Origin of the sequence: uncultured Kordia sp. (assembly GCF_947489565.1) — a bacterium.
Taxonomy (GTDB): domain Bacteria; phylum Bacteroidota; class Bacteroidia; order Flavobacteriales; family Flavobacteriaceae; genus Kordia.
The window spans coordinates 57672-115342 of the sequence record NZ_CANLEA010000018.1 but is presented as its reverse complement, the minus strand read 5'-3'; the positions used below and the strand labels follow the sequence as shown (position 1 = coordinate 115342).

Sequence of the window (57671 nt, the reverse complement as noted above, 5' to 3'; positions counted from 1 at the left end):
CTTTTTCTTCTACAATTTCAATAGCTTTTGCTTGCGCATTTGTTGTAAAAACCCAACAAAAACATAAAACAAGTGTTGCTACAATAGACTTCCACATATCCACTTTCCTCTTATTGTTAATAATACATTAAAATCAATTATTATACCACAAAATAATTTTATTTGCCCTGTAATAATGGTAAATTTACTGTTTTAAATAAAATAATGGAATTAAAACTAAAAAATCCGATCTGCTTCTTTGACTTAGAAACCACAGGTATAGAAGTGGCGAAAGATAGAATTGTAGAAATCTCTATACTAAAAGTATATCCTAACGGAACTAAAGAGAGTAAAACTTGGTTGGTAAATCCTGAAATGCCAATTCCAGCAAGTGTGTCAGAAATTCATGGAATTACTGATGATAAAGTAGCTAATGAACCAACATTTAAGCAGATTTCGAAAGAAATTTACAATATGATTAAGGACAGTGATTTGGCAGGATATAATTCAGATCGATTTGATATTCCATTACTTGCAGAAGAATTATTACGTGTAGATATTGATTTTGACATGAAGAATAAAGTCTCTGTAGATGTACAGACTATTTTTCACAAAATGGAAAAACGTACGCTATCTGCCGCATATAAATTTTACTGTGGAAAAGAATTGGAAGGCGCACACGGAGCAGAAGCAGATACAAATGCTACGTACGAAGTATTGAAATCTCAATTAGATCGCTATGAAGAACTGGAAAATGACGTCAAGAAACTAAGCGAGTTTACAACACGAAAAAAGACCGCTGACTTTGCAGGATTTATCATTTTTGATAAAGATGATGAAGAAATTTTCTCTTTTGGAAAACACAAAGGGAAAAAAGTAGAAAAGGTATTGGAAGAAGAACCAGGATATTTTGGTTGGATTCTCAATGCGAACTTTCCGCTGTATACAAAAAAAGTGCTGACGGCAATTAAATTAAGAAAGCTGAATACAAATTTTAAAAAGTAAAAATGATATTGAGCAGGGCTACCATACTACTCATTTTATTTTTACAGATCGGTTTTGCGTACGCACAAAAAAATATTGCTGGAACAATTCTGAATGAAAAAACCAACAAACCAATTGCGTATGCACATTTAATAATTCCATCTGAAAAACGTGGAACTACAGCCGATGCTCAAGGGAATTTTGAGTTCACAGTGCAAGAAGATTGGATTGGGAAAGTTTTAAAAATTACTTGTGTTGGTTATGAAGATAAAAAAATAGCTCTTAAACGAGAAAAAGGTTTGGTGATTTACATGAAACCATCAGTCGAATTCTTAAGTGCAGTACATTTATCTCATAAAGAAAAAGAAAAATTAATACGTGTCAATTCATTTCGTGGAAAGCGTAGTATTGGCTTAGGAAACTTTAGTGGAGGAGCATATCCTTCTATGTTTGCAAGGTATTATCCGTTCAATGAAAATTTAGGGAATGAAAACTATTTAAAAGAAGTTTCCATATTCTTCTTTAAGGAAAGGAGACATGATGCAAAATTTCGATTGCGTATTGTTTCATCCACAGTGAATAAAATACCAAAAGACGATTTGCTCGATCCTGTTATTGTCGATATAAGTTACAAACAGTCAAAAGTAAAAATAAAAATGCCAGCCAATGGAATTGAAGTTCCGAAAGAAGGTTTTTTTGTAGTGGTGGAGCATTTATTTATAGAAGAAAATGCAGTAGAAGAAATAGTGCATTTGCAAGTAAATGATTCTTTAAAAATAAGAAACGTAAAGCAAAAGCGATACGCACCAATATTTAAAGGAATTGTGGAAGATGTTGGAGAATCTGTTTCATATTATATGTCAGTGAATGGTTGGAAAAAAGTTCAAATGCTTAAAATGCCGCGTTCTGACTTTAAAAAAAATCAAATAGTGGCACCAGCATTTAAATTGAAATTGACGAATTGAAAATTAATAAAAAAAAGTTGTTATACACAAGATGGGCAACTTTCGTACACAAATACAAAAAATAAGCAGATGAAAATTATTTGCATAGGACGCAATTATACGGAACATATTGCAGAGCTAGAGAATGAAAAACCAGCGGATCCAGTCATTTTTATGAAATCAGATACGTCTATTCTGCTTAAAAAGCAACCGTTCTTTATTCCCGATTTTTCAAAAGAAATCCATCATGAGGTGGAAGTTTTGGTAAAAATTAATAAATTGGGAAAATATATTGATCAGAAGTTTGCGCACAAATATTATAATGAAATTAGTGTAGGGATTGATTTCACAGCGCGCGACCTGCAATCGCAACTCAAAGCCAAAGGTTTACCATGGGAAAAAGCCAAAGCTTTTGATGGTTCGGCAGTTGTAGGACAATGGATTTCAAAAGATCAATTTAAAGATATCAACGATCTTAATTTTAAACTTGAAAAAAACAATGAAGTTGTACAACAAGGTAATACCAAGCAAATGCTTTGGAAAATTGATGAGCTAATTGCTTATGTTTCTCAATACTTTACCTTAAAAATAGGAGATATCATCTTTACAGGAACGCCAGCAGGAGTAGGAAAAGTAAATGCTGACGAACGACTGACAGGATATTTAGAAGGACAACAATTGTTTTCAATACTAGTAAAATAAAAATGGGTTACAATTTAGAAAAAATAAGCGCAATCTCTGATGGCGATCAAGACTTTATAGAAGCAGTAGTAGTAGCTTTTATTGAAGAAATCCCTGAAGACCTTGTTACTTTCGAACAAGAAGTAAAATCAGGAAATTATGAGGGCGTATATCAAGTGAGTCATAAGATAAAGCCAAACTTAGAACTATTAGGGATGGAAGAATCTTTCGAACTCAATCTAAAAATATTGAGTTGGTCAAAAGCAAAAACAAACATTGATGATATTGTAACTGCTTTTGGTGATGTGCAAAGTCGAATTAATGACAACATCGCAGCACTCAAAATAGAATTCAATTTACAATAATATATGATTGCAGAAATAATCACGATTGGTGATGAAATTCTTATTGGGCAAATTGTAGATACCAATTCTGTATTTATCTCTAAAGCGCTCAATGAAATTGGAGTTTCTGTTCATCAAATAACATCTATTCAAGACGATAAACAACATATTCTAGAAGCTTTAGAAGCTGCCAAACAAAAAGCTGATATTGTCTTAATTACTGGAGGATTAGGTCCTACAAAAGACGATATTACAAAACACACTTTATGTGAATACTTTGAAGATACCTTAGTGCATAATGAAGAGGTATTGGTTCATATAGAAGAGTTGTTTAAAAAGTTTGCGACAACTTCTCCTATATCCGATATGAACAGAATGCAAGCTTTAGTGCCTTCAAAAGCACAAGTATTGTTCAACGAATTTGGTACAGCGCCTGGAATGTGGTTAGAAAAAGAGAATACAGTCTTTGTGTCCATGCCTGGAGTTCCGTATGAAATGCGCGGATTAATGTCCAACCATATCATTCCAAAAATACAACAAGAATTTGAACGTCCTTATATATACCATAAAACCATTCTTACCTATGGAATGGGCGAGAGTAGTATTGCCATGAAAATTGAAGATTGGGAAAATAGCCTTCCTGATTTTATAAAATTGGCATATTTACCAAATACGGGTAAAGTTCGTTTGCGTCTTACAGCTAAAGGAAAAGACAAGCAAAAAATAACGGAAGCAGTTGATGCGTATGCAGAAAAGCTCTATCCGATTATTGGAGATATTATAAATGGAATAGAAGGAAAAAGTAATATAGTAACCCAAATAGGCGACCTTTTAAAAGCAAAAGGTCATACGTTGGCTGCTGCCGAAAGTTGTACTGGCGGACGTATTGCAGTACAAATAACTGCAGAATCTGGTGTTTCAGCATTTTTTAAAGGAAGTGCGGTCACTTATGCTTTGCAGTCTAAAGTAGACATTTTAGGCGTTCCTAAAGAACTTATAGACGAACATTCTGTCGTAAGTGCAGCAGTTGTGGAAGCGATGGCAAAAGGAGCAGCAGAAGTATATCATGCAGACTATGCGATGGCGACTACAGGAAATGCAGGACCAAGTAAAGGAAACTCAGATGTAGAAGTTGGAACTGTTTTTATAGGAATTGCCACACCAAACGGAATTATTTCTCAAGGATTTAACTTTGGGCAACCTCGTGAAAAGGTAGTAAACAAAGCTGTTGCCAAGGCTTTTCAAATGTTACTTGAAGAAATTTTAAAAAACAGTGATTAAATATTTGCTGAGAAAATAAAAAAACGTAAATTTGCACCTCGTTTTTGAATAACTTAAAAGTCTAGTAAAGATGTCAAGAATTTGTGAATTAACAGGTAAGAAAGCTATGGTAGGGAATAATGTATCCCACGCAATGAATAAAACGAAACGCAAATTTAATGCGAATCTTACAAAAAAGCGCTTTTACATTCCTGAAGAAGATAAGTGGGTAACTTTAAAAGTTTCTACTTCAGCATTAAAAACAATTAATAAAAAAGGAATCTCAGCTGTGCTTAAAGAAGCAAGAGCGAAAGGTTTTATCAAGTAATTCAGTCCATATTATAAATACCAATAGCAATGGCGAAGAAAGGAAATAGAGTTCAAGTGATACTAGAGTGTACAGAGCACAAAGCTTCTGGACAACCAGGAACTTCACGTTATATCACTACAAAAAATAAGAAAAATACTCCAGACAGATTAGAGATTAAAAAGTTTAATCCAATCTTAAAGAGAATGACTGTTCACAAAGAAATAAAATAATAAGTCATGGCAAAGAAAGCAGTAGCATCCTTACAAACAGGATCAAAAAGATTAACAAAAGCTATCAAAATGGTAAAGTCTCCAAAAACAGGAGCTTATACATTTGTTGAGTCAATCATGTCTCCAGATAAGGTAAACGATTGGTTAAAAAAATAAGTATACATTCTATACGATGATAAAAGCTACTTTCGAAAGAGAGTAGCTTTTTGTTTTTATACTTTACGTAGTATGACACTTTTACAGGTTTGTCAATTGGGCAAGGTAATTGACAAATTGAAGTATAGAAACCCAATGCAAAACATACACGAATTTTAAGTATCTTGTTTTGCGTTTTTATACAATCCATTTGGTTGTATGTAGAATTAAAAATAGTAGCACAGATTATGAGTTTTTTTAAAAGAATATTTTCATCAGAAAAAAAAGAAACGCTCGATAAAGGATTGGAAAAATCTAAATCAAGTTTTCTTTCTAAATTGACCAAAGCAGTTGCCGGAAAAAGCAAAGTAGATGATGAAGTTTTGGATAATTTAGAAGAAGTATTGGTCAGCAGTGATGTTGGAGTAGATACCACTTTAAAAATTATCGATCGAATAGAAGCAAGAGTTTCTAAAGATAAATACTTAGGAACAGAAGAACTAAACAAAATTCTTCGAGAAGAAATTGCTGGATTGTTATCAGAAACCAATTCTGGTGAAGAAACAGAGTATACGATTCCAGAAAATAAAAAACCGTATGTATTGATGGTTGTAGGTGTCAATGGAGTTGGAAAAACAACGACCATTGGTAAACTAGCCTATCAATTCAACAAGCAAGGATTAAAAGTTGTTTTGGGAGCTGCCGATACATTTAGAGCTGCCGCAATTGATCAATTACAAGTCTGGGCAGATAGAGTAGGTGTTCCTATTGTAAAACAAAATATGGGAAGTGATCCTGCTTCTGTAGCTTTTGATACCTTAAAATCGGGAGTTGCACAAGATGCAGATGTCATTATTATTGATACAGCCGGACGATTGCACAACAAAGTAAACTTGATGAAAGAGTTGACGAAAGTCAAAAAAGTAATGCAGAAAGTAATTGGAGATGCTCCACACGACGTTTTACTAGTGTTAGATGGTTCTACAGGTCAAAATGCATTTGAGCAAGCTAAACAGTTTACAGCGGCAACAGAAGTAACAACATTAGCGGTTACAAAACTTGACGGAACTGCCAAAGGTGGAGTTGTCATAGGAATCTCTGATCAATTTCAAATTCCTGTAAAATATATTGGAGTAGGAGAAGGCATCGAAGATTTACAAGTATTCAACAAATACGAATTCGTAGATTCATTCTTTAAAAAGTAGGTTAGACTCGCTTGGCTTTTAGACGTACTACGCTTTTAGATTGTTAGAACGTGCTCATGCACTTTTAAACTTTTATAGCTGTGCTGATTTGTTTTTTTATTTGTTGATACAATGACAAATCTACATCGCGTCAAGTTGAACTTGATTCAATTTCACATAACAATAAGAAAATATTTTAGGATGTGCTGAGTCATAAACTCAGAACGGAGAACATTCTAAAGAACCATAGGAGAGCGTTTATATAAATTTGCAACAAGCTATTTATATTCATATAAAGTAATCACAAGCTTATACAAACAAAAAAGCTGCATATTTAAAATATGCAGCTTTTCTTATATAAATCTTTTTTCTTTTGCTTATAACTTCGTCAAACGAATAACAACTTCAGTTAACGGTGCATTGGTACACATAGCACTTCCTGTATCTTCTACAAATCGAATGTCAATCGTAGTATCATCAACCATATTGTATGATGCTGGTGTTGCAGTTCCTTGTCCTAACAATACATTAGCACCACCACAATTGAAGTTTGTATCTTGATCATCTGTCACAGTTACAGTACCATCACAATTCAACGTAAAATTGAATGTCATTGTTGGTTGTGTTCCTGTCATATCTAAATTTGCTAAATACTTCACAGTAATGCTTCTTTCTGTATCAGAAACGTTTACAATATCAACAGTTGCAGGATCACCAAAAATTGGCTCGTCTGTATTTCCAATCTCTTGGTACGTATACATTCCTGTATATTCTAAAGAAGGTGTCGTTACATTTCCGAAAGTAAACCATTGACTCTGCGTAGTTGAACTACATAAAGTTCGTACGGCAAATGTATACGTTGTATTTGGACATAATCCGTTTGCTGTGAAATCAGAATTATTTACAGTGCTAATAGTTCCCGTATCTGGTGTAAAGCCTGCTGCTTCACCATAACTTACTTCCCAAGTAGTTTGTGCGTTAGAATCCCAATCTACCGTGATTGAATTTTGAGTTACAGTATCATACACTAAATTAATTGGAGGCAAACATGTTGCAAATCGATACGGTCCAGAAAATGCACTAGAACTTCCTATTTGATCTCCATCAGTAACAGCATTACAATTTGCTCTTACATAAAATTCATATTCACTGTTTGGTTGTAAATTGTTTACTAAATATTGTGTGCTGTTTCCAGTAGCAAATAAATCTGCTTCTTCTAAATTAAATCCTACTAAACCATATTTAACTTCCCAAGCAATTTCGTTTCCTCCTGGCATCCAAGTTAAAGTAGCACCAGTTTGTGTAATATTTGTGGCACCTAAGCCTGTTGGAGCTGGACACGAAGTACGGAATTCAACAGGTCCAAACCAGTCGTTATTTGCTAAACTACAATCTGACTTTACATAAAACTCATAAGAAGTTTGTGATGATAATCCTGTGATGTTAATACTTGTCGTAGGTGTATCGATAATCGTTCCTGCATCCGGATCAAATCCTGGAGTTCCCCAAGAAGCAGTCCAAGTAACGCCTGTTACGGGTAAACATTCCCCAGCTTCATTGACGCTACCACACCAATTAAGTCTAGCTGAATTATCGGTTATATCTGATGCAAAAGAAGCCGCTACTGTTTGGCAGGGCTGTATTATCTCAGGAATTTGTACATCATCTGAGCATGAGTATACAAATCCTATTAGTAGAAGTAAAACTACTTTTTTCATAAAATTTTTTTTTCGTGTATGACAAATATATAAAAACAATGAAGAGTTTGACATTTAGAAGCTAAAAAAACAAGAATTCCAAACAGTTAAACTTTTAGATTGTATCTTTATATCCTTAAATAACGCATCAAAATGAAGAAAATTATATTATTACTGACTCTATTTTCATCAATTGCTTGTCACACACAAAAAAATGTGCAAAACGAGAGTGATATTTCCGATATCAGCGAAAAAGAATTTAGAGAATTTAAAGTGTTAGATTCGAAAAATATTGAAAATCAAGATGTTTGGAAGTCAGTTTCTAAACAAATGGCAGATTTTACAGAAGCAGAGTACGAACGATTAAAACCATATATTCTTGAAAAAAATATTTTAGAATTGCACAAAAATCGTGTTCAAGGTGTGTTTACCTATGAGAAATTAGTAAAATTCTACTTATTCAGAATTAAAAAATACGATCGCGATAATAATTTGTCTTTAAATTCTGTAATTAGCATCAATCCAAACGCAATTGCAGAAGCTAAAAAACGTGATCAAGAATTTTTTAACAAAAGATTGAAGCCACTCATTTTTGGAATGCCAATTTTATTAAAAGATAATATCAATACTGAAAATATGCCAACCACGGCAGGAGCAGTTGCTTTAAAAGACAATAAAACAAACGATGCTTTTATTGCGAAAAGATTAAAAGAGGAAGGTGCTATCATTTTAGGAAAAGCCAATTTAAGTGAATGGGCGTACTTTTTCTGTGGAGATTGCCCAAGTGGTTATAGTGCTATTGGCGGACAAACCTTGAATCCTTACGGAAGAAAAATCTTTGATACAGGCGGATCAAGTTCAGGAAGTGGTGTTTCTATTGCGGCAAACTTTGCAGTAGCAGCTGTAGGAACTGAAACCGCAGGATCTATACTTTCGCCATCAAGTCAAAACTCTGTGGTTGGACTAAAACCAACTATCGGATTGCTAAGTCGTTCCGGAATTGTACCAATTTCAAGTACTTTAGATACACCTGGACCTATGACAAAAAATGTAGTGGACAACGCTATTTTATTGGCAGCTTTATATGGATATGATCAAACAGATGGAAAAAGCGCAAAACTCAAATATTACGGAAATCACTTCTATCAAAATATCAAAAGCGGAAATGTATCCATAAAAGGAAAACGTTTTGGAGCATTTACACGCTTGTTAGAAGATACTTTGTATGCTGCAGCCATAGAAGAACTAAAAAAGCAAGGAGCAACCATTGTAGAGATTGACGAAGAAGAAGTTGGATTGCCAAAGTTTATCAACTTATTGAATTTGGATATGAAAAATGACTTGCCAGATTATTTTGCAAAACATGGAAGCAAAGGATTAACATTCCAATCTGTGCAAGATGTGATTAATTTCAACAAAAAAGATTCTGTAAGTACAATGCCATACGGACAAAAATTATTCTACGGAATTGTAGATGATCAGGCAACTGAAAAAGAATTTACAGAAATGAAGAAAGTGCTACATGAAAACGGAAAAACGTTTTTCAACAATCCGATGGAAAAGCATACCCTAGATGGTGTATTATCCATCAATAATTATCATGCTGCGTTTGCTGCGGTGGCAGAATATCCTGCGTTAACAGTACCAATGGGTTATACAGACAAAGGCGAACCAAAAGGATTGACTTTTATCGGAAAGCCATTTACAGAAAAGGAATTATTGGAGTTTGCGTATGTGTACGAGCAAGCTTCTAAAAAGCGAAAAGCACCTAAGAATTATAAATAGTTCAATTTTTAGATATAACTATAAAAACACATCCGTATGATATGCGGATGTGTTTTTTTTGTATGGTTCAGTTTGACAAACTAATTAAAATAATGTCGAAGTTGGTGGGCAATAATAAGTATCGCAACCTCCAAAACGTGAATCGCACCAACCGTGTACAGTATCTCTACATGAAAATGCAGGTTTTGTAATTGGCGGTGGCGGTGCTTGTGTATAAGTTTTACAAGACATGCCTCCCGAAGCTTGTTCTCCACCTCTTACAAACTCTTGTAAATCACTAATTGTTTTTTTCTTTAAAACGAGGGTTTTCATTTTTTTCTTCATGATAAAATCTTTTATGATTAAGTTTTTAATTCGTTTTTAGTCTATTAATAGCAATATGCAGATGGACATGCTGTCGTTATAACTGTTGTTGTACAAAGTCTTGCAAATGTTTCTGGCGGCATTGTTGGTTCACATTCTAGTTCCGTTTTTAATTCGCAATAACGCCATGTTGTTTCGGGTGCGCCTCCACGAACAGCAAGGTTAGAAATAGATTTTTTGTTGAGTTTCAATAATTTTAGATGTTGTTTTTTCTTCATGATTAGGTTTTATATGATTAAATTCTGATTAGTAACATATTTCCAATAAATGGCTTAACGCGTATGTCGACGTCGTGTTTGGATGTTCTTCTTCTTCTTTTTCTATTGGCAGTCCGCACAAAGTATCCTCAGTGTCTCTTGGTGGAGGAGCACCTCCATAAATTGAAAAGTTAGAAATAGAATTTTTGTTGAGTTTCAATAGCTTAAGATGCTGTTTTTTCATCGTATTTGTGTTTAAAATTGATGAGGTAAAGCAACTATTTTTCTCTTAAAACATAAAACGAAGCTGTTGATGCATCATGAATTATCAACCTGTTCAATTGAAGTGAATATTATTATTCGTAGGACATTCTTGATGCTCAGTTGGCGGATGCGCTTTTGTGGTGCCCGTATTTGTATTGCATTCACAATCTACCAAATTGGATGTAGCGCAATCCGTTACAGTTGTTGCATTTGGAATTGTACATTCAGGATAAACGGAAGCGCCTATATTGGGAGTTGTAGTTGCTAATCCTGTAGTGTTATTGTCAACATTTCCTCCGTTTTTTCTGTGGAGTAAGGTTAAATTTGAAATGTGATACTTTGTGAGTGCTAGCCCTTTTAGATTTTTTTTCTTCATAATATTTTGTGTTGAAGGATTAATATTTGATGAAGCAAGAAAATATCGGGCTGAAATAAAAATTATACTATTGATAATTCATGATTCATCAACGGATTCATCGTTTTTGTGAAGATTTTTTAAATATTGAGAAGGATGGATTCCTGTATGTTTCTTAAAAGCTCGTGAAAAAGTCTCTTGTCTTTTAAATCCAAATTCTTCTGCAATTGCTTTAATAGTGTACGATTGAAGTTTTGTATCATTCTTTAATCGCACCAAAGCCGTATTAATTCGCAATTCAGTAATATACGCTGTAAATGATTTTCTTTTGTATCTGTTAATGACTTTGGATAAATAAGTCGCATTGGTTTCCAGTTTTTCAGCCATAAAGCTCAAATTACATTCGGTAGATAAGTAATATGCTGTTCGTTCAAAGTGATCAATCTTATCTAAAATTGCGTTCACATTTTCATCGGAAACTGCATCTTTTCGCGAAACTATTTTTTGCTTCTGATCATTTTCTAATTCAGATACTTTTTTAAGAAGTTCCTTAAATTTCTTCTTTACAGATTTTACGCGTATTCTATAGAATAACAGACTGCTTAAAAGAAGCAGCAGTAAAATGATTGATAAAATAAAGTACTGTTTTTTATTTTTTATTTCTTTGTTTAATTCGTCTCCTAAGGTGTCTATTTCTGTTTTTAAAGGAGAAACATCTAAGAGTTCATGAGTTTCATTATTGAGTTTTAAATCTTCGATACTCTGTTTTTTTTCGAGCGCTGAGTATTGTTGAAAATGAAATACTGTTTTTTCAGGTTGTTGATCTTTAGAATAAGCGAGCGCCAAATATTTATGCAACTCTTTTTCATTACCATCTACATCATCAGAAGCATTCATTTTTGCATATGCTTTTTCTAAATAATTGATAGTTTCTGTATAATTATTTAAATGATAAGCACTCTTTCCAAGATAAAATAGAGAAGTTAGATATAAGTTTTCATTGTTAAGTTTTGTAGAATCTCTAATTTGTTTTGCGAGTGAAATACACTCTTTATATTGTGTTCTTTGGTAAAAAATGATTGCTTTGTTCATTAGCAAAGGATAATATGCCCATGGATTAATGGTATCGGAAGAGGCATTCAATCCAGCGTTATTGTATATTTCAGCATCATCGGTTTTTTCCAACCAGAGATATGCATCAGCAATATTTGTAAATGCAACAAGACTGTAATGATCTTTATTTTCTTTACTATTTAACTTATTTACGTCTATCAAAATACTTTTGTATATATCTATAGCTTCTTGAAAGTCTTTATGCTTTTTCTTGATGAAAGCAATATTAATCATTGGCGCAATTACATAAAGATGGTCTTCCATGTTCTCTGCGAGCTCTTTTGCTTTTAAATGCGCGATGAGTGCTTTAGAATCTTCTCCTAATTCAGAAAGAATATGTCCTTCTAAACTGAAGCATTTGTATAAAAACAACGAATCTTTAACAATGGCACCTTGTGTTATGGCTGATTCAATATGTTGTAAAGCCATGGTGTTTTTATCCAAGTTGTGTTGACACATGGAAATATAATAAGAAGTCAGCGCCAATTGTTCGTTATCTCCATTAAGTATGGCGAGTTCTTTGGCTTTGGTAGCGTAGGTTAATGCTTTAGCGGCATCTGTAAATCTAAATTTAGTATATGAGGTCACCAACGCATCAAATGATGCATGGTTTGATACAGTATTCTGTGCATTCACAAAGCTTACACTAGTAGAAGCAAACAATAATACCAACATCAATTGTCTCATAATTAAAAGTCTTTTTTAAAAATCAGAATATGCAGAAAAGGATCAATCCTAAAAATAATTTAAATGATTATCAATGTAGTACATATTATTTTATTAATAACAGTTATGCATAGGTTAACCTCCTAAATTGCGGAATAAAATTTACAATCGATTTTATAAAGCGGTTATTTTCTTTAGATCAAGTATTTTAGGGAAATGTTAGTAAGATACTATACCAGTGTGCTTTTTGGTTTGAAGAATAATTTTGTAGCACATTATATGAAAGGAAGTATATAAAATAAAAAATGCGCTAATAACTAGCGCATGTATTTAATTTTATCCGTTTTCTGGAACATTTGTAGGTGCCTTTTTATGTTTGCCACCTTTAATCGTGTTTTTTTTATTCATCGTTACTTGCTTGTCTGCAAGCGTGTCGTTCGTTAAACTGCGTTTTTTCATATGTAAAATTTTTAAACTAATAGTGATTAAATTCGAAATGAGAAGTGTTTCCTTTTATCCGTTTGTAGGAACTTCTGTCTTTTTTTTCTCTTTACCTCCAACTACACTGTTAATAATAGTAGTCTTGATTTTCTTTGTTTTAAAGTTACTTACGCTTAAATGTTGTTTTTTCATGTGTGAAATTTTTAAATGAATACTGTTTTATTTTGAATTGAAAAGTGTTCGTTTTTATCCGTTTGTAGGTGGCTTTGTTTTAGGCTTTTTATTAAGTCCTCCTTTAATTATATTGAGGGTTTCAATGCTTAATTGTTTGTTTTTGAATGTGCTTAGATTTAAAATTTGATTTTTCATTTTATAAACTTTTTAAATTAATACTATCACAAATCAACTTAAAATGTTTGGTTATAAAAAGGAACGTAAGCCGTGATTATCGAATTACAGGATCAAAAAGAAGTATTTGAAAATAACTTTTAAGAATCAGTTTTTGATGGAGCTTTTTTTGTATTTCGTATTTTAGTTTTTGAAAATTCCTCAACTTTAATACGGTATACTTTTCGTGAAGATGTATTGTTATAATTGCCATTCTCAGTATATCCGCCAACAATATATAAAGTGCCTCATGGAAGAACAATTCCGAAGCCGTAAGCTGTAAGTTTATTGTATATTCATTGAGTTCTTTGGTTGAAGTATTGTATGTTGCAATCGTTCTTTTATCATAAATATATATGATGTTTCCATTGCTAGCTAAGGCTGGTCTTTCAATTCCTTTGAACAATTCACCTTCTTTTTTCCATGCGCCAGTCTTCAAATTAAAAGACTCAATTACTTTTAGCGCTTTCTTATTAAATCCGCCAATTAAATAAATGACATCGTTTACAAGAACACCTTTTGTCTCTTTCGGATTTGGCATTTCGCCCAGTTTATACCAAAGTCCTGACTTTATATTGTAAAAATGAATATCCTTATGATATTGTTTGTTTCCTTTTTTGGTAATTTTTGTAACTCCTCCCATAAGAATGATATAATCACCATATAAAAAAGAAGCAAAATTCACAGCTTGATGCGGATTCACATTATCTTTTTTAACCGTATTAAATTGGGTATTGTAAATTTCTATTACATCATCTAAGTATATATTCTTTCCAGAAATTCTTTTTCCGCCCATTACATAGATGTCATTATTGTAAACATGTAAATTGTGTGAAGATCTGTCTCTAAATTTCAACTCAGAAGTTTCCCATACATCATTCTTAATATCATACACAGTTAAATTCCCAGAATAATTTTCCATAGAACCAGGAACAACGCTCATTTCTGATATAAAATTATTAAATGTAGGTTCAATATATTTATCAGAACTAGTTCGAGCGGCAGTTTTAAAAAGGTCCACTTTTCGCGAGTTTTCTCCACCAATTACATATATTTTATCATCACTAATTCCAGCAGCGAATGCATACACTCCTTTAGGCAAAGAGGCAAGTTTTGTGAATTGAATGTAAGGCTTTAACTTTTTTTCAGCACTGATAAATACTTCCGTTAATTTTCGAGTATCAGGATTCAGGTATATTGTTAACTTTTGATTGTCTGTTTTTGAAATTTCAACTTTTTGGGTAATGTAACCTACATGCGATGCTATGATATATTTTGTGTGGTTTTTTAATTGAAAGGCTCCTTTTTCATCAGTAATCACAACAGATGCATCATCAGAAGTAATATGAACTGCATTTAGCGCTTTTTGCGTGTTTGAATCCACGACAGTTCCTTGAATATTTTGGGCGAAAATATGAAACGAAAAGAAACTTATAAGAAGCGTTATTTTTATTTTCATAGCCTTGGTTTTTCGTATGTAAGATACGGATTAAACACGGAAAACATATATAAGAAATCGTTAAGGATTTAATAAGTAAATTTTTTGATACGTACTAAGTTTACTGAATTTCTTCATTTAGAATCGAACTGATTTTATCAGCAAAATCAACAATCATAAAATGTCCGCCATTTTCAATAACATACGTTTTTTCTCCTTTTTTGGGAATCACTTTGTCTTTAGTTCCATGAATTGTAATGATGTCAGAAGCACTTGTACCTTTTTTCCAAGTAGTAATCGCAGTGATTCCCCAACGTAAAAAATGGGTGTCAGTATCTTTAATAATGGCTTTTAGTAGTTTTTTCTGTTTAGTGCCAAACAGAAAAGCTGCCAAATGAATATTCGGTTTCAAGAAAAAACTAGGAATCAAACGTATAAGTTTCAATTTTCCAGCAATAGAAAATATTCTAGGAAGCTCTTGAACTTTTGCGGCCGAAGAAATAACAAACGTTTTCTTGGTTTCCAGCAATTCATGCATTTCCGCAGCAATCATTCCGCCAAAACTGACGCCCAAAATAACACTATTTGGTTTTTTGTCTATCTCATAATGATCAATCAGTCGTTGCGCATACGAAGCAATGGTTTCTTTGGGAATTGGATCAATCCAATCAATAGCAGTAAAATCATAGTTCAATGCCAAAAAATCAAAAATACGTTTGTCCGCACCCAATCCGCTAATTCCAAAAATGTGTATGTTATGCTGCTGTTTCAAAACGTATATTGTCTACTAAAAATGATGACTGCGAAGAAACAAAATAATGCTGAAGTTCTTTTTATTTTATAGCAAAAATGGAAAAGTATACTCAATTTTGAAAATAAAAAATATGCGTTGAACTCTTGTAGATATTGGTATTGTGTTGATTATTAGGTTTTTGTAAAAAATGTAATTTACCTTTTGGCATGCTAATTGGTAACTATTTCAGCATTAACCATTTAAATAATATCATTATGAAATCAAAACCAATTTTCTTAGGACTTTTAGTAACCTTGTTTTTTAGTGTGTCAATGATGGCGCAAAACCCAGGACATACACAAGATATACGAGATTACAAAACACAAAAAGGAAAACAAATAGCTGTTAAGAAATCTGAAGAAAGACTGAGTAAAATCTGTTCTAGTTACAAAATAACTCGAAAAGAATTGTATAAAGGAGGAACTTGGAAAATACATTTCACAACAAGTTGCGGACATAGAGGAGAAGTACATTTTAGATATGATGGAAATTATAAAACCACGATCTATCATAACTAGATATAAGTAAAACCTAAAAAAGCACACTGTACATTGAGCGAAGTCGAAATGTGGTGTGCTTTTTTATTTTTCAAATAAAGTTAATCGATTAGTAAATTAATTTGTTCCCAAAGGACATTGTCAAAACTAGAAAGTGCAAAATTAGCATCGTCGGCAGCATTTCCCATACGAATTACCACCAAATCTTTGCTCGGAACAATATATATTTTTTGATCGTTTTTCCCCAAAGCGCAATACATATCTTGTGGAGCAGCAGGAACCAATGCTCCGCTAAACTCCAATTGTGTTTGTGGCAAACGATAACTCGATTTTCCATTTAACCACCATAAATATCCATATGCTTCATTGATGTTTTGAGAAGTAGAAGTCGCTTCGTTCAAAAAGCTTTCTGGAATAATTTGTGCGTCATTCCACTTTCCATTGGCAGCAATTAACAAGCCAAAACGTGCCATACTTCGAGTTGTACTCCAATATACATTTGCATTACCAGTTTGAACCCATGCGCCAGTTATGCCAATTCGAGTTTTCAATGTATTTTCAAAATAACTGTCCCAAGTCTGATTGCTTGCTGCTGCAATAACATCTTGTATTTTTACAAAAACGCCATGATATGCCCAACGTGTTCCTGCATCCGAAAGGTATTGCAAATCGCTTGGCGAAATGCCACTTCCCAAACTATCATCCAAACCAGAAGTCATGGATAACAAATCTTTACAGGTAATTAAGTTTTCTTTTTCTAAAGTTGCGCTGGTCCAATTTGTACCAATATGATCAGAAACTTTATCGTTGAGGTTGATGAGATTTTCTTCCTGAGCAATTCCTGCAATGGCTGTAGTAAGCGTTTTTCCTGCACTAGCCCAATACCAAGGAGTGGTTTCGGTATGTCCGTCAAAATAATGTTCAACCACTATTTTTCCTTTATGTAAAATGATAAAGCTTTTGGTGTTTTTTTCTTCTAAATAGTCTAAAAGTGGTTGTAATTGAGTTGCATTCCAATTCAATGTTGACATAGAATTTGTTTCCCAAGTATTTGAATTTAAAGGCGGAAAATACAACGAATCATCAATAGTAGTAGGTGTTTCTTCTGATGGAATATCATCAGTAGCTTCCGAAGAACAATTCAAAAATAATACTAAAAAAAGGAGTGGAACAAAAAAAAGTAGACGATTCATCTTTTAGATTTTCATTTTAAGACTCATAAAAATGCCAAAGGTTTAAATTAGATTGTATCTTTGCCCACTGATTTTTTTGATATGAGAACAAAGACTTTAAAGAAAAATAAGATCAATGTCGTAACACTTGGGTGTTCTAAGAATGTATATGATTCCGAAGTTTTGATGGGACAACTGAAGGCAAATGGCAAAGAAGTAGCACATGAAGAAGAAGGAAACATCGTTGTTATCAATACATGTGGATTCATCAATAATGCCAAAGAAGAAAGTGTAAACACGATTTTAGATTATGTTCAGAAGAAGGAAGATGGTGAAGTCGATAAGGTCTTTGTGACAGGCTGTTTGAGTGAGCGTTATAAGCCAGACTTAGAAGCTGAAATTCCAGATGTAGATCAATATTTTGGGACAACTCAATTGCCACAATTATTAAAAGCACTTGGCGCAGATTACAAACATGAGTTGATTGGTGAACGAATTACAACAACACCCAAAAACTATGCATATCTTAAAATTGCAGAAGGTTGCGATCGTCCGTGTTCTTTTTGTGCGATTCCTTTAATGAGAGGGAAACACAGATCGAAACCAATTGAAGAATTAGTAACTGAAACAGAAAAATTAGCAGCAAAAGGCGTTAAAGAGCTTATCTTAATTGCACAAGATTTAACGTATTACGGTTTAGATCTATACAAAAAGAGAAACTTAGCAGAATTATTACGTGCTTTAGCAAAAGTAGAAGGAATAGAATGGATTCGTTTGCATTATGCGTTTCCAGCAGGTTTTCCAATGGATGTTTTGGAAGTAATGAATGAAGAACCAAAAATCTGTAACTATTTAGACATTCCATTGCAACACATTGCAGATGATATCTTAAAATCAATGCGTCGTGGAACCAATCAAGCGAAGACGACAAAATTGTTGAAAGAATTCAGAGCTGCAGTTCCAGAAATGACCATTCGTACTACATTAATTGTTGGATATCCAGGAGAAACGGAAGAACATTTTCAAACACTTAAAAATTGGGTAGAGGAAATGCGTTTCGAACGTTTGGGATGTTTTACGTATTCACATGAAGAAAACACGCATGCATACAAATTGGAAGATGATGTTCCGGAAGAAGTGAAGCAAGATCGTGCAAACCAAATTATGGAGATTCAATCACAGATTTCTTGGGAACTTAATCAACAGAAGATTGGACAAACTTTTAAATGCATCATTGACCGAAAAGAAGGAAACTATTTTATAGGTCGTACCGAATTCGATTCTCCAGATGTAGACAACGAAGTTTTAATTGATGCTGCAAAATTCTACGTAAAACAAGGTGAATTTGTGGAAGTGAAAATCATTGAAGCTGCTGACTTTGATTTGTATGGTGAGCCTTTGAAATGATAAATTTTAAATGTAGAATGTAAAAGTGTATCAAACGTCATTACGAGGAGTTTACGACGAAGTAATCTGCTTCTTTTTTACGTTAAATCTTAGATTTTAAATATTGAATTGACTTCAAAAAACAATCATTCTCTTTATCACCAATCGTCATATCGAGTGAATTTCTGCTAAGAAATTAGTATCTAGAAATGATAAATGTAAAATTTTAAATGTTGAATGTAAAAGTGTATCAAACGTCATTACGAGGAGTTTACGACGAAGTAATCTGCTTCTTTTTTATGTTAAATCTTAAATTTTAAATGTTGAGTTGACTTCAAAAAACATATTTTAAGACCCAAGACCCAAGACCCAAGACCCAAGACCCAAATCAACAATCTAACAGCGCTCCAGCGCGATCTAACATCTAACAGCGAAGCGGTCTAAAAGCGTAAGCGTATCTAATTAAAGTTCAAACGAATTATTATTCACCATAAAAATTGCATTGGCAAAAAACAGTTTTCCATTTTCCCAAAACGCACGAAACATCGGATTATCTACCATATAAATCATGCTTCCGTTTCCGATTCTATATTCCCCAAAAACTAAGGTGTTTTTAATATGCTTCACGGCTTTATGACCTGCAAAACCAGAAATTACCTTATTATCTTCCAAATACGCAACCGTATATCCGCCTTTCAAATAATCATAGGCATCACTTCCTAATTTCAAGGTAAAGTACGAATCGTCATAACCAAATGCGAGTGGATGTGTAGTATCTACTTTGGTTTTAAAAATGGCGCCAGTAATAAAATTAGAAATGTTTTGACGTTCACTTTTTGCATACGAAACAATTCCGCCTTCAGTTTCTTCCTTACGTTCTTTGTTCGCAATTCCGAAACCTTCTTTCCCTGCAAAAGTTCGCAAGGCACCTTTCATGGCAATAACTTTTCCACCACGAGAAACCCAGTTTTTCAAGGTTTTCAACTGATTACTGTTGAATAAACTACCGTAATTTCCATCAGGTAAAATCAAGATATTAAAAGAATTCAGTGTGCTTCCCGAAAAATTAGCAGCATCAATATTCGTTACAGAGAGATTTAATTCTTGTTCAAAAAAGTACCAAAGTTCTCCAAAACCAAGAGAGTTTGCTCCATTTCCAGACATCACAGCAACTTTAGGCATTTTAATTTCTTTCACATCTGGTGAACCTAAATCAACGCCACTATCTGAAAATCCAGAAGAAACTGAATGAATAACTGTTTGAGAATCATTTGCAATAGAAGTTACTTTTTTATCAAAATCAGGGATGTTTTTATTATCACTACGCGTAATGATTAAAGAACCTCTTTCATACGATTTTCCTTCATAAGAAAACGGTTTCTCCGTAAATCGTACGCGCAATCCATGTTGTAATAATTGACTTAAAAAATGTGCACTGTTGATGCTTTTCCAATGTGCGATATAAGCTGTTTTTTTCTTAGAAAGCATATCTGTCGTATTAAACACAATAGAATCAGTACCAGAATTGGTCGCAGAAACTAAGGCTTTTGAAGCTGTCGTTTTCAATCCATATGCATACGGAATGCTCCACGCAGTAATATCATACGTAACAGAATCACTCAATTTTGCGTTTGGTTCAAACAATACTTTGACCATCTTGGCTTTTGGTTGATTTGTGCTAACGACTAAGGCATTATTAACCTTATTTGACTTCTGAGAATCACTCTCATAATCATATCCTTTTACGATTGTATTGGATGAAAAACCATACTTAATTTCATGTCTGTCTAATAATGTAGTTAATTTTTTAATTCGATCTTGATTTCCTTCCATTACATAACTCTTATACGTAAAATCTTTGTCGTCAAAATACTTTTTGAACTCAGAATTCAACTTGTCTGCATTCTGTGAAGAAATCTCTACTGTAGATAAACCTGTAGTGTGATGGTGTGCAATTCTATCTTTCAAAGTCAACAAATCACCTTCATCATTTATAATTCCTAAACCAGCACGTCCGTGTCCAGCTTGTTCATAAGTCATTCCAATTGCACCATTAAAAGTCGGATACGTATCTCCGTAACTCGGATAAAACAAATCAAAACGTTCGCGTGTAAAATACAGCCAACCTTCTTTATCAAAATAACCTGCATGATTCTTTCCAATCTGAATCTGGAAATTACGTTGCCAATCGGTAATTACTTCATGAAACGGTTCTGCAGCAGGCGCAAAATAATACGGTTCATTAATGCCTTGTTCGTGAAAATCTACGTGAATATGTGGCAACCATTTATTATAAACTTTCAAACGTTGACGCGTTTCTACCTGTGTTGCCCAAGCCCAATCTCTATTCAAATCAAACAAATAATGATTTGGTCTTCCGCCTGGCCAAGGTTCGTTATGTTCTTTTGCTTTCTGATTGCTATTATAAGGAACACTTGCTACTTGATTGTACCAATTCACATAACGATCGCGTCCATCAGGATTGATACACGGATCAATGATTACCACGGTATTTTGAAGCCAAGCTTTCTTGGAAGTAATCAACTCATAAATAGTTTGCATGGAAGCTTCCGTGCTCGACGATTCATTTCCATGTACATTATAACTCAACCAAACAACTGCTTTATTTGCGGTACTTTCAGCAGTTCCAATTCCTGCATTTGCCAAATGATTCGTTCGAATACTTTCCAAATTGCCTAAATTTTCAGCAGTAGAAACATACGCAACTTGCAATAAGCGATGTTCATTAGTTTTACCATACTCTTCCAATTGAACCATATTGGAAGCTTTTGCTAAATACTGATAATAATCGACCACACGGTAATGATTTGTGAATCGTGTTCCCAATTCATAACCTAAAAATTCTTTAGGAGATTGAATATTTTGTGCAAAAAGGGTGGTTGAAATGATAAAAAATGAAAGTAAAGTAAAAATATGTCGTCTCATTACAAATGATAAGTTAAGATAGACATCAAAGCTAACTAATATAATTTTGAAAAAGAATATCTTAACGAAATTTTGAGAAAAAAGCATTTTAAATAACTATATCTTTGCAACTTTAAAATCCTGACGACCAACTATGCCAACTGAATGTATTTCGTATCACGAAACTGGATACTTTTCTCCGTTAATGTGTGATTATTTAGCTGAAAGCCCAGCATTACAATCATTCTATCACCGCTTTCCTAGATTGGAAAACTTTGGAGAACAAATTCAAGAAAAACAACAATCTCGCTTAACAGATGCTTCACAAAGAACGGTGTTAGTAAATGCTTTACGAGCGCAATATAAAGAAGTAGCTGCTTCAGAAAAAACACTGCAAAACATTGAAAAACTAGCTTCTGAAGATACATTCACGATTACAACAGGACATCAATTGAATCTCTTTACAGGTCCGTTATACTTCTTATACAAAATCATTTCTACCATCAATCTTACCACAACTTTACAGGAAAAATATCCTAGCTATAAGTTTGTGCCTATCTATTGGATGGCTTCGGAAGATCATGATTTTGATGAAATCTGTTTTTTCAATTTCAAAGACAAAAAAATACGTTGGAATCGTGAGGCAAGTGGCGCTGTGGGCGAATTATCTACGGAAGGATTGGCAGAAGTATTAGAAGTATTCTCAAAAGAATTAGGCAACAGCAACAACGCAAAATACTTGCAAGCACTTTTTGAAGATGGATATGTAAAACATGACAATCTCACAGATGCTACGCGTTATATTGCCAACGAATTGTTCAAACGTTATGGTTTGGTAATTGTGGACGGAAATGATGTGGCATTAAAACAACTATTCATTCCGTTTGTGGAAAACGAATTAATGCAGCAAACGGCACACAAAAAAGTGTTAGAAACGGCGCAACAATTAACGGAAGTTAGTAATTCGTATAAAATTCAAATCAATCCAAGAGAAATCAATCTATTCTACATAAAAGACGGAATTCGCGAACGCATTATTGAAACCGATGGTGTTTTTAAGGTGAATAACACTTCCGTGAGATGGAACTCAGATCAAATAAAAGAAGAATTACACACACATCCAGAACGTTTCTCACCAAATGCACTATTACGTCCTTTATATCAAGAAATCATTTTGCCAAACCTATGCTACATTGGCGGAGGCGGAGAATTGGCGTATTGGCTTGAATTAAAGTCGTATTTTGAAGCGGTAAACGTTACGTTTCCAATGTTATTATTGCGAAATTCTGTCGTAGTGAAAACACAGAAGCAATCGGAAAAAATGGCAAAGCTCAACATCTCCAATCGTGATGTATTCCTAAAAAAAGATGGTTTTGCCGTTCAAAAAGTAAAAGAACTCAGTGATATTGAAATTGATTTTTCATCACAAAAAGAACACTTGCAACAGCAATTCAAACACTTATATGAATTAGCAGCTCAAACGGACAAATCGTTTACAGGAGCAGTAGCAGCACAAGAAAAAAAGCAGCTCAAAGGTTTGCAACATTTGGAAAAACGATTGCTAAAAGCACAAAAAAGAGTGCTAAAAGACAAAGTCGCAAGAAGTGAAGAACTACGTGAAGCGCTATTTCCAGGAAACTCATTGCAAGAACGACGACTCAACTTCTCTGAATTGTACTTAGAATATGGAGAAACGTTGGTGCCAACTTTGGTGGAACATTTGCAACCGTTATCAGGTGAATTTTTGGTGTTAGAACTCTAAGAAACAGTCATATATATTGTTGTGAATATCATGTGAAAAAATCTTTTTCTTATTGCTTGAAATTTGAAATCTAAATAGTACTTTTGCGCATGCAACACGACAAGGTATTAATATTAGACTTCGGATCGCAATACACACAACTAATTGCGCGCAGAGTTCGAGAACTGAACATCTATTCCGAGATTCATCCATTCAATAAAATTCCAACAAATTTAGACGAGTACAAAGCTGTAATTCTTTCGGGAAGTCCAATGTCCGTAAGGTCTGACGATGCTTTTCATCCAGAACTAAAAGGCATTCGCGGCGTAAAACCATTACTAGGCGTTTGTTATGGCGCACAATATTTAGCACACTTTTCTGGTGGACAAGTAGCTGAATCAAACACCCGCGAATACGGACGTGCAAACTTAAGTTTTGTACAAGAAAACGAACCGTTTTTAGCAGGCATTTCTACAGGAAGTCAAGTGTGGATGAGTCATAGTGATACCATCAAAAAATTACCAACCAACGGAAAATTACTAGCAAGTACACACGATGTAGAAAATGCAGCCTACAAAATAGAAGGCGAAACTACCTATGCAATTCAATTTCATCCAGAAGTATATCATTCTACAGATGGAAAACAATTGCTAGAAAACTTCTTGGTTCACATTGCGAATGTAAATCCAGATTGGACACCAAATGCTTTTGTAGACGAAACGGTGGCTGATTTAAAAGCACAATTGGGCAATGATAAAGTTGTCTTAGGATTGTCTGGCGGTGTAGATTCAAGTGTAGCAGCAATGTTATTGCACAAAGCTATTGGAGAAAACTTATATTGCATCTTTGTAAACAATGGTTTACTGCGTAAAGATGAGTTCTCAAGTGTATTACAACAATACGAAGGAATGGGATTGAACGTAAAAGGTGTAGATGCTTCGGCACGCTTTTTGGATGCGCTAGCAGGAGAGAGCGATCCTGAGAAGAAACGTAAAGCCATTGGTCGCGTATTTATTGAAGTGTTTGATGATGAAGCAACACAAATACAAGACGTAACTTGGTTGGCACAAGGAACTATTTATCCTGATGTGATAGAAAGTGTAAGTGCAACCGGAGGACCAAGCGCAACTATTAAAAGTCATCACAACGTAGGTGGTTTGCCAGATTTTATGAAATTAAAAATCGTAGAACCTCTAAAAGCATTGTTTAAAGATGAAGTAAGAAGAGTTGGTGCTTCTATGGGAATGGACAAACAATTATTAGGTCGTCATCCATTTCCAGGACCAGGATTGGCAATCAGAATATTGGGAGATATCACTGCGGAAAAAGTTCGTATATTACAAGAAGTTGACGCTGTGTTTATTAACGGATTGCGTGAATGGGATTTGTATGATAAAGTATGGCAAGCAGGAGCTATTTTATTACCAGTAAACTCAGTAGGAGTTATGGGTGATGAGCGTACGTATGAAAAAGTAGTTGCATTACGTGCAGTAGAAAGTACGGATGGTATGACTGCCGATTGGGTAGATTTACCATATAAATTTTTGCAAAAAGTATCAAACGATATAATAAATAAAGTAAAAGGCGTTAATAGAGTAGTGTATGACATCAGCTCAAAACCGCCAGCGACCATTGAATGGGAATAATTAATTAGCACAAAGAATGAAGAAGTTTTTAGGATTTTGTTTAGCGATACTGATGACAAGCTGCGTAGCAACTGCGCAACAGTACAAAAATCATAAAGTATCAAGAGGAGAAACGGTGGAAAGTATTGCCGAACAATACAATATTAGTCCAGATGACATTATTAAATTAAATCCTGAAGCACGAAGAGGCGTACGTAGAAATAGTATGCTTATTATTCCTTCAACATCAATTGCAACGACTTCCGATGTTGAGGTTACGTTTACCAATCATAAAGTTAGACGAAAAGAAACCATATTTGGGATTGCCAAAAAATATGGAGTTACGCAAGAAGATATTCTAAAATACAATGAAAAAGTAGCGAAAGAAGGTTTGAAAAAGGGCGATCGTATTGCGATTCCAATTTTTAAAAAGAAACCAACACAAACTACAGAAACTGTTGAAACAAAAGAAGAAGAAACCAACAACGAAGACACTTCTTTTGAATTATATACCATAAAAGCTAAAGAAACGAAGTGGGGAATTGCGCATAGTTACGGACTTACCATTGAGGAACTTGAAGCGATCAATCCAGAGATTAAAGAAGGTTTAAAAATTGGTCAGGAAATCAAATTGCCAATTCGTTCAGAAAAACCAGCAATAGTAAGCGTGGAAAAATATGTGTTTTACGATGTAAAGCCAAAACAAACCATGTATACATTGACGCGAAAATTAGGCGTTTCTGAAGATGAACTCATTCACTTAAATCCAGCGTTAAAAGATGGCTTAAAAGCAGGAATGGTATTAAAATTACCTGTTGAAAAAACAGAAACACTAGAAGTTGTAGATGCGGTTGTGGTTGACAAGTTTAATTTCATGGAAAACGCAAATCCGGAAAATGTATCAAACATTGTCATCATGTTGCCGTTCAAATTGAATGAATTGGATGTCGATTCTGTAAGCCAAACCAAAACGAAACTTAAAAAAGATCGATTGTTAGGATATGCAACGGACTTTTACACAGGTTCATTAATGGCATTGGATTCTATTAAAAAATTAGGCTTATCGGTCAATGTAAAAGTGATTGACAATGGCGGAAATAAAGGGGAAACACAAAGCGCAATTGCAGCAAACGACTTTACAGATATACATGCTGTTATTGGCCCAATATTAGATGCTAATGTGGAAGTAGTAGCTTCTGAATTAAAATCTGATGGAATTCCTGTAATTTCTCCGTTGACTAGCAAAAAGGTAGATCACAGAAATGTGTATCAAACAATTCCAGATAAAAAACTGCTAGAAGAAAAAATGTTGGAATTCTTGAAAAAGAATGGTCAAGATAAAAATGTAATCATCATTGCAGATAAAACGAAAGTCAAAATAAAAGCAACATTGCAATCGATTTTACCAAATCATAAAATTTTCAATCCTGAAAAAGGAAATTTTATCAAACCAGCATTAATTCTTCCACATTTAAAACAAGATGTTGAAAATTGGGTCATTTTGGAAACAGAAGACTTATCATTGATTGCAAATGTAACGTCGGTATTAAACTCTTATGCGACAAGCGATAAACGTAAAATTGTATTACTTACGACAAATAAAAGTAGCAAGTACGACACCAGTGATAATATATACAACAGTCACTTAGCAAATCTTAACTTTCACTATCCATCTATTGACAAACCTTCGTCGTTAGACAATAAATTTGTGCAAAAATACAAGGCTGAATATGGTATTTCTCCAAGTAGAATTGCAACGCGTGGATTTGATATTACCTTTGATATCTTACTTCGTTTAGCATACGACCAAAATTTAGCAAAAAGTGTACGAACTGGTACAGAAACAAGCTATGTAGAAAACAAATTTGACTATCGTAAAAAACTCCTTGGCGGATTTTTTAACAAAGGCGTATACATTGTAAAATACGAAGGATTAGAAATCAAAGAAGTTGAATAATAAAACCTACAAACAACAATCATGACTTCAAAAGTTACCTACACTGGAAGCCTTAGAACGGTTTCAACACATATAAAATCTGGAAATGAATTCATTACAGATGCTCCTACAGACAATAATGGGAAAGGAGAAGCGTTTTCTCCTACAGATACTGTTGCGACAGGACTCGCAAGTTGTATGTTGACAGTCATGGGAATTAAAGCGGCACAACTCGGTGTGAATATGGAAAATACAACCGCAGAAGTTACCAAAACAATGGCTTCAGATCCAAGACGAATTTCTAAAATTGAAGTGCAAATTCACTTGCCATTTGAAGCTGATGACAAAACCAAAAAAATACTAGAAAATACAGCAAAGACATGTCCTGTACATTACAGTCTTCATCCAGATATTGAAAAGATTGTTGAATTTCATTGGAAATAAATGTATAGAATCATAGGTATACTTTGCATCTTTCTACTCGTTCAAGAGGAAGAAAAGATCACGTGGTCACAGCAGAAGAAACTGCATTGGGGAAACTTTGAAGCAGCTCCCAAATACGATACGGATGCGGTAGCAATTACAGCTTCTGGAATTACCTACGGATTTAGCTCTAAAACCTATTCTAACAGTGATAAAGTAGAATATACGACACAAGTGATGGCGCAATTTTACCCAGAAAAATCATGGTATTTAAAAGAACGCGTTAATGATACTGTTTTAGGACATGAACAACTACATTTTGATATCTCAGAATTGTATGCACGTAAGTTTCGAAAACGCATAAAAGAAACAAAGTTTACCAAAAACGTGCAACAAGAAATTGCTGAAATCTACGATCAAATCAACGAAGAATTGCGCGATATGCAAAATGCCTATGATGCAGGTTCTGACTATTCTAGAGATTATGCAGGACAAATAAAATGGCAAAAACTAATAGCGCGCGAACTCAAAAAATACGATAACTACAAGCGATCTCCATCAGATAATGACTGATTTCCCCAACAAAGAAGAGCAACAAAAACTCTTGATAGAACTGGCACATGCCAGAATGCCTTTCGGGAAATACGAAGGTAAATATCTTGTAAACTTACCGGAACGATACTTAATTTGGTACCGACAAAAAGGATTTCCAAAAGGAAAACTAGGACGACAACTAGAACAAATGCTCGATATCAAAATCAATGGTTTGGAACCGATGATTCGAAACATTCAACGACAGTTTGAAAAATAAGAATTCTATGATTCTTTGTATGGATGAAGTTGCTAAAAAAATCATCCCAAAATATTCTTATTTCGTCACATCTCATTTTTAATTCATCACTATTTATATTGTAAACTACCACAATGTCTCGTAAATAATACGCTTTATTTTTTCATGCATATATATTTGGTTTATCCCTAGTGCATTAAGATTTTGATGATGGTGTTACTATTCGATTTGACAACTCTTCATCATTTTTCAAAATGTCAACAGGTTTTGTCTAACATTAAAACAATTATCATTATGAAGAAAAAAAGAAGTATTCAAAAACTGAGTTTTCACAAAGAAAGGATTAGTACATTAAACGCTGTAACGGGAGGAGCTGACGTTACTACAACGATAGTTAATGGAGCCACCAAAGCTGCATCAATAGTAGCAGGTGGTTGTGTTGACACTTGTGATTGTCCCAATGTAACTTATAATTGGATGATATGCGTGGCTCTTAGAACTGAAGATTGTTAAAAACTTAAAGGGATTTTTTAAGCTTTTAAACATCTTTTTTAATAAGTAGTAATAAAGCTATTAGTTTTGAAAACCTTTGAAAACTAATAGCTTTCGTTGTTTGTGTTATAAATAGTTTAGAGTTAATGAACTGAAACATTCAACAATAGTTTGAAAAATAATAAGCTCTTGTACGTTCAATTATTTTAAAACACAATAGTGTATAGATGTTTTATAAAACATCAATGTTACTTCTTTCTAATTCATGATTTTACATATATGTTTGCTGTATAAACATTAAAACATTTATTATGAAGAAAAAAAGAAGTATTCAGAAGCTAAGAGCTCACAAACAAACGATTAGTACACTAAACATGATTGTTGCAGGTGATGGGATAGGAGTTGTAAGAACTTCGATGGGAGGACTGAAGTTTACTAGACAAGTATCGTGTTTATCTTGTCCTTGTGGAGTATCACCTAATGGAGATCCATGAGATATATAAGATCAAATTGTTGAAGTTGAAAAAGTATTATTATGAATGACATTGAAGCTATTTACCTCTAATTTTTTAGATGTAAATAGCTTTATTAATTATGATAGATAGAATATTTATCATTAAATTTAGTAGCATGGAATATAATGAAAGCGCATTTCACCGATTGTCTTATTACACATTAGCACAACCTAGAGCATACTTCATTCATCAAAATATAGTAGATGCGTATGAGACTCAAACGGCTGATGAAACCACAAAACCAATCAAAATTTTATTTGCGCTTAATAGAAAAAGGCTTCTCAGGAAAAGAAGTACAGTTATTTCACATGAAAATGACAAAACGCAAAGTGGAATGGCCAGTAATTACATTACCACAAAACAGAGGAGACATTACGGTTGAAGATGTTCTAAACGCAACTTCCGATACAGAAAAAGATCAAAAGATTCTGCAATGGTATGAAGCTGTTTGGGAAGCATTTGTAGATAATAGACAGGTAATTGCTAATCTCGTAAATCATTATGATAAATAGCAATTATTTTTTTAAAAAGATTTCATGTTGATATTTTATAAAGCGTCAATGTCAATCCTTTCTAATTCATGATTTTACATATATGTTTGGTGAATAAATATGAAAACATTTTTAATTATGAAAAACAAAAGAAGCATTCAAAAACTAAAAGTTAACAAAAAAACAATTAGTATGTTAAACGCCATTATTGCGGGAGATGCAGGAGTCACAAGAACTTCAATGGGTGGAAAACCATATACAAAACATTCTGATTGTACTTCTAATAAAACAGCACACTTTAGTTGTTCAGATACTTGGGAATGCTGTTATGAATGATTTTAAAAACTTGATTCAGTAGTTATCAATATTAAGTATAAACGATTTAAAAATAAGCAATTGCTGAATCAAGTATACTTCTTAGATTGCCATTCATGATTAAAACCCCATCTTACAACTGTAACTACAGAAAAGGGGGTTTTTCCCCTTTCCGTGGTCTTCAAATATTCCATATCTTTAATCATTCCCCTTTTACATATTGTCAATCAGTAAAATAGCAGCTTTTTGAGGTATGATATAAGGGATTTTTTGTTTAAACACACACAATATGATCGTATTATTAGACAATGGACACGGTGGTTTGATTAACGGAACGTATCAAACACCCGGAAAACGTTCTCCAATATGGAGTGATGGTTCTCAATTATTTGAAGGCGAATTTAATCGCGCTGTCGTCAATGGAATCATAGAAGAACTCACAATACTTCGCATTCCGTATGAAAACTTAGCACCAGAATACAGAGATGTAACGTTGGCAACACGTGTACGAAGAGCCAATAAATATGGTTCTCGAAACTGTTTTTACATTAGTGTACATTCGAATGCAGGTGGCGGACATGGAAGTGAAATATTTACATCCGTAAGAAATACTCGAAGTGATGCTATCGCCACTGTTTTTGGAGAAGAATTCAAAAGAGAATTTCCAAACAGACGATTGCGTACCGATTTCTCTGATGGCGATTTAGACAAAGAAAAAAACTTTTATGTGTTAAAGCACACGAAAATGCCAGCCATTCTGACGGAGAACTTCTTTATGGACAATGAAGAAGAATGCAAATCAATCTTAATGACGCGTGAAGGACGAGCAAAAGTCATTCGTTATCACGTAGAAGCCATCAAAAGAGTACAACAAGAATTATTCTAACCTTACATAACAATTCAAATATGAAAACACGTTTTTATGCAGTGTATTTAATGTTAACACTGTTTCTAGTCTCATCATGCGGATCACTTAGAGCACCTGTTTTTGATCAATATTCCTACCAAAAAGGAACGGAACTAAAAGTGGATGCTATCAATTTAATGGACAAGGCAACGATGTCTTACGATTCACAACAAGCGGCGATCGATAATTTTGATTCAGAACTAGCAAAAATGCTTGAATACCAAAAAAATAGAGAGAACAATACCATTTCGTATGCCATGTGGAAAATGATTGCAAATCCAGATAAAAACTTTATCGCAGGATTTTTAAAGCGTTGGAAAGACAAAGGAACACTTTCAAGTTTCTTTATCAATGAAGCCAAAGGACAAGTCACTGAAGCACTGGATTTAATTCTTCAATATGAAGGAAAAAAAGATCCTGCCGCAGAAAACAAACTCAAAGCAATTCTAGGATTATAATAACGACATAACAACATATTAACATGGACTTCAAAGATTTATTGAAAGAACTAAAAGGAAACTTATTAAGTTTAATGGGTTCTAAGTTTGACGACTTAAAAGAAGAGTCAAAAAAGGATGTGCAAGACTTTTTAAAAGCATCCAAAGAAAAACTAGAACGTTGGACAACCTTACTTGCCGAAGGAAACATCACACTCGATGATTACAAGTGGTTGATAGAAAGTCAAAAGGATTTAGTCGTATTAAAAGGATTATACGCTGCGGGTGTTTCTAAAATAAAATTAGGACATTTAAAGAACAGTATCTTAGATACCGTAATTAAAACTGCCATTGGTTTTGTAAAACCTAAAGAAGACGACAACAACACAGAAACGGCATAACACTAAGTTTTTACTTTCGTATTGAATTACAGAAAGTATACAGCACAAAGGATGCATTCTACAGCAAAAAAAAGATTGTAATTTCAACTCGTTTGAACTGCACTTTTTTTGGGAATGCATCCTTTTTACATATCAGAAAACTATAGAAACAACGCTGTAGTGACACATTTTTATTTGTATCTTGGGAATCACAATCAAAACAAAAAAACTATGGGATTATTTGATTTTCTTTTCAAGAAAAAGAAAATATCATTAGAAGATGCAAACAAAATCAACCAAGATTATATTGCGGCAAATCCGGAAAGTAAAAATGAAGAACAGGCATACATTCGAGAAGCTTCTTCAGCAATGACAAGTGGAAAATTTGATCAATCTAGAGCACTGTATCAAAAAATGGCAGTAGATTATCCGGAAAACAGCGGACTCTACTTAAGTCAAGTTGGAGTTGCGTATTATTTTCAGCAGGATTATGCAAACGCAATCAAATATTATATTCAAGCAAAAGACAATGGCGCAGATGCGAATATGATTGATGATAATCTTTGGGAAGTATGTGAAGAAATGTATGAAAATGACAAAAATGATACAGCAGCTATTGAAAAGTATCTAGCACACTATCCAAATGGTTCTTACGTGAAAAAGGCAAAAAAGATTCTATCAAAATAATTTTTCTCAAAAACGATAGCTACGGTAACAGAATGCTGACTCATAAAGTAGATAAAAGACTAAAAAAACCGATTGTAAAAAATAAACTTCTATTTAAAGAAACATAGCGCGCTGATAATCAGTTTTATCAGAAAAAAATACAAAGGTTGAATACACTTTAAAAATAGTTATTCAACCTTTATTAATTATAAATTCTTCTTTGTACTTTTGCCGCCGAATACAACAACAACACAACACATAATTACAATAATGGCAAACACCAAATACATATTTGTTACGGGCGGTGTTACCTCTTCTTTGGGAAAAGGAATAATTGCGGCTTCACTCGCCAAATTACTACAAGCTAGAGGTTACAGAACGACGATTCAAAAACTAGATCCATACATCAATGTTGATCCAGGAACACTTAATCCTTATGAACATGGCGAATGTTATGTGACAGATGATGGCGCGGAAACAGATTTGGATTTAGGACACTACGAACGTTTTTTAAATGTTGCTACCTCACAAGCAAATAATGTAACTACAGGCCGTATATACCAAAGCGTGATTGAAAAAGAACGTAGAGGTGAATTCTTAGGAAAAACGGTTCAAGTAGTACCACATATTACCAATGAAATTAAAGAACGTATTCAAATTCTTGGGAAATCAGGAAACTATGATATTGTCATTACAGAAATTGGTGGAACTGTCGGAGATATAGAATCTTTACCATATATAGAATCAGTTCGTCAACTATTGTGGGAATTGGGAGAAGACAACGCAATGGTAATTCATTTAACATTAGTGCCATATCTATCTGCCGCAGGCGAATTAAAAACAAAGCCAACGCAACACTCGGTAAAAACCTTGATGGAAAGCGGAATCAAAGCAGATGTTTTGGTGTGTAGAACAGAGCATGAACTCTCAGAAGAATTACGTCACAAACTTGCATTATTCTGTAATGTAAAGCGTGAAGCTGTTATTCAATCTATTGATGCCAAAACGATTTATGATGTACCAAACTTAATGTTGGAAGAAGGATTGGATACGGTTGTATTAAAGAAATTGGCATTAACAGACGAAGGAAGACCAGCGTTAACAACTTGGAACAAATTCTTAACAAAACTTAAAAATCCTAAAAGCGAAGTCACAATTGGATTGGTAGGGAAATACGTAGAATTGCAAGATTCATACAAATCTATTTTGGAAGCGTTCATTCATGCTGGAGCAGAAAATGAAATCAAAGTCAAAGTAGAGTCTATTCACTCAGAACATATCGCAGAAAAAACCATTGCTGGAAAGTTTAAAAACTTAGACGGAATCTTAGTCGCGCCAGGTTTTGGAGATCGTGGTATAGAAGGGAAAATTCGCGCAGTACAATATGCACGTGAAAACAATGTCCCTTTCTTAGGAATCTGTTTAGGAATGCAAATGGCTGTCATTGAATTTTCAAGAAATGTCTTAGGGTTAGACAGTGCCAATTCTACAGAAATGAATCCAAATACAGCAAGTCCTGTCATCAACTTGATGGAAGAACAAAAAGAAGTGACGGACAAAGGTGGAACCATGCGTTTAGGTGCTTGGGAATGTGAGTTGAAAGAAGAAAGCAAAGTACATGACATCTACGGGAAATCAATGATCTTAGAACGTCATCGTCATCGCTACGAATTCAACAACGAATACAAAGAAAAATTAGAAAATGCAGGATTAATTGCCACAGGTTTCAATCCGAAAACAGGATTGGTAGAAATCGTTGAACTGCCATCACATCCTTGGTTTGTAGGTGTGCAATATCATCCTGAATATAAAAGTACAGTAGCCAATCCGCATCCATTATTTGTTGCGTTTGTAAAGGCCGCATTAGTACATGCAGAAAATAAACAAAATGTCACTATGGCATAAAAGTGAAAATTGGCTGCTTTTTTGAGTAACAAAACCTCAAAAAAGGAGTCTATTTTAAATAGTAGATAAATCTCGCTCAAAGAGATGTGTATAAATTAAAGATTAAATGGAAGAAAACAAGTTTGATTACAAACAGCTTATAGGATTTGCGTTAATAGCTTTAATTGGAGTTTTTTGGTTAAATAGTGTAAAGCCAACTCCGGAAGAAGAAGCTGCCAAAGCTGAAGCCGAAAAAGCAAAAACAACGCAAGTTGTAACAGATAGTACAGCAACTGCTGTCACCAATAAAATTTCGGAGACTACTACCTTAGATTTAGGAGACTCTTTACAAAGAGCAAAATATAAAAATGCTACAGGAGCTTTTGGTTTCAACGCCGGAAAAGTTTCTATGGATGATGTTACTACGATTGAAAATGAATTGATTTCATTAAAAGTAAGTAACAAAGGTGGACAAATTGTTGAAGCACTTGTAAAAGGACAAAAAGTAAAAGGACAATTTGAAGAGTTAAAAACCTATGATTCACTTCCTGTATACTTAGTAAAAGATGGAAACGCTTCGTTTGGATTAAACTTAACAACGGCAGATAACCGTGTGCTAAATACAAAAGAATTGCCTTTTGAACCAACATATACAGAAAATGGTGGTGTCAAAGTACTTTCGATGAAATTGAAAGTGGCGGCAGACAAATTCTTAGAATACAGATACGAGTTGAAAGACGATTATATGATGGATTTCACGGTGCGTTCGCAAGGACTAAACGGATTCATCAATGCGAGTCAACCTGTAAACATGGAATGGAAACTGAAAAGTTTCAGACATGCAAAAAGTGTAACGTATGAAAACCGTTATACTGATGTTCATTACGAGTATGAAGATGGAAAAGATAGTTACTTAGGACAAATGACCGATGAGGAAAATCCTAAAGGAGTTTCTTGGATTGGATACAAGCAACATTTCTTTACGTCTATTTTATTAACAGATGCACCTTTTAGAAGAGCAGCACTGACTTCAGAAAACATTGTAGATAGCGAGATGGCTGAAAAAGATGTAAAATTCTTAAAAAACTTCAGCGCAACCATTCCTTTAGAATTAAAAGGAGGAGAGCTAAACTATACAATGGACATGTATCATGGTCCAACAGATTACGACACACTTTCGGCGTATGACAGAAACCTTGATGAAATTGTACCATTAGGTTGGGGAATTTTTGGTTGGATTAACCGTTACTTCTTAATTCCGTTATTTGGATTATTAAGCGCGTTCTTACCAGCAGGTATTGCTATTATTGTCATGACAATTTTAGTTCGTTTATTACTATCGCCAGTTACTTACAAGTCATACTTATCGCAAGCGAAGATGAAAGTCATTCGTCCTGAGGTAAATGAAATCAATGAAAAGTACAAGGACGATGCAATGAAGAAGCAACAAGAAACAATGAAGTTATACGGAAAAGCAGGCGTAAGTCCAATGGCAGGTTGTATTCCGGCATTACTACAACTTCCAGTATTCTATGCATTATTCATGTTCTTCCCATCAGCGTTTCAATTACGTCAAAAAAGCTTCTTATGGGCAGATGATTTATCGTCTTATGATACGATTTATAAATTCCCAGAAGGATTTAGTATTCCGTTATACGGAGATCACATCAGTTTATTTCCAATCTTGGCGTCTGTTGCAATCTTCTTCTATATGAGAATGACAACAGGACAGCAAATGAACTCTATGCAGCAACCAAAGCAAGATGGAATGCCAGACATGAGTAAAATGATGAAATATATGATGTATTTCTCTCCATTGATGATGTTATTCTTCTTTAACAACTATGCGAGTGGATTGAGTTTATACTATTTTGTATCTAACTTAATTACCATCGGAATCATGTTAGTCATTAAGAAGTATATCATTGATGAAGATAAAATTCACGCAAGAATACAAGAAAACAAAAAGAAGCCTAAAAAGCAGAACCGTTTCCAGAAGAAAATGCAAGAAATGATGGAGCAGGCAGAAGCACAGAAAAAGGCAAACGCAAACAAAAAGCGTAAATAAAACATACTTTTTATATATAGAAAAGCTCCTCATATTGAGGAGCTTTTTTTGTTTCTACAAGAATCCTTTATACATCCATCTTGACGGATTCATAAAAACATCAAGACAAAAAAATATTTTATCAAGATAAGTTGATCAAAACATCAAGATGAAATTATTTTTTATCTTGATAAAATCATCTAAACATATATTTACTAGTAAACGTAACATATGAACGCAATTGAAACTGAAAAGGAATTTATTACAAACTTCATTCGTAAAGAAAAAAGAGAAAGAAGTATTTGGACGTTAAGTCATAAAAAGAAGCGATCAGATTTTATTGATAAATTCAATCATAATTGGAATGAAATGATAGTTGAAAAGAATGTGACTCAATTACAAGACACATCAGATGCAGAAACCTATGCAACTTTAAAGTCAGAACTAAATTTAAAGGATACAGATATTTGTTATATAATTTCGCATAATGATGCGATTGATGGACAATTTCTGGAATTACAAAATGCATTTAAGCATTGTCAAAATAATGGATTTGCAGAATTAATCATCAGCGAAAACGGAAAGAAATTCTATCTAAAAACAGAGCAAGAATTTGGTGCCGCCGCAAAATTCATTGGAAAAATAAAATAAGATTCGTCAAAAAAAGATCAAAAAAAAGTCTAACAGCGAGCGATCTAACATCTAACAGCGCCAAAGCGCGGTCTAACATCTAACAGCGCGCAAGTGCGGTCTAAAATCCAATCAAAGCCCTTTCTTAAACTTCAAAATACGTTGATACGATTCGTCAATACGCTTTTCAGAAATCTCTCCGTTGGCAATCATCTTCTTTACAATATCAATAATATCTTTTGGAAGAATCATACCGCGACCTTTCATCGGAATATGGTTTGAAAACATCAACACATCTACACCAGCGTGAATTGCCATTTCAATCGATTTTTCAAATCCAAACTGATCGGCAATCGCTTTCATCTGCATATCATCTGAAAAAATAACACCATCAAAACCAAGATCGCCACGTAAATAATCGGTCATAATCTTTTTAGAAAGTGTCGCAGGAAGTTTAGAATCATCCAACTTATCATTCACAATATGTGCTGTCATAATAGCATCTACATTGCCTTCATACAACAATTTTACATACGGAAAAACCTCTTGTTGCTTCCAATACTTACTAACATCCGTGACATTAAAATGTGAATCTTGACGCGAATTTCCATGTCCAGGAAAATGCTTTACTACAGTTTTCACATTAAAATAACGATGACTCTTTATCACTTGACGTGCATGTTTTACAATATCTTTCGGATTTTCAGAAAATGCACGATGATTCTTTCCAATTGGCGGATTGTCAGGATTATCAACATCTAACACAGGCGCATAATTCACATTAATACCTAATTCTAACAAATTGTGCGCAATAATATCACTATAATATTTTGTAGAATCAATTGCATCGACTTCGCCTAAATACTTTGCAGAAACCGTTTTTGGAAAACCATATTTCTGTTTCAATCGGTTCACGCGTCCACCTTCTTCATCAATACTTACCAACAATGGCAATTTTGCATCTTTCTTAAGTGTAGCAACGAGTTTCGTTAAATTTTCAACGGAATTCAGTTTGGCAATATTCTTCTCATACAATAAAACACCACCAAGTTTTTGAGCTTTAATATCGGCTAAAATCTTATTATCAGCTCTAATTTCAGTATCGCCGCCAATACCAAGCATAATCATTTGTCCAATCTTAATATCGAGGCTATCTGCTTTTTTACTTTGCGAAAAAACAGTATTCCCAATACACAAAAACATCATAATACTAATTCCTAACTTCAATTTCATCTGTATTCTTTTAACGGTGACTATTACTTGATAGTTCATATGGCAAAAGTTGTGCCTCTTTCATCGAAATATACATTAAAAATGATGAAATAAAAAGCCGTAGCCACAATGTATTCTAAACTCTTAACAGCAAAGTAACGCTTATTATTGTTTGTTTTTTAAGAAGCATAGGGGAATTTTAAATTTATAATTGTTTTAAATATGTGTTCAATTTGCTTAACGTCTTAACTGTGAATTCATTAAAATTTAAAATTAGACGCAACCAAAAAGCAATTTGTGCATCTACCTTAATAACAACCCGATCAAAATCGCAATATGAAGATTCAAAAATTAACACTCATTGCACTTGTTTTTTCTTTTTTACTTTCGTGTGAAAAGGACAACGAGGCCGCTCCAATAGCTGAAAGTAGTATTTCAGGAAAATTCTTAGCTCCTAACAATACAGACCCAATTGTAAACGGTTTGATTGTAGCTATGAAAGATGAAACTGTAGTTTCTGAAACATTGACAGGAACCGACGGAAGCTTTCGATTGACAGACTTAACAGCAGGAACGTATACGATATCTTTAAAGAAAGGTTTATTCAGTTCGGAAAGAACCGTAGAAGTAGCAGAAGATGATGATATTGATATTCCAAACATTCCTATTGAAATATTTCCAAGAATAGGAGTAGTGACAGGATCTTATGACAATATAGAATCTGTGTTATACGATATTGGTTTGGTAAACCCAATGACACAAGAGCCGTTATTTGATATTATTAATGGAAGATATGCAGGAAGACCTTCGGGCAATGCATCTAAACATGGTCATGGACATGGAGCAAATGCTATTCCTACCAAAGAGAATACATTTTTAGAACCAAATGTTGATTTCCACTTTTCGGATTTAATTGCTTCTCCAGATATGTTAGCAGAATACGATATTCTCTTTTTGAATTGCGGATTGAGAGAAGTGTATACGGAACACAATGCAAATATATTTGATTTTGTAAACAATGGTGGAATCTTATATGCAACCGATTGGGCATTCAAATATTTAGAAGGAATCACGGGAGACGGACAACAATATATTGACTTTTTAGACAATGAAAAAAGTGGAATTTCAATGTCCACAGAAGCAACCATTTTTGATCAAGACTTGATCGATTGGTTACAAGACAATTTTAATATTACAGTAAACAATGACGATACCATATTACTTGATGAATTTATAGGAGGTTGGCAAGTAGTTGATAGTGCAAACGATGCAACAGTAATTAGTTGGTTTAACGGACCTGCACAATTCAGAGATAATAGTGGTACACCAGTTACAGAAAATAAAGACTTGGCGTTTACATTTCAAGTAGGAGAAGGCGGCGTATTTTACTCTTCATTTCATACGGAAAACAACGACGACGGATTCAATACAGTAGACAGAATTTTAGAATACTTAGTATTTGAACTTTCTGGACTGTAGCTAGAAATGTAATATATAAAAAAAGCCTGAGTGTTCTTTCCACTCAGGCTTTTTTGTTTAACGCTGCTGAACTTAAAAAATATAAACTAAGGCAACGTTCAATATGACAAAAAGCTATCTGATGAAGGTAGCTTTTTTATGAATCAAACTTTCTTAATAATCACTATTATTCATATAGTCCGTTATCTAGATGATTTTTAAAAGTAAAAGCTTACTCTTTACAAAATAAAGAATCGGAATTTATTTTTAACTGTCTGAATTTATGTGCTTTATATTATGTTTTTATTCGTGAAAATGATATTAATTTATCATCCTATTTTAAACAAATTGGGTTTGTATTGCCTGTTTTTACTGCTGATTTTAGGTTTTTATGAGATACCTTTAAACAAATTAATTCTTAAAAAAATAATAATATGTTAGAAAATTTAAAGGAATATCAAATCAAAAATCTTGTAACTATTCGAGGAAGTGATCATGATTCAAAAGGTTCAAAATATCATTACAATGATCACAGAAACTAAAGTATAAAAACAATACTATGTTAAAGAATTTAGAAAAATATCGAGTAGAAAACTTCCAGTCTATTATAAGACTACAAGTGAATCTACATTCTATTTTTAGTACTGTTTCGTAATATAAAATGCTTTGCGCAAATCCACTCAAAAAAACTGAAAAAGAAGTATCTTTGTCAGCAAAAAGGGTAAGTTTCGACTTATCGACATAAACAAGTAAATGGAATAGCATGAAACGAGTAATAGTAGGACTCTCTGGTGGCGTAGATTCAAGTGTAACAGCATATTTGTTGCAGCAACAAGGATATGAAGTTATTGGGTTATTTATGAAAAATTGGCACGATGATTCTGTTACAATATCGAACGAATGTCCTTGGCTAGAAGACAGCAATGATGCTATGATTGTAGCAGACAAACTAGGGATTCCATTTCAAACAGTAGACTTAAGTGAGCAATATAAAGAGCGTATTGTTGATTATATGTTTAATGAATATGAAAAAGGACGTACACCAAATCCAGATGTATTATGCAATCGGGAAATAAAATTTGATGTATTCATGAAAATCGCACTAGACTTAGGAGCCGATTATGTGGCAACAGGACATTATTGCCGTAAAGAAACCATTGAAGAAAACGGAAAAACGATTCACAAACTATTGGCAGGAAAAGATGGGAACAAAGATCAATCGTATTTTCTGTGTCAACTATCGCAGGCACAACTCGAAAAATCATTATTTCCTATTGGGGAACTTACAAAGCCCGAAGTACGTGAAATTGCAGCAAAAGCAGATTTAATTACAGCAGAAAAGAAAGACTCGCAAGGATTATGTTTTATTGGTAAAGTAAAATTACCAGACTTCTTACAGCAACAATTACAACCCAAAGAAGGTGTTATTGTAGAAGTGCCAAATGACAAGGAAAGGTATCATAAAGTATTACCAAATTTCACCAATAAAGAAGAAGAACTAGCATTCTTTGCACAAAAATATACCTATCAAAAAACGGACGGTAAAGTAGTAGGAAAGCATCAAGGAGCGCATTATTTTACCAAAGGCCAGCGAAAAGGTTTGGCAGTTGGTGGAACCGTAGAACCGTTATTTGTGATTGAAACTGATGTAAAAGAAAACATCATTTACACAGGTCAGGGAAAATCGCATCCAGGATTGTACCGACGCACCTTATTTGTAACGGATGACGAATTGCATTGGGTTCGTGAAGATATGGCATTACAGCCAGATGAATCTATGGAAGTAATGGCGCGTATACGATACCGTCAACCACTAGAAAAAGCATTAGTCTATAAGATTGAAGGTGGTGCATATGTAGATTTTGAAAATCCGCAAAGTGCTATGACCGAAGGTCAATTTGTAGCATGGTATCTTGACGAAGAATTGATCGGTTCTGGAGTGATTTCTTGAGGTAATTAAAGCGAGTTTGTACTGAAAATAGAGGTGTTTTTTTAAGAAAAATAAAATTAAGAGAAACCCCTTAAAGTAAAATATTAAAATGAAAAAAATAATTATATTCATAATCATATTTATAGCACAATACAGTAATGCTCAAACAGAACACGCTTGGGTGTATTTTGCAGACAAACCTAATGTTGCAGATGCCTTGGCAAATCCTACGACAATATTGACACAAAAAGCAATTGATCGTAAAACAAACCACAATATAGCTATTGATGAACGCGATGTTCCAGTAAACGAGACATATATCTCACAAGTCAAAACTCAGCCTGGAATTATGGTTCGAGCAAAATCTAAATGGTTCAATTGTATTCACGTATTAGGAACACAAACGGATATTGATAATTTATTGAATCTATCTTTTGTGAGTGAAATTGTCTATGCAGACCGCTCTTTAAATACTGCTGGTAGATCCGCTTCTGTACAACGTACCAAACAAATGACTGAAAATTTTGAAACCTCTGTATTATTTGACTATGGAAGCGCTAACAATCAAATTACAATGATAAAAACAAATAAACTCCATGAGTTAGATTTTACAGGAGAAGGCGTTACAGTTGCAGTAGTGGACAGTGGTTTCTCAAATGTGAATACATTGCCTGCTTTTCAACGATTAAGAGATAATGGCGATTTGTTAAACGGATATGATTTTGTAAATCGTACTTCAGATGTGTATGCCTTTACAGGAAGCGACCATGGTACCAGAGTTTTGTCAGATATGGCGGGATATATTGATGGACAATTTGTAGGTACGGCGCCTGATGCAAGTTATTATGTATTCAGAACAGAAGATGTTGCTAGTGAAACTCCAGTAGAAGAATCGTACTGGGTAGAAGCTATAGAACGTGCTGATAGTTTGGGTGTTGATGTAGTAAATACGTCGTTAGGATATACTACTTTTGATGACAGTAGATACAATTATACAACGGATGATATGGATGGAGATACTGCATTTATTACCAAAGGAGGTAATATTGCTGTGGAAAAAGGATTGTTAATGGTAAACTCCGCAGGGAATTCAGGAAATACAAGTTGGGGAATTATTTCAGCACCAGCTGATGGAGATGTATTTACAGTGGGTGCTGTAAATCTTGCAGGGAATTACGCTTCGTTTAGTTCACGTGGAAGAACTCCAAATATTCCTGTAAAACCAGATGTAGTTGCATTAGGTTCGGGATCAACCGCAATAAATGCAACCAATACCATTACTTTTTCTAGCGGAACATCATTTTCAGCACCAATCATTGCAGGATCTATGGCCTGTTTGGTACAAGCATTTCCTAACAGAACCAATCTAGAGTTAATGCAGGCTGTTCGCGAATCAGCATCCATTTATGCAAATCCTAACAATCAATTGGGATATGGGATTCCAGATTTTGAAATGGCATTTCAAACATTGTCACTTCCAGAATTAGATCTTAGGGAAAGAATTCAAGTGTTTCCAAATCCAGCAAAAACGAACCTACAAATCAATTTGCCTGAAGCTATTAGAAATGCAAAACTTAAGGTAATGAACTTAGTTGGAAAAACACTCCAAACGATTACCACAACAACAAATAGTCACAACATAGATATAAGTCAATTAGCAGCGGGAATATACCTGTTACGTATTGAAGCAAACGGAGATACGATCACCAAAAAAATAATAAAACAATAAAAATACACACAACGAATGGCTTTGTTCGAACACAATAGAATTACACAATTATACAAGATACAATATCCAATAATTCAAGGAGGAATGATTTGGGCGAGTGGCTGGCGATTGGCTTCTGCAGTGAGTAATGCAGGCGGATTAGGTTTGCTTGGCGCAGGTTCTATGTATCCTGATGTATTGCGTGAACATATTCAAAAGTGTAAAAAAGCAACGGACAAACCATTTGGTGTCAACGTTCCAATGTTATATCCAAACATTGAAGAAATTATGGATATTATTGTAGAAGAAGGTGTGAAAATAGTATTTACTTCTGCAGGAAATCCTAAAACTTGGACGCCATTTTTAAAAGAAAATGGAATTACGGTAACGCATGTAGTCAGCAGTTCTAAATTTGCTTTAAAATCGCAAGATGCTGGTGTACATGCTGTTGTAGCGGAAGGTTTTGAAGCTGGTGGACATAATGGGCGAGAAGAAACAACAACCTTGACATTGATTCCAAGTGTAAAAGAAAAATTGGATATTCCGTTGATTGCTGCGGGAGGAATTGGAAGCGGAAAAGCAATGTTAGCAGCAATGATTTTAGGAGCTGATGGCGTACAAGTAGGAAGTCGATTTGTAGCAACAAATGAAGCTTCGTCTCATATAGAATTCAAGAAAAAAGTAGTAGAAGCCAAAGAAGGTAGCACAAAGTTAATGTTGAAAGAATTGGCACCTGTTCGTTTGTTGAAAAATAAATTCTATGAAGATTTAGAAGAATTATATACTACTGGACCTTCTGTAGAAGAATTGAAAACCTTATTAGGTAGAGCACGTGCAAAACGCGGAATGTTTGAAGGCGATTTGGTAGAAGGCGAATTGGAAATCGGACAAGTTTCTGCATTAATTGACGAAATAAAACCTGCGGGAACAGTTGTGGAAGAAATGGTTGCTGAATTCCAAGAAAGTATAGTTTCTTTAGATTCTTATAGATAAAAACTCAGTGTAAACATTTTTAGATAGTATTCATCGATGATTCCTGCAAAAGCGGGAATCTATTTCGATGTAATAATCTCGAGAAATTAAGAAACAGAGTATTACACTACGTTCGTGACCGTATCTAAGAGTCTAAAAATCTAAGCAAGTCTAAGAAGTCTACAAATCTAACGACCTAAGTAAGTCTAAAAAGTCTAACTCTCTAATTACCATATTTCAAAATCAACTTTCCAGTTTCATTGCCTTCGGTAGTGCCATCCGCTTTGTAGAGAATATAATCAAAAATATCTCCTTGTTGTACCGTTACTTTTGCTCCAGATTTTAAATCTTTGATATAGAATGGATCGTTTTGAAGAATACCTTGGATTTCTGTACTACGCCAGCGTGTTACTTCAATCCACATCCATTCATTACGACCATCATCAGCTGCAAAAGGAGCTTTCAGTAACAACGTTGCCTGATCTAATCCTTCATTAAATAACGCTCTTAGTTCCGGTAATTTTTCCTTAGCGCGTTCGCTTGCTGCTAAGATTTCATCATTATGATCTACATGCGTAATTTCATCTTCGATACCAAAAAGATTTTTATAGGTCTCATTTTCATAGGCTTGCGTGTTTTCGTAATCCTTATTCTTAAAACTTACCTGATATATAATATTGAGCGGATCACCTTCTTCTTGCGGAACAGAAGTATTAAAATTAACAGTTGCCTTTTTGGTGGCATTCTCATACACAATGTCGTCAATTGCTTTTTTAAATTCGGCACTTTTAATAGCATCTAAATCAATCTTAAGACTATTTATTTTAATTTCATTTCCTTCGAGGAGTAGTTGTGCTATCACAGCTAGTAACTGTCCTGCATTGTTAGAATTAGAACAGGGAGAATCGTCAATTACTAAATCAGGTAAACCAAAACGTTGCATTCCAAACGTAATAGAACGGCAATATTCATATTTTCTGTACGAATGTAAAGTAAGTTGTTGTAAAACATTTGGAATTCCATTTTCCCAAGCATCTACACGATCTCTTTTCCAAGTTTCAGGGATATAATATTCACGTACATCTCCATCATACACAATAAAATCAGTATTTTTTATTTTCTTATATACCCAATCAAATAGCTTTTTGGTATGTGTAAAAACGTCCTTGTTTTTATAATAAAGTACTACAATAAAAGCGTTTTGAGAATCGCCTAATTGATCTTTTTGTTCCTTTGAGAATCCTTCTGCAAAATACTCTAAATATTCCGTGTCATGCGCAGGATAATCTTCTTCAACTTCTGTGATGGCTTCTATGTAAATCATAGTTTTATTAATTACCTCTGGAGATTCTTCCACAAAAACAGCATCGGGAAAAACGGTTTTTAATTCTTTTTCAATAGCGGCTTCATCAAGTGCTGTATCCATCGTATAAAAACCAATTTCAGAAAGTGCACCTTGCGTACTTTGGGCGATTATGGTTAGGGAACTCAGTAAAAAAAGTAAAAAGCAAAAACGTTTCATAAGAATTAAAGTATAAATAATGTCGTAATATACCGTTAAAGATACCTTTTTACATAACAAAAAGAAACCTTATTTAAAAAATATATTATCTTTAATTCGATGAAAATCAAGTTATGAGAGCAAGCGAACAATTTTTAAGTGTACATCCAGTATTGGCAGTCAAAGATGTGTTACAATCATTGGATTTTTATATCAATAAATTAGGGTTTGAAGCTACTTTTGCCGATCATAGAACACATCCAACTTATGCAGGAATCGTTCGCGGAAATGTAGAAATTCATTTGCAATGGCATGATGCATCAGAATGGGAACACGGAATTGACAGACCTATGTTGCGCTTCTTCATAATAAACACCGAAGCTTTGTTTGACGAATACAAAACAAAAGATGTATTTCACGAACATACCAAGCTTAGAGAAACTGCTTGGAATACCAAAGAATTTGCTTTTTATGATTTAGATAAAAACGGGCTAACGTTTTATGAGAATTGTAAGCGTTAATGGTTTTTGGGGCTAAAAAAGGAAGCTAATTTTTGAATAAAACTAGACTTCTCCTTTTCTGTAACTTCAAAAGTTTCTTGTGTATGATATAATTCAATATTTCTATTGTCACGCTCCTTAATATGAGACATATTGATAATCGTATTTTGACTAATTTTTTCAAATTTATACGGAGCTAATAACTCAGAAAATTTAGCGATAGTCAAGCGAACATCTTTATGAATAATTACATCGTTTTTGCCATAAATATGCACGCAATTTTTTTTAGGTTGTTCACTATTTCTATTTCTGGCTTTACTTATATAGAATACTTGTTCTGGGGAAATTCCAATATCTTTATTTGTACCTATCGGAATTGATAAATAAGTGTCGTTTTGCAAAAAACTAGAAGTGTTTATTTTTCCAATTACTTTCTTTTGTAGAATTTTTTCAAACTCTTCCAATTCAAAAGGCTTGCTAAGATATCCTGTAATTTCTAAATTATTGATAATTTCAGCTTGCTTTCCTGTTGTTGAGGTTAGGAAAATAATTTTCTTAGAAGCTGCAATTTTTTCAGCAAGTTGTATTCCGTTATATACAGGCATTTGAAAATCTACAAGTAGAACATCAAACGAGTCAGGCTTAACTTCTTCATAAGCTTTCTTTGAGCTAGTATAGCTGGCAATATGTTCCAATTCGTAGTCAGCAGCAATGCGATCTATTTTTGTTTTTACAAATTGAATCGTTTTTAAGTCATCATCTACTAGTATATAACGTATTTTCATTATGGGAGTGCTAAAGTGAGTTCAGACATATATTGATTATTGGGTATGGTGCTATGTTTTAATGAACTTCCAGGATAATACGTATGTATAAGTTGTTGAAGTGCATTTAATCCAAAGTTTCCATTAATCTCAGAAGGTTCTTGTATTTCTTCAAGCGATAGTTTTTCGGTACTATTTACCAGACAATATTTTAATACATTCTGTTCGTGTTGATTTAGCGTAATGCTTACAAAAGAATCTTCATTATTCAAATTACCATGTTTTAAAGCATTTTCAATAAATGGAAAAAACAATGTGGGTTTAATTTGGATGGAATTCTTTTGCTCATCATTTAAGTAATTTTCCAATTTAATATTAGCATTTGGCTTTAAATAGCGAATCAAATCCAAAAACATTTCTATATATTCAATTTCTTCTGTAATTGCAATTTCTGTTTGATGCAAGGCTGAAACATTGTAATCGAGTAATTTAAATATATTTTTTAAGGCTTTAATTGGAGGAATGCCACTACTTGATTTTCCTATCTTATAATGAACTCCTAAGAAGCTTTTATACTTTGATTGCGCAATTTCCAGATCAATATATATTTGATTAATTACATTTTTGACAAAATGTGCACCCAAACGTGTATTATTTGCTTCTACATTTTTATAATCAATATACTTTTCAAAAGCTTGTTTTTGATGACTTATTTCTTGCCCTAATGTGGAAATATCATGCTCTTTATGCTTTAATTCCTTTTCTAAAGAAACGATTCTTTGTTGCTTTAAAGTGAGTTCTTTTTGAAGATTTTCAATGTTAATAGCTTGTTTCTGATGCTCTTTCAGTGCGACTTTATTCTTTAATAATTGCTCTTTTAATTCATTATTTTCTCGTTTATAAAACCCTTTTTTATAAACGTTATAGGTATTTCTTAAAAATAAAAGGAGTACCAAAATAAGCAGAATAGCAATAAAAAGCTTTGGAGAATCAAAATAGGAAATTAGTTCTTCTAACATGTATTAAATGAGTTGGTTGTGTAAAGTATCTACTGTGTCAATCCATCATTTTCTATAATCACAAAAAGAGATACTTCTATCCCAAATATAACGTGTATGTCCCAAAAAGGAAAATAAAAAATGTACTTATCTGATATTTGATGTAAGAATAAGCGCTATTCGAACTAAAAAAGGCTTCCTGTTGAAGCTAGATTATTAACAATTTAAAAATTATCAAACATGCAAGAATTAGACAAAGAGAAACCACAAATTCATCATCCAAATGATGTGAACAGAGGAAATCAGTTAAATCCAGATCATGAAGAATATCATCGTTCAAGAGAAGAAAATGATAACTAAGATCTCTCTAAGTGGATTTGCTGGAAGCGGCAAATCCACTATTGGAAAAAATATTCAAGAAATGCTAGGTTTTGAATTCATTTCGGTAGGGAATTTTTCAAGAGAATTTGCAAAAAATGAATATGGAATGAACATTAATGAATTTCAACAATTATGTAAACAACATCCTAAACTGGATGCCATTATTGATAACAAATTCAAAGAAAAATGTAATGCTTTAGAAAATATTGTAATCGATTATCGCTTGGGATTTAAATTTCTTAACAACACTTTTCATGTATTACTTAAAGTATCAGATACAGTTGCCCAAGACAGAATTAGTGCCGCAAATCGCGGTAATGAAATTACAACAGCAGTAGCAATAAAGAAGAGGAATAAAGAAATGCAACAACGTTTTAAAATGAAATATGACGTTGACTTTATGGACGAATCAAATTATCATTTAATAATAAATACAGATAATCTGACTTCGAAAGAGGTAACCGATTTCATAATAACCAAATTTCAAAAATTTAATCAAAAATAATAACCATGAATACAATGACACATATAAATAAAAAAAATAGAGTTCAGATAGTTCATCATAAAACGACACAAAAAATACCAAGTGTAAACTTTCATTTGTGGCAACCATGTAATATGCGTTGTAAATTTTGTTTTGCTACATTCTTAGATGTGAAAAATACTATTTTGCCAAAAGGACATTTACCAGAAGAAGAAGCGGTAAAAGTTGTAGAAGCAATAGCTAAAAGCGGTTTTGAAAAAATCAATTTTGTTGGAGGAGAACCTTTGCTTTGTAAATGGCTACCTCGATTAATTCGCAGAGCAAAAACATTGGGAATGACAACAACAATCGTAACGAACGGAAGTAAATTAACAGATGCATTCTTAAAAGAAAACGAAAACTATTTAGATTGGATCGCAATCAGTATTGATAGTTTAGCAGAAGAAACAAATATTAAAACTGGAAGGACCGCTAATAAAAAACCGTTATCCGAAGCTTATTATAAAGATAGAATTCAAGCTATAAAGGCACATGGATATCGTTTGAAGGTTAATACCGTAGTGAATGCATTTAATTATAAGGAATCTATGGTTGACTTCATAAATGAAATAGAGCCTGAGCGTTGGAAAATTTTTCAAGTATTACCAATTGTTGGGCAGAATGATGAAAAAATAGATGCTTGTATAATCACAGATGAACAATACCAAGAGTTTCTAAAACGTCATGAAAACATAAAAGTTCGAGTTCCTGAATCTAATGATGCCATAAAAGGAAGTTATGTAATGATAGATCCTGCAGGAAGATTTTTTGACAATGCTGAAGGAATTCATAATTACAGTAAACCTATATTAGAAGTAGGTGTTAGTGAAGCATTAAAGACTGTAAATTATGATCTTGAAAAGTTTTTAGACAGAGGAGGAGTTTACGCATGGAATTAAAAGCTGAGTAATAGCGCGGTTTCTTTTGGAATGATTCGTTAAACAAACCCGCAGAAGAAAGAAACTGCCATTTCAGTAAATTAATTCTACTTAAGGTCAGGAATAATTATGAAAAATTAATCACTCTCCAATCGTTCCTTAATTTTCTCCAACATTACTTTAGCATTCGCTTTATAAGAGGTTACAATTAACAAATGATTTTTAGAAGCAAGCAAATTATGAGCAGCCACTTTTTTTCTATAATCTTCACTAGTGCTAAAGTAAGCAATCATATCTTGATTAAACTTTTGCTGTGTCCAATCAACAAACCAATCATGCTCTTTAAAACTCTCTAAGTTTTTTAAAACATCATTTTCCAAACGATCATTGCTTTTTTCTAAAGTTGGAATGAACAATGAATATAATTGTGAAAGATCTGTGAGTAAGCTATCTTTTTTATTTGCTTGCGAACTTGTTATTTTTTTTAAAAGATCATACCCTTTGGTTTGAATATTAAACGGTTTATATATGGTAATTAAACTTGCGCAACTTGGACATTCTCTATAATTATCAAGAGTAATTTCTTTATTAATAACACGCAAGCTATTTTTTTGATTGATTTCGTAGTACTTTATAATTTGATGAGCAACCAAAGTATCTAATGCCAAATCATTGACTATTGTACTTAAGGTATTGTTTAATTGAATTTTAGTTTTTCTTCTTTCATTCCAATTGTTGACTTGTAATGCAAGTAAAATACCAATCATTACCAATAGAATTTCTCCAATAGCATATAAAATATAGCTCTTAAACTTATTATCTTTTAAAAGTCGCTTACGAACGGAACGGAAAATTTTTAGCATAATACAGTATGAGTTGGTTATTAATCTTCAGATCTTGGATAATTTTTATACAACCGAATGCCCAATCGTACAAAAAGAAGCACTGCGATAATGATTACAATATTTAATCCTTCCATAGTTATTTTTTTGCGCGTGAATAGGAGTAGCCTTTTCTTAATTTTTTGCCTATATATCCTTCAAATTGAATTGGAATAGAGACGTTTCCATACTTTTTAGTTGACATTTGAACCACAAAATGTAAATGTGGTACAGTTGTAAAACCAGTCATTCCCGAAATTCCGATGGCCTGTCCTCGTGTAACAATATCGTTATTTTTTACTAAAACACCATTATAATTTAAATGTACATAAGAGGCAGTTGTATCATCATCATGTACAATAGTGACATAATTTGCATGACTTACAAAAGCTTTTGAGTTTCCGTACTTTCTAGAATCTTCTTTGGTCTTAATTACTCTTCCGCCACGTGCAGCATAAATTGTATCGCCTATATGAGTGTTAAAATCAAAAGCATAATAATGCGCAGGATGGTCGTTGTGAGAAAATCTGCCAAAATTCCCCTGAATTAATTTTTTAAAATTCTTGTACGGCAATAAATATTGATAGTCTTTATTGGGTTTTACTTTGTCGGGATTACCATGACCAATTCTAAAACTGAAATACTTACCAATAGAAAATGCATCACTTTCTGGATGTGGTTGAAAATTTCTAGGAACTCGAAAAATCCCCGTTGCTTTTTTTTCAGTTTCAATCAGTGTTCCTCGTTTATAAGAAATTGCTTTGGGTGCATTCTTTTTGGGTAAAATTATACAGTAAATAGGAACAGATAGCTTATTTCGAATAGAAAAAAACACGGAATCTTTAGTAGATAATTCACGGTCTATTTCCAATTCAGCTTCTTGCGCATGACACATCATAAAGCTGCAAATAAGTGCTAAAAAAAGAATTTTCATATGTTATGATAGATGATTGAAGGTCGATTGTTATGTTTTTTTGCGTTTGTATCTTTTCCCTTTCTTTAATTTCTTTCCTGCATAGCCTTCAAATTCAATTGGAACAGAAATATTTCCTTCTTCTTCGGTGGCTTTGTGAACCACAAAATGTAAATGCGGGACGGTTGTAAATCCTGTCATTCCTGAGATTCCAATTTTTTGTCCTCTTACTACCATTGCTCCTTTGTCTACCAAAGCACCATTAAATTTTAAATGATAATAGGAAGCAGTAGTGCCATCATCATGTTGAATAATAATAAAATTTCCATCGTTGGCAAACTTTCGAGAACGTCCGTGTTTATTGGAGTTTTCTTTGATTAAAACCACTTTTCCTTCACGTGCAGCATAAATAGTATCTCCTATTTTTGTACCAAAGTCAAAAGCGTGAAACGAACGAATATGATCATGAGAGAAATTTCCAAAATTCCCCTGAATCAACTTTCTTTTTTTCTTATAAGGTAACAAATATAAATACGCATCATTGTGTTTTACAGTGCTTGGATCACTATAGCCAATCTTTAAATCGAAATATTTATATAGATTAAATTTCGTTTGAGTCGTATCAACAATACTCAGTGGAACTTTCATAAAGCTTTCAATCTCTTCCGAAGGTTTTAGTACTGTTTTTTCGGTGTATACAATTGCTTTGGCACTTTCATCTTTTGCATTCATTCGAAAATACATTGGAGAAAGCATGTTGTTTTTGATTTTAAGAACCAATGTGTCTTTTGTGGAATGTATAGAATCTTTTTGAAGTGCTATATGCTGCGCTTGACATACAGAAATGCTGAAAAATAAAAAGAAGACTAGCTTTTTCATTCGTGATAATTTTATTGTTTTTTGTTGAGGTAAAATTGATGAACTTGCCTGCCCAACTCTGCTAAAAACGGAATGCCAATTTCATCATATTCATACGTGTCATCATTAAATATTTGATTTTTATTTACATGAATAGTCGCCGTAATGGTAAACGAAATATCATTTTTAGTATCTACAATATGTGCGCAATCGGTTAAATATCCGTACGCATAGCCTACTTTGTTATATATTTTAATATGTTTTGGCATGGATTCTTTACGGTCGCCAAACATGAAAAACTTCACATAACTATCATAATATTCCGAATCTGTAAATCCTTGTTGTTTCGGTGTTTTGCTCATTACTTTCATCACAAAATCACGATCTTCTTTGGAAAGATTAAACAAAGTTTCTAAACGTTGATTTTCTGGATGATGAAATCGGAACATGAGATCGTGAAGCGTTTGAAGTGGGATATAATTTTTCTTTGAAAAATCCATGGGAGTTGAAATCAAAGAATCATTTTGGTAAAACCCTTTTCCTTTGTGCACTTTTTTTAAATCTAAAGGCGCTATATTTCTATTTTGAGTTCTTTCTTGATGAAACACAACACTATCATTTTTGGTAAAAGTAACGGCTTTGGAAGTTGTGGAAGCTGGATTTGATGTGCTCAATCTGTGTGAAATTCGTGCCAAATAGTATGCTTTTCGCTGCAATTGAACATCAATAGTATCTTTCCTTAAAAATTCAAAAAGTCTATTATACGCGTCATTATCACTGACGGCAAAAATCTTCTGAACTTCCTTTCGAATAGTTGTTTTTATAGAATCACCTTCAATTTGAAAAAGAGTTTCACTATCTATTGATGAAATTCTATTTATTCTTTCTAAGGCTAAAAGCGCAATTGGAAATTTAACGCTACTTGCCGGATAAAAATAATCGAAAGCATTCAGCTGAAAACTAAAGGTGTTTTCCTCTGAATCTGTTACCATAATTTGAACTTCGTGAGCTTCCAGATTTTGCATCACATTCTGAATCTTATCAGTATCAGCAGCTAGCGCAAATTCAATAGGATCGTTGTATGTCTTTTGTTTGGCACAACTCAAGCAGATTAAAAACAATAATAAGCATATTTTTTTCATCAAAAGAGATAGATAAATGTTTCTACAAGATACTATTTTATCTAAAAGAGTTGAAATTTTAAAAAATGTTACAAAAAAAAGTGCCTGCACCACACAGACACTTTATCAACACTTATATTCTCCTAAATCTAACTAAACTTCTTTAGGAACGCTTTTTTTCTTTTTCTTAGGCGAAAGATCAATTTCCACCTGATTTTTTAATATATCTTCAAAATTTTCACGCTTTCGAATGAGGTGTGCTTCATTGTCAAACCACAATACTTCGGCTGGTCGGTAACGAGAGTTGTAATTACTTGCCATAGAGAAGCAATAAGCGCCTGCATTATTAAACTTCAAAATATCGCCTTCGCGGATTTCAGAAATTCTTCTATTATTTCCAAATGTATCCGTTTCGCAGATGTAACCAACGACAGAATAATAGCGTTCGCGACCCTTTGGATTGGAAATATTCTCGATATGATGATAAGAATTGTACAACATCGGACGAATCAAGTGATTAAATCCGCTATCAATTCCAGCAAAAACGGTGGAAGTAGTCTGTTTTACAACATTTACTTCGGCTAAAAAAGAACCTGCTTCGCTCACAAGAAACTTCCCTGGTTCAAAATTGAGTGATAATTCTTTTCCGTAGTTTTGGCAGAATTCATTGAAACGTACGCTCAATTTTTGTCCAAGCTCTTCGATGTTTGTTTGAATATCATCTTTCTTGTACGGAACTTTAAATCCACTTCCAAAGTCAATAAATTCAAGATTTTTAAAGTTGGTAGCGGTTTTAAATAAAATTTCGGAAGCATACAAAAACACGTCAATATCTAAAATATCACTTCCAGTATGCATGTGAATTCCGTTAATATGCATTCCAGTAAGTTCAACAATACGCAAAACATGCGGAATTTGATGAATGGAAATTCCAAACTTTGAGTCAATATGACCTACAGAAATATTGTGATTTCCACCAGCCATGACATGTGGATTGATACGAATACAAACAGGAATGGTAGGATGTTTGCTTCCAAACTGTTCTAAAATAGAAAGATTGTCAATATTAATCTTAACACCTAATTGTGCTGCATGTTCAATTTCTTGAAGCGAAACGCCGTTGGGCGTATACATAATATCTTCGGCATTAAAACCTGCTGCCAAACCTAATTGCACTTCTTGAATGGAAACGGTGTCCAATCCAGCGCCAAGCGATTTCATTAGTTTTAAAATGCTCAAGTTAGATAATGCTTTTACAGCATAATGCAACTTTAATTTTGGTACTGTTTGAAACGCTGTCGTTAATCGTTCGTACTGAGATGTAATCTTTTCAGCATCGTATACATATGTCGGACTCCCAAACCGCTCTGCTATGTGTAGTAAATCTGATTCTTTCATGGTAATTTTTTACGAGTTCAAAACTATAATAAATTGAAGTTACAATAAAGAAAATTAATTAAAATTATAAATATGACACAAAAAGTTACAAATATAACAATTGAGTTATTTGTAAATTAAGGTAACAAAACGCGCTATTGCTAAGCTGTAAACTATTTGCTATTAAATTTAAAATTATGAAAAAAATGAAAAGTATGTTACAGCTTTTATAAAGCGTGTAGTGCTTGCTTTATGCAAAAAGAGCTAACAAACTGTAAAAGAGTTCTTTTCGTGAAAGAAAATATTGCTCTATATTTATAAAATACGAGTTTTAAAAGTTTTTCTTTCATGATAAGCGTAGTACTTTTAGGTAATTAAATTAAAATCATACATTATGAAAAAATTACATTTAAAAAAGTTAGCACTTAATCTTACAACAATTTCTCAGTTTGAATCTGCAAAAGTAAACGGAGGACATCCTACGGAAGAACCAACTGAAGGAGCGCAATGTGCTTCAGATCCTTGTGGACCTAGAAATTCAAAAAACCGTTGTTACCAAAAATAATTCAAGTTACAAAGGCGCTCTGTATTCATAAAAAACGAATTTGAAAAGTTTCTATTTATGAAAATACGCCCTACTTTTAGATAATTAAATATAATAAATCATGAAAAAATTACAGTTAAAAAAATTAGCACTTAACCTAAAAACGGTTTCTCAATTAACTACTAATAAAGTAAGCGGAGGACATCCTACAGAAGATCCTACGGAAGGAGCACAATGTGCATCAAATCCTTGTGGACCTTCAAAAGGAAAAAAAATCTGTAATCTATAGAAGTATCTATAGATTGGTCAATTTATCACTAGAAGAGTGATTATTTATGATGAAAGAGCAAACAAAACTGTTTGCTCTTTTTTAATTGGTACTACTCCGAATTTATAAAATGTAAGACATACTAGTTTTTCTTATTAACTATAAACCATACATTTAACTAAAAGTTTTAATAATCATAAATTTAAAATTACAAATCATGAAAAAAAGAAATGTAAACACGCTCTCGTTAAACAAAAGAAAAATTAGTGAATTGCATACCATTGGAGGACGAAATGGAGAATCTACAAATTGCCCAACAGCTAGCGGATGCAGTTGTGAAACTTGTCGACCAGGATGTGCACTAACAATAAAACCTGTTTCTGACGTTTGTACTAGATAAGCATAAAAACAGTGGTGTAAAGCAAGCATTTTACTCACTTTTTTTATAAAACTATTTTTGAATAATAACTAAGTGATGTTTTATAAAAGGTCACTGATAACAGTTGTTTTTAAAAGTTTTTATACTGAGTTTTGGGTATAAATCAAAACAAGAATACCATGAAAAATAGAATTTCTCAAAACTTAAAACTAAACAAAAAGTCGATTTCTAAATTGCAGAACACTATTCTTGGTGGTGCCGGAGGCGCCAGTTCTGCTCCAATTGATAGAAGTAAAGTACAATCATGTATAATGTCTTGTGCCAATCATTCAGATCATTGTGATGATGGACGCTAATCAAAAAGTTCATAAATAATGATGTATTTATGGTATTATTTTTATCAGAATGAAAAAGAAGAGATTTAAGGTTTCTTCTTTTTTTTGTTTATGGACGAGTGAGAATCACAGTGTATTTCTGGGTTTTTTTTATGGATAAACCGTAATGTGTTGATTGTGAAGCTGCTTACCTTTAAGTATAACCAAAAAATTATACGATCATGAAAAAAAAGAAATTAACATCGCTATCGTTAAACAAACAAAAAATTAGTCAATTAGATGGACAAACTGGAGGAACTGGACCATTTACTACAAATGTACCTACGATGAGTACTTGTACCTGTGTTTCTTGTTTGCCCGGACAATGTGGACCAGACACCTTTTTAGGTTGTCCGCCACAACCAACACTATTATGTACTATTGATTGTACGGTGGACTGCTCATTTTTTACCTGTCCTTTCCCAATTGATAGAGAAATTCCATAGTTCTGAAAAACATAGAAAATCAGATTTCTAAACCTAAATTAGAAGAGTCGTTTACATATACGACTCTTTTTATTTTTTAATAAATCAAAAACCAAAATTAATTGGGTTTAATGCAATCGATTTTTTACATTTGTGGCACTATAAAAAATTTCGTAAAATGAATCTACACGAATACCAAGGAAAAGAAATATTAGCAAGTTTTGGCGTACGCGTTCAAAGAGGAAAAGTAGCATCGACTCCAGCAGAAGCTGTAGAAGCTGCAAAGCAATTAACTGAAGAAACTGGCACAGGATGGCACGTGATTAAAGCACAAGTTCATGCTGGTGGACGTGGAAAAGGCGGTGGAGTAAAGCTTGCAAAGAATCTTCAAGAAGTAGAAGATATCGCAGGACAAATCATTGGAATGGATTTGGTAACACCACAAACTTCTGCAGAAGGTAAGCGTGTACACCAAGTTTTAGTTACAGAAGATGTGTACTATCCTGGTGAGAGTGAAACAAATGAATTTTACATGTCTGTTTTATTAAATAGAGCCACTGGACGTAATATGATCATGTATTCTACAGAAGGTGGAATGGATATTGAGACTGTTGCAGAAGAAACGCCACATTTAATTTTTACAGAAGAAATTGATCCTACACTAGGATTGTTGCCTTTTCAAGCGAGAAGAGTAGCCTTCAACTTGGGATTAAGTGGAATGGCTTTTAAAGAAATGACACGTTTCGTTTCTTCATTATACAAAGCATATGTAGCTTCTGATTCTTCATTATTTGAAATCAATCCTGTATTGAAAACTTCTGATGATAAAATCATGGCAGTAGATGCTAAAGTTACTTTAGATGATAATGCATTATTCCGTCACAAAGATTACGCTGC

The 57671-nt window shown here is 33.5% G+C and carries 64 protein-coding genes (2 of these 64 cut by a window edge); 42 read left to right on the top strand and 22 right to left on the bottom strand.

Annotated elements, in window-relative coordinates:
• Positions 1-97, bottom strand: the 5' end (the start) of a protein-coding gene (locus Q0845_RS21495) for a hypothetical protein (RefSeq protein ID WP_298517687.1). The gene continues 533 nt to the left of window position 1, outside the view; the window shows 97 of its 630 coding nt (coding positions 1-97); the start codon lies at positions 95-97; its stop codon lies beyond the left edge, outside the window.
• A gap of 107 nt (positions 98-204) precedes the next feature.
• Between Q0845_RS21495 and Q0845_RS21490 the strand changes: the two genes are divergently transcribed.
• From Q0845_RS21490 to ftsY, 9 genes are all read left to right on the top strand, one after another.
• On the top strand, positions 205-984 hold the full coding sequence (locus Q0845_RS21490) for a 3'-5' exonuclease (RefSeq protein ID WP_298517684.1): 780 nt from the start codon (positions 205-207) through the stop codon (positions 982-984).
• 2 nt (positions 985-986) lie between these two features.
• Complete coding sequence (locus Q0845_RS21485; RefSeq protein WP_298517681.1) at positions 987-1928, top strand: carboxypeptidase-like regulatory domain-containing protein; 942 nt, start codon at positions 987-989, stop codon at positions 1926-1928.
• Positions 1929-1997: 69 nt separating this feature from the next.
• Positions 1998-2609, top strand: coding sequence for a fumarylacetoacetate hydrolase family protein (locus Q0845_RS21480; RefSeq protein WP_298517679.1), 612 nt, complete (start codon positions 1998-2000; stop codon positions 2607-2609).
• A 2-nt stretch (positions 2610-2611) separates the two neighbouring features.
• The gene (locus Q0845_RS21475) at positions 2612-2953 is read left to right on the top strand and encodes an Hpt domain-containing protein (protein ID WP_298517676.1); all 342 of its coding nucleotides are present in this window, start codon (positions 2612-2614) and stop codon (positions 2951-2953) included.
• Between the two features lie 3 nt (positions 2954-2956).
• Positions 2957-4213: a competence/damage-inducible protein A gene (locus tag Q0845_RS21470; RefSeq protein ID WP_298517673.1), complete on the top strand. Its 1257-nt coding sequence runs from the start codon at positions 2957-2959 to the stop codon at positions 4211-4213.
• 70 nt (positions 4214-4283) lie between these two features.
• Positions 4284-4520 (top strand): 50S ribosomal protein L28, encoded by a 237-nt coding sequence (rpmB, locus tag Q0845_RS21465; protein ID WP_007094745.1) that lies wholly within the window; start codon positions 4284-4286, stop codon positions 4518-4520.
• Positions 4521-4549: 29 nt separating this feature from the next.
• Positions 4550-4732: a 50S ribosomal protein L33 gene (gene rpmG, locus Q0845_RS21460; RefSeq protein ID WP_007094744.1), complete on the top strand. Its 183-nt coding sequence runs from the start codon at positions 4550-4552 to the stop codon at positions 4730-4732.
• 6 nt (positions 4733-4738) lie between these two features.
• The gene (locus Q0845_RS21455) at positions 4739-4888 is read left to right on the top strand and encodes a DUF4295 domain-containing protein (protein ID WP_290680390.1); all 150 of its coding nucleotides are present in this window, start codon (positions 4739-4741) and stop codon (positions 4886-4888) included.
• Positions 4889-5115: 227 nt separating this feature from the next.
• The gene (ftsY, locus tag Q0845_RS21450) at positions 5116-6072 is read left to right on the top strand and encodes a signal recognition particle-docking protein FtsY (protein WP_298517665.1); all 957 of its coding nucleotides are present in this window, start codon (positions 5116-5118) and stop codon (positions 6070-6072) included.
• 356 nt (positions 6073-6428) lie between these two features.
• Here the strand turns inward: ftsY and Q0845_RS21445 are convergent, their stop codons facing one another.
• A complete protein-coding gene (locus Q0845_RS21445; RefSeq protein ID WP_298517662.1) occupies positions 6429-7769 on the bottom strand; it encodes a fibronectin type III domain-containing protein in 1341 nt (446 codons plus the stop codon).
• 132 nt (positions 7770-7901) lie between these two features.
• Here Q0845_RS21445 and Q0845_RS21440 point away from each other — a divergent pair, with 132 nt between their 5' ends.
• Complete coding sequence (locus Q0845_RS21440) at positions 7902-9533, top strand: amidase family protein (protein ID WP_298517658.1); 1632 nt, start codon at positions 7902-7904, stop codon at positions 9531-9533.
• Between the two features lie 84 nt (positions 9534-9617).
• Here Q0845_RS21440 and Q0845_RS21435 read toward each other — a convergent pair whose 3' ends face one another.
• The 9 genes from Q0845_RS21435 to Q0845_RS21395 all read right to left on the bottom strand — a co-directional run bounded on the left by Q0845_RS21435 (position 9618) and on the right by Q0845_RS21395 (position 15529).
• A complete protein-coding gene (locus tag Q0845_RS21435; protein ID WP_298517655.1) occupies positions 9618-9857 on the bottom strand; it encodes a hypothetical protein in 240 nt (79 codons plus the stop codon).
• A 44-nt stretch (positions 9858-9901) separates the two neighbouring features.
• Positions 9902-10114, bottom strand: a complete 213-nt coding sequence (locus Q0845_RS21430) for a hypothetical protein (protein WP_298517653.1) — start codon at positions 10112-10114, stop codon at positions 9902-9904.
• A gap of 28 nt (positions 10115-10142) precedes the next feature.
• Positions 10143-10337: a hypothetical protein gene (locus tag Q0845_RS21425; protein WP_298517650.1), complete on the bottom strand. Its 195-nt coding sequence runs from the start codon at positions 10335-10337 to the stop codon at positions 10143-10145.
• 93 nt (positions 10338-10430) lie between these two features.
• On the bottom strand, positions 10431-10733 hold the full coding sequence (locus Q0845_RS21420) for a hypothetical protein (protein WP_298517647.1): 303 nt from the start codon (positions 10731-10733) through the stop codon (positions 10431-10433).
• 78 nt (positions 10734-10811) lie between these two features.
• Positions 10812-12512: a helix-turn-helix domain-containing protein gene (locus tag Q0845_RS21415; protein ID WP_298517644.1), complete on the bottom strand. Its 1701-nt coding sequence runs from the start codon at positions 12510-12512 to the stop codon at positions 10812-10814.
• A 315-nt stretch (positions 12513-12827) separates the two neighbouring features.
• Positions 12828-12950 carry a hypothetical protein gene (locus Q0845_RS21410; protein WP_298517641.1) on the bottom strand — a complete coding sequence of 41 codons (123 nt, stop codon included), beginning with the start codon at positions 12948-12950 and terminating at the stop codon, positions 12828-12830.
• Between the two features lie 228 nt (positions 12951-13178).
• A complete protein-coding gene (locus Q0845_RS21405) occupies positions 13179-13301 on the bottom strand; it encodes a hypothetical protein (protein ID WP_298517638.1) in 123 nt (40 codons plus the stop codon).
• A gap of 76 nt (positions 13302-13377) precedes the next feature.
• Positions 13378-14778, bottom strand: a complete 1401-nt coding sequence (locus Q0845_RS21400) for a carboxypeptidase-like regulatory domain-containing protein (RefSeq protein WP_298517635.1) — start codon at positions 14776-14778, stop codon at positions 13378-13380.
• Between the two features lie 100 nt (positions 14779-14878).
• On the bottom strand, positions 14879-15529 hold the full coding sequence (locus Q0845_RS21395) for an alpha/beta hydrolase (protein WP_298517632.1): 651 nt from the start codon (positions 15527-15529) through the stop codon (positions 14879-14881).
• Positions 15530-15765: 236 nt separating this feature from the next.
• Between Q0845_RS21395 and Q0845_RS21390 the strand changes: the two genes are divergently transcribed.
• Complete coding sequence (locus Q0845_RS21390) at positions 15766-16068, top strand: hypothetical protein (RefSeq protein WP_298517629.1); 303 nt, start codon at positions 15766-15768, stop codon at positions 16066-16068.
• Positions 16069-16148: 80 nt separating this feature from the next.
• Here Q0845_RS21390 and Q0845_RS21385 read toward each other — a convergent pair whose 3' ends face one another.
• Positions 16149-17240: a serine hydrolase gene (locus tag Q0845_RS21385; RefSeq protein WP_298517626.1), complete on the bottom strand. Its 1092-nt coding sequence runs from the start codon at positions 17238-17240 to the stop codon at positions 16149-16151.
• Positions 17241-17321: 81 nt separating this feature from the next.
• Between Q0845_RS21385 and rimO the strand changes: the two genes are divergently transcribed.
• On the top strand, positions 17322-18626 hold the full coding sequence (gene rimO, locus Q0845_RS21380) for a 30S ribosomal protein S12 methylthiotransferase RimO (protein WP_298517623.1): 1305 nt from the start codon (positions 17322-17324) through the stop codon (positions 18624-18626).
• Between the two features lie 441 nt (positions 18627-19067).
• Here the strand turns inward: rimO and Q0845_RS21375 are convergent, their stop codons facing one another.
• Complete coding sequence (locus tag Q0845_RS21375; RefSeq protein ID WP_298517620.1) at positions 19068-21551, bottom strand: M14 metallopeptidase family protein; 2484 nt, start codon at positions 21549-21551, stop codon at positions 19068-19070.
• Positions 21552-21684: 133 nt separating this feature from the next.
• Between Q0845_RS21375 and bshC the strand changes: the two genes are divergently transcribed.
• The 17 genes from bshC to Q0845_RS21290 all read left to right on the top strand — a co-directional run bounded on the left by bshC (position 21685) and on the right by Q0845_RS21290 (position 36830).
• The gene (bshC, locus tag Q0845_RS21370; protein ID WP_298517617.1) at positions 21685-23292 is read left to right on the top strand and encodes a bacillithiol biosynthesis cysteine-adding enzyme BshC; all 1608 of its coding nucleotides are present in this window, start codon (positions 21685-21687) and stop codon (positions 23290-23292) included.
• A gap of 89 nt (positions 23293-23381) precedes the next feature.
• Positions 23382-24917 carry a glutamine-hydrolyzing GMP synthase gene (gene guaA / locus Q0845_RS21365; protein ID WP_298517614.1) on the top strand — a complete coding sequence of 512 codons (1536 nt, stop codon included), beginning with the start codon at positions 23382-23384 and terminating at the stop codon, positions 24915-24917.
• Positions 24918-24933: 16 nt separating this feature from the next.
• Entirely contained in the window at positions 24934-26853 is a 1920-nt protein-coding gene (locus Q0845_RS21360; protein ID WP_298517611.1) for a LysM peptidoglycan-binding domain-containing protein, read from the top strand.
• A gap of 21 nt (positions 26854-26874) precedes the next feature.
• A complete protein-coding gene (locus Q0845_RS21355) occupies positions 26875-27276 on the top strand; it encodes an OsmC family protein (protein ID WP_298517608.1) in 402 nt (133 codons plus the stop codon).
• On the top strand, positions 27277-27828 hold the full coding sequence (locus Q0845_RS21350) for a DUF922 domain-containing protein (protein ID WP_298517605.1): 552 nt from the start codon (positions 27277-27279) through the stop codon (positions 27826-27828). It abuts the gene before it with no gap.
• Positions 27821-28066 carry a DUF3820 family protein gene (locus Q0845_RS21345; RefSeq protein ID WP_298517602.1) on the top strand — a complete coding sequence of 82 codons (246 nt, stop codon included), beginning with the start codon at positions 27821-27823 and terminating at the stop codon, positions 28064-28066. Before Q0845_RS21350 ends, Q0845_RS21345 begins: the two co-directional genes overlap by 8 nt.
• A gap of 273 nt (positions 28067-28339) precedes the next feature.
• Positions 28340-28558 (top strand): class I lanthipeptide, encoded by a 219-nt coding sequence (locus Q0845_RS21340; protein WP_298517597.1) that lies wholly within the window; start codon positions 28340-28342, stop codon positions 28556-28558.
• Between the two features lie 290 nt (positions 28559-28848).
• Positions 28849-29031, top strand: a complete 183-nt coding sequence (locus tag Q0845_RS21335; RefSeq protein WP_298517594.1) for a hypothetical protein — start codon at positions 28849-28851, stop codon at positions 29029-29031.
• A gap of 248 nt (positions 29032-29279) precedes the next feature.
• Positions 29280-29564 carry a DUF5946 family protein gene (locus tag Q0845_RS21330; protein WP_298517591.1) on the top strand — a complete coding sequence of 95 codons (285 nt, stop codon included), beginning with the start codon at positions 29280-29282 and terminating at the stop codon, positions 29562-29564.
• A 117-nt stretch (positions 29565-29681) separates the two neighbouring features.
• The gene (locus Q0845_RS21325) at positions 29682-29879 is read left to right on the top strand and encodes a hypothetical protein (RefSeq protein WP_298517588.1); all 198 of its coding nucleotides are present in this window, start codon (positions 29682-29684) and stop codon (positions 29877-29879) included.
• 268 nt (positions 29880-30147) lie between these two features.
• Positions 30148-30744 carry an N-acetylmuramoyl-L-alanine amidase gene (locus Q0845_RS21320; RefSeq protein WP_298517585.1) on the top strand — a complete coding sequence of 199 codons (597 nt, stop codon included), beginning with the start codon at positions 30148-30150 and terminating at the stop codon, positions 30742-30744.
• A gap of 20 nt (positions 30745-30764) precedes the next feature.
• A complete protein-coding gene (locus Q0845_RS21315; protein WP_298517582.1) occupies positions 30765-31223 on the top strand; it encodes a hypothetical protein in 459 nt (152 codons plus the stop codon).
• Positions 31224-31246: 23 nt separating this feature from the next.
• A complete protein-coding gene (locus Q0845_RS21310) occupies positions 31247-31603 on the top strand; it encodes a hypothetical protein (RefSeq protein ID WP_298517579.1) in 357 nt (118 codons plus the stop codon).
• A gap of 210 nt (positions 31604-31813) precedes the next feature.
• On the top strand, positions 31814-32269 hold the full coding sequence (locus tag Q0845_RS21305; RefSeq protein ID WP_298517576.1) for a hypothetical protein: 456 nt from the start codon (positions 31814-31816) through the stop codon (positions 32267-32269).
• Positions 32270-32518: 249 nt separating this feature from the next.
• Complete coding sequence (locus Q0845_RS21300) at positions 32519-34153, top strand: CTP synthase (protein WP_298517573.1); 1635 nt, start codon at positions 32519-32521, stop codon at positions 34151-34153.
• A 106-nt stretch (positions 34154-34259) separates the two neighbouring features.
• Complete coding sequence (yidC, locus tag Q0845_RS21295) at positions 34260-36200, top strand: membrane protein insertase YidC (RefSeq protein ID WP_298517570.1); 1941 nt, start codon at positions 34260-34262, stop codon at positions 36198-36200.
• A 210-nt stretch (positions 36201-36410) separates the two neighbouring features.
• Positions 36411-36830 (top strand): hypothetical protein, encoded by a 420-nt coding sequence (locus tag Q0845_RS21290; RefSeq protein ID WP_298517567.1) that lies wholly within the window; start codon positions 36411-36413, stop codon positions 36828-36830.
• A gap of 111 nt (positions 36831-36941) precedes the next feature.
• Here the strand turns inward: Q0845_RS21290 and Q0845_RS21285 are convergent, their stop codons facing one another.
• Entirely contained in the window at positions 36942-38042 is a 1101-nt protein-coding gene (locus Q0845_RS21285; RefSeq protein ID WP_298517564.1) for a glycoside hydrolase family 3 N-terminal domain-containing protein, read from the bottom strand.
• A 315-nt stretch (positions 38043-38357) separates the two neighbouring features.
• Here Q0845_RS21285 and Q0845_RS21280 point away from each other — a divergent pair, with 315 nt between their 5' ends.
• The 4 genes from Q0845_RS21280 (at position 38358) to Q0845_RS21265 (ending at position 44110) form a co-directional block, all read left to right on the top strand.
• A complete protein-coding gene (locus tag Q0845_RS21280) occupies positions 38358-39500 on the top strand; it encodes a carboxypeptidase-like regulatory domain-containing protein (protein ID WP_298517561.1) in 1143 nt (380 codons plus the stop codon).
• A gap of 742 nt (positions 39501-40242) precedes the next feature.
• Positions 40243-41430 carry a tRNA 2-thiouridine(34) synthase MnmA gene (gene mnmA, locus Q0845_RS21275; protein ID WP_298517558.1) on the top strand — a complete coding sequence of 396 codons (1188 nt, stop codon included), beginning with the start codon at positions 40243-40245 and terminating at the stop codon, positions 41428-41430.
• Between the two features lie 88 nt (positions 41431-41518).
• Entirely contained in the window at positions 41519-43138 is a 1620-nt protein-coding gene (locus tag Q0845_RS21270; RefSeq protein ID WP_298517555.1) for a S8 family serine peptidase, read from the top strand.
• A gap of 15 nt (positions 43139-43153) precedes the next feature.
• A complete protein-coding gene (locus Q0845_RS21265) occupies positions 43154-44110 on the top strand; it encodes a nitronate monooxygenase (protein ID WP_298517552.1) in 957 nt (318 codons plus the stop codon).
• 202 nt (positions 44111-44312) lie between these two features.
• Here the strand turns inward: Q0845_RS21265 and Q0845_RS21260 are convergent, their stop codons facing one another.
• A complete protein-coding gene (locus tag Q0845_RS21260) occupies positions 44313-45611 on the bottom strand; it encodes a DUF2314 domain-containing protein (RefSeq protein ID WP_298517549.1) in 1299 nt (432 codons plus the stop codon).
• 113 nt (positions 45612-45724) lie between these two features.
• Between Q0845_RS21260 and Q0845_RS21255 the strand changes: the two genes are divergently transcribed.
• Complete coding sequence (locus tag Q0845_RS21255; protein ID WP_298517546.1) at positions 45725-46111, top strand: VOC family protein; 387 nt, start codon at positions 45725-45727, stop codon at positions 46109-46111.
• Here the strand turns inward: Q0845_RS21255 and Q0845_RS21250 are convergent.
• Positions 46108-46875 (bottom strand): response regulator, encoded by a 768-nt coding sequence (locus Q0845_RS21250; RefSeq protein ID WP_298517543.1) that lies wholly within the window; start codon positions 46873-46875, stop codon positions 46108-46110. The genes Q0845_RS21255 and Q0845_RS21250 overlap by 4 nt on opposite strands.
• Complete coding sequence (locus Q0845_RS21245; protein WP_298517540.1) at positions 46875-47873, bottom strand: hypothetical protein; 999 nt, start codon at positions 47871-47873, stop codon at positions 46875-46877. The genes Q0845_RS21250 and Q0845_RS21245 overlap by 1 nt, the downstream gene beginning before the upstream one ends.
• 298 nt (positions 47874-48171) lie before the next feature.
• Between Q0845_RS21245 and Q0845_RS21240 the strand changes: the two genes are divergently transcribed.
• On the top strand, positions 48172-48738 hold the full coding sequence (locus Q0845_RS21240) for a cytidylate kinase family protein (protein ID WP_298517537.1): 567 nt from the start codon (positions 48172-48174) through the stop codon (positions 48736-48738).
• 5 nt (positions 48739-48743) lie between these two features.
• The gene (locus Q0845_RS21235; RefSeq protein WP_367180687.1) at positions 48744-49655 is read left to right on the top strand and encodes a viperin family antiviral radical SAM protein; all 912 of its coding nucleotides are present in this window, start codon (positions 48744-48746) and stop codon (positions 49653-49655) included.
• Between the two features lie 116 nt (positions 49656-49771).
• Here Q0845_RS21235 and Q0845_RS21230 read toward each other — a convergent pair whose 3' ends face one another.
• The 5 genes from Q0845_RS21230 to lysA form a co-directional block, all read right to left on the bottom strand.
• On the bottom strand, positions 49772-50497 hold the full coding sequence (locus Q0845_RS21230) for a DUF6090 family protein (RefSeq protein ID WP_298517534.1): 726 nt from the start codon (positions 50495-50497) through the stop codon (positions 49772-49774).
• Positions 50498-50615: 118 nt separating this feature from the next.
• The gene (locus Q0845_RS21225) at positions 50616-51449 is read right to left on the bottom strand and encodes a M23 family metallopeptidase (protein WP_298517531.1); all 834 of its coding nucleotides are present in this window, start codon (positions 51447-51449) and stop codon (positions 50616-50618) included.
• A 30-nt stretch (positions 51450-51479) separates the two neighbouring features.
• Positions 51480-52307 carry a M23 family metallopeptidase gene (locus tag Q0845_RS21220; RefSeq protein ID WP_298517528.1) on the bottom strand — a complete coding sequence of 276 codons (828 nt, stop codon included), beginning with the start codon at positions 52305-52307 and terminating at the stop codon, positions 51480-51482.
• A gap of 11 nt (positions 52308-52318) precedes the next feature.
• Positions 52319-53428: a serine hydrolase gene (locus Q0845_RS21215; protein ID WP_298517525.1), complete on the bottom strand. Its 1110-nt coding sequence runs from the start codon at positions 53426-53428 to the stop codon at positions 52319-52321.
• A 132-nt stretch (positions 53429-53560) separates the two neighbouring features.
• Positions 53561-54805, bottom strand: a complete 1245-nt coding sequence (gene lysA, locus Q0845_RS21210; RefSeq protein ID WP_298517523.1) for a diaminopimelate decarboxylase — start codon at positions 54803-54805, stop codon at positions 53561-53563.
• Between the two features lie 373 nt (positions 54806-55178).
• On the opposite strand from lysA, the gene Q0845_RS21205 reads away from it, so the two are divergent.
• From Q0845_RS21205 to sucC, 6 genes are all read left to right on the top strand, one after another.
• The gene (locus Q0845_RS21205) at positions 55179-55349 is read left to right on the top strand and encodes a hypothetical protein (protein WP_298517519.1); all 171 of its coding nucleotides are present in this window, start codon (positions 55179-55181) and stop codon (positions 55347-55349) included.
• A gap of 100 nt (positions 55350-55449) precedes the next feature.
• The gene (locus Q0845_RS21200) at positions 55450-55617 is read left to right on the top strand and encodes a hypothetical protein (protein WP_298517516.1); all 168 of its coding nucleotides are present in this window, start codon (positions 55450-55452) and stop codon (positions 55615-55617) included.
• A gap of 196 nt (positions 55618-55813) precedes the next feature.
• Positions 55814-55996, top strand: coding sequence for a hypothetical protein (locus Q0845_RS21195; RefSeq protein WP_298517513.1), 183 nt, complete (start codon positions 55814-55816; stop codon positions 55994-55996).
• 158 nt (positions 55997-56154) lie between these two features.
• Positions 56155-56331, top strand: a complete 177-nt coding sequence (locus Q0845_RS21190; RefSeq protein ID WP_298517510.1) for an rSAM-modified peptide — start codon at positions 56155-56157, stop codon at positions 56329-56331.
• 200 nt (positions 56332-56531) lie between these two features.
• The gene (locus tag Q0845_RS21185) at positions 56532-56795 is read left to right on the top strand and encodes a hypothetical protein (protein ID WP_298517507.1); all 264 of its coding nucleotides are present in this window, start codon (positions 56532-56534) and stop codon (positions 56793-56795) included.
• A 157-nt stretch (positions 56796-56952) separates the two neighbouring features.
• On the top strand, positions 56953-57671 hold the 5' portion of the coding sequence (gene sucC, locus Q0845_RS21180) for an ADP-forming succinate--CoA ligase subunit beta (RefSeq protein WP_298517504.1). Its footprint extends 475 nt past the window's final position; only the first 719 of its 1194 coding nucleotides appear in the window; the start codon lies at positions 56953-56955; its stop codon lies off the right edge, out of view.

Coding starts and splice junctions, on each gene's coding strand:
- Q0845_RS21490 (WP_298517684.1), top strand. CDS start 205: ATGGAATTAAAACTAAAAAATCCGATCTGCTTCTTTGACTTAGAAACC.
- Q0845_RS21485 (WP_298517681.1), top strand. CDS start 987: ATGATATTGAGCAGGGCTACCATACTACTCATTTTATTTTTACAGATC.
- Q0845_RS21480 (WP_298517679.1), top strand. CDS start 1,998: ATGAAAATTATTTGCATAGGACGCAATTATACGGAACATATTGCAGAG.
- Q0845_RS21475 (WP_298517676.1), top strand. CDS start 2,612: ATGGGTTACAATTTAGAAAAAATAAGCGCAATCTCTGATGGCGATCAA.
- Q0845_RS21470 (WP_298517673.1), top strand. CDS start 2,957: ATGATTGCAGAAATAATCACGATTGGTGATGAAATTCTTATTGGGCAA.
- rpmB (WP_007094745.1), top strand. CDS start 4,284: ATGTCAAGAATTTGTGAATTAACAGGTAAGAAAGCTATGGTAGGGAAT.
- rpmG (WP_007094744.1), top strand. CDS start 4,550: ATGGCGAAGAAAGGAAATAGAGTTCAAGTGATACTAGAGTGTACAGAG.
- Q0845_RS21455 (WP_290680390.1), top strand. CDS start 4,739: ATGGCAAAGAAAGCAGTAGCATCCTTACAAACAGGATCAAAAAGATTA.
- ftsY (WP_298517665.1), top strand. CDS start 5,116: ATGAGTTTTTTTAAAAGAATATTTTCATCAGAAAAAAAAGAAACGCTC.
- Q0845_RS21445 (WP_298517662.1), bottom strand. CDS start 7,769: ATGAAAAAAGTAGTTTTACTTCTACTAATAGGATTTGTATACTCATGC.
- Q0845_RS21440 (WP_298517658.1), top strand. CDS start 7,902: ATGAAGAAAATTATATTATTACTGACTCTATTTTCATCAATTGCTTGT.
- Q0845_RS21435 (WP_298517655.1), bottom strand. CDS start 9,857: ATGAAGAAAAAAATGAAAACCCTCGTTTTAAAGAAAAAAACAATTAGT.
- Q0845_RS21430 (WP_298517653.1), bottom strand. CDS start 10,114: ATGAAGAAAAAACAACATCTAAAATTATTGAAACTCAACAAAAAATCT.
- Q0845_RS21425 (WP_298517650.1), bottom strand. CDS start 10,337: ATGAAAAAACAGCATCTTAAGCTATTGAAACTCAACAAAAATTCTATT.
- Q0845_RS21420 (WP_298517647.1), bottom strand. CDS start 10,733: ATGAAGAAAAAAAATCTAAAAGGGCTAGCACTCACAAAGTATCACATT.
- Q0845_RS21415 (WP_298517644.1), bottom strand. CDS start 12,512: ATGAGACAATTGATGTTGGTATTATTGTTTGCTTCTACTAGTGTAAGC.
- Q0845_RS21410 (WP_298517641.1), bottom strand. CDS start 12,950: ATGAAAAAACGCAGTTTAACGAACGACACGCTTGCAGACAAGCAAGTA.
- Q0845_RS21405 (WP_298517638.1), bottom strand. CDS start 13,301: ATGAAAAATCAAATTTTAAATCTAAGCACATTCAAAAACAAACAATTA.
- Q0845_RS21400 (WP_298517635.1), bottom strand. CDS start 14,778: ATGAAAATAAAAATAACGCTTCTTATAAGTTTCTTTTCGTTTCATATT.
- Q0845_RS21390 (WP_298517629.1), top strand. CDS start 15,766: ATGAAATCAAAACCAATTTTCTTAGGACTTTTAGTAACCTTGTTTTTT.
- Q0845_RS21385 (WP_298517626.1), bottom strand. CDS start 17,240: ATGAATCGTCTACTTTTTTTTGTTCCACTCCTTTTTTTAGTATTATTT.
- rimO (WP_298517623.1), top strand. CDS start 17,322: ATGAGAACAAAGACTTTAAAGAAAAATAAGATCAATGTCGTAACACTT.
- Q0845_RS21375 (WP_298517620.1), bottom strand. CDS start 21,551: ATGAGACGACATATTTTTACTTTACTTTCATTTTTTATCATTTCAACC.
- bshC (WP_298517617.1), top strand. CDS start 21,685: ATGCCAACTGAATGTATTTCGTATCACGAAACTGGATACTTTTCTCCG.
- guaA (WP_298517614.1), top strand. CDS start 23,382: ATGCAACACGACAAGGTATTAATATTAGACTTCGGATCGCAATACACA.
- Q0845_RS21360 (WP_298517611.1), top strand. CDS start 24,934: ATGAAGAAGTTTTTAGGATTTTGTTTAGCGATACTGATGACAAGCTGC.
- Q0845_RS21355 (WP_298517608.1), top strand. CDS start 26,875: ATGACTTCAAAAGTTACCTACACTGGAAGCCTTAGAACGGTTTCAACA.
- Q0845_RS21350 (WP_298517605.1), top strand. CDS start 27,277: ATGTATAGAATCATAGGTATACTTTGCATCTTTCTACTCGTTCAAGAG.
- Q0845_RS21345 (WP_298517602.1), top strand. CDS start 27,821: ATGACTGATTTCCCCAACAAAGAAGAGCAACAAAAACTCTTGATAGAA.
- Q0845_RS21340 (WP_298517597.1), top strand. CDS start 28,340: ATGAAGAAAAAAAGAAGTATTCAAAAACTGAGTTTTCACAAAGAAAGG.
- Q0845_RS21335 (WP_298517594.1), top strand. CDS start 28,849: ATGAAGAAAAAAAGAAGTATTCAGAAGCTAAGAGCTCACAAACAAACG.
- Q0845_RS21330 (WP_298517591.1), top strand. CDS start 29,280: ATGAAACCACAAAACCAATCAAAATTTTATTTGCGCTTAATAGAAAAA.
- Q0845_RS21325 (WP_298517588.1), top strand. CDS start 29,682: ATGAAAAACAAAAGAAGCATTCAAAAACTAAAAGTTAACAAAAAAACA.
- Q0845_RS21320 (WP_298517585.1), top strand. CDS start 30,148: ATGATCGTATTATTAGACAATGGACACGGTGGTTTGATTAACGGAACG.
- Q0845_RS21315 (WP_298517582.1), top strand. CDS start 30,765: ATGAAAACACGTTTTTATGCAGTGTATTTAATGTTAACACTGTTTCTA.
- Q0845_RS21310 (WP_298517579.1), top strand. CDS start 31,247: ATGGACTTCAAAGATTTATTGAAAGAACTAAAAGGAAACTTATTAAGT.
- Q0845_RS21305 (WP_298517576.1), top strand. CDS start 31,814: ATGGGATTATTTGATTTTCTTTTCAAGAAAAAGAAAATATCATTAGAA.
- Q0845_RS21300 (WP_298517573.1), top strand. CDS start 32,519: ATGGCAAACACCAAATACATATTTGTTACGGGCGGTGTTACCTCTTCT.
- yidC (WP_298517570.1), top strand. CDS start 34,260: ATGGAAGAAAACAAGTTTGATTACAAACAGCTTATAGGATTTGCGTTA.
- Q0845_RS21290 (WP_298517567.1), top strand. CDS start 36,411: ATGAACGCAATTGAAACTGAAAAGGAATTTATTACAAACTTCATTCGT.
- Q0845_RS21285 (WP_298517564.1), bottom strand. CDS start 38,042: ATGAAATTGAAGTTAGGAATTAGTATTATGATGTTTTTGTGTATTGGG.
- Q0845_RS21280 (WP_298517561.1), top strand. CDS start 38,358: ATGAAGATTCAAAAATTAACACTCATTGCACTTGTTTTTTCTTTTTTA.
- mnmA (WP_298517558.1), top strand. CDS start 40,243: ATGAAACGAGTAATAGTAGGACTCTCTGGTGGCGTAGATTCAAGTGTA.
- Q0845_RS21270 (WP_298517555.1), top strand. CDS start 41,519: ATGAAAAAAATAATTATATTCATAATCATATTTATAGCACAATACAGT.
- Q0845_RS21265 (WP_298517552.1), top strand. CDS start 43,154: ATGGCTTTGTTCGAACACAATAGAATTACACAATTATACAAGATACAA.
- Q0845_RS21260 (WP_298517549.1), bottom strand. CDS start 45,611: ATGAAACGTTTTTGCTTTTTACTTTTTTTACTGAGTTCCCTAACCATA.
- Q0845_RS21255 (WP_298517546.1), top strand. CDS start 45,725: ATGAGAGCAAGCGAACAATTTTTAAGTGTACATCCAGTATTGGCAGTC.
- Q0845_RS21250 (WP_298517543.1), bottom strand. CDS start 46,875: ATGAAAATACGTTATATACTAGTAGATGATGACTTAAAAACGATTCAA.
- Q0845_RS21245 (WP_298517540.1), bottom strand. CDS start 47,873: ATGTTAGAAGAACTAATTTCCTATTTTGATTCTCCAAAGCTTTTTATT.
- Q0845_RS21240 (WP_298517537.1), top strand. CDS start 48,172: ATGAAGAATATCATCGTTCAAGAGAAGAAAATGATAACTAAGATCTCT.
- Q0845_RS21235 (WP_367180687.1), top strand. CDS start 48,744: ATGAATACAATGACACATATAAATAAAAAAAATAGAGTTCAGATAGTT.
- Q0845_RS21230 (WP_298517534.1), bottom strand. CDS start 50,497: ATGCTAAAAATTTTCCGTTCCGTTCGTAAGCGACTTTTAAAAGATAAT.
- Q0845_RS21225 (WP_298517531.1), bottom strand. CDS start 51,449: ATGAAAATTCTTTTTTTAGCACTTATTTGCAGCTTTATGATGTGTCAT.
- Q0845_RS21220 (WP_298517528.1), bottom strand. CDS start 52,307: ATGAAAAAGCTAGTCTTCTTTTTATTTTTCAGCATTTCTGTATGTCAA.
- Q0845_RS21215 (WP_298517525.1), bottom strand. CDS start 53,428: ATGAAAAAAATATGCTTATTATTGTTTTTAATCTGCTTGAGTTGTGCC.
- lysA (WP_298517523.1), bottom strand. CDS start 54,805: ATGAAAGAATCAGATTTACTACACATAGCAGAGCGGTTTGGGAGTCCG.
- Q0845_RS21205 (WP_298517519.1), top strand. CDS start 55,179: ATGAAAAAATTACATTTAAAAAAGTTAGCACTTAATCTTACAACAATT.
- Q0845_RS21200 (WP_298517516.1), top strand. CDS start 55,450: ATGAAAAAATTACAGTTAAAAAAATTAGCACTTAACCTAAAAACGGTT.
- Q0845_RS21195 (WP_298517513.1), top strand. CDS start 55,814: ATGAAAAAAAGAAATGTAAACACGCTCTCGTTAAACAAAAGAAAAATT.
- Q0845_RS21190 (WP_298517510.1), top strand. CDS start 56,155: ATGAAAAATAGAATTTCTCAAAACTTAAAACTAAACAAAAAGTCGATT.
- Q0845_RS21185 (WP_298517507.1), top strand. CDS start 56,532: ATGAAAAAAAAGAAATTAACATCGCTATCGTTAAACAAACAAAAAATT.